Source organism: Aquitalea aquatica, assembly GCF_013911085.1.
GTDB classification, from domain to species: Bacteria; Pseudomonadota; Gammaproteobacteria; order Burkholderiales; family Chromobacteriaceae; genus Aquitalea; species Aquitalea aquatica.
Window position 1 is genome coordinate 341,969 of sequence record NZ_JACERN010000033.1, and the last position, 57,671, is coordinate 399,639.

The following is a 57,671-nucleotide window of genomic DNA, read 5'->3' on the forward strand; positions in this document are numbered from 1 at the left end:
ATGGCGGTGCACCCACCGACTCCATGGTATGCACCACGCCCATCACCGCCGCTACGATACCGAAGGCTGGCAAGCCATCGGCCAGGCCTTTTACCGCGCTGATCGGCACTTCGCCTTCATGGTGGTGGGTTTCGATTTCCACATCCATCAGGTTTTCAATTTCGAAGGCATTGAGGTTGCCCCCCACCATCAGCCGCAGATAGTCACAGATAAATTCGACGACATGGTGATCGTGCAATACCGCCGGATATTTGGAGAACACCGGGCTGGATTCCGGATTTTCCACATCGGCTTCCACCGACATCAGGCCTTCCTTGCGCACCTTGGACAGGATTTCAAACAACAAGGTGAACAGCTCCATGTAGAAGGCCTTGTTGTAGGGCGAGCCCTTGAATACCGTTGGCAAAGCCTTGATGGTGGCCTTCATCGGGGCGCCGCCATTGGCAACCACGAAAGCGCCAGCTGCCGCACCGGCAATCATGACCACCTCCAGAGGCTGCATCAGCGCCCCCAGATGGCCCCCTGCTGCGACAAAGCCCCCCAGCACGCAGCCGAGGAGAAGAAGGTAGCCGATTCCAACAAACATTAGCTTGGTCCTGTAATTGTGATTATCGCGACTAGATTTACTGTCACTGCCATTCCGTTCCTGGCATCCCCGCACTGGCCGGCATTGGCGTCAAGCACCTCCATTACCCGGCCAGATTTAGCTGAGCTGCAGGCAGCCCAAGCCCCTGACAAGGCAACGACAGCCCGAATAATAGCATGGCATTTACAGCTTGCAGTTGACCTGTACCCTTCTTTTGTAGCCAGCCCGCAGGCAATCTGGCAAGCAAAGCGCCAACAATGACCAACAAAAACGGGCCACCCGAAGGGCGACCCGTTTGCATCAAGTACCTCTCACGGCAATGGCTCAGGCCAGACCGCGTTCTTTCAGCTGCTTTTCAAACTCCACCATGCACTTGGCGGCGGTATCCAGCATCTGGTCGATTTCTTCCTTGCTGATCACCAGCGGCGGTGCGGAGACGATGTGATCGCCGCAGGCACGCATGATCAGGTTGTTCTTGAAGAAGATATCGCGGCACAGGGTGCCGATTTCGCCAAAGTTGGGGAACAGTTCGCGCGTGGCCTTGTTCTTGACCAGGGTGAAAGCCTGGATCAGGCCCACGCCACGGACATCGTCCACATGTTCGAACTGGCCAAACACCTCGCGCCAGCGTTTTTGCATGTAAGGGCCAGTGTCGTTCTTCACGCGGTCAACAATGCCTTCGTCACGCAGTGCCTTGACGTTGGCGTGTGCCACGGCAGCGGCTACCGGGTGGCCGGAGTAGGTAAAGCCGTGATTGAAGTCGCCGCCCTCGGCCAGGGTAGTGGCGACCTTGTCATTGACGAATACCGCACCAATCGGCTGGTAACCCGACGACAGACCCTTGGCGGTGGTGAAGATATCCGGCTTGAAGCCGAATACCTGCTGACCGAACCATTCACCAGTGCGACCAAAGCCGCAGATGACTTCGTCGGCCACCAGCAGGATGTCGTATTTCTGGCAAATGCGCTGGATTTCCGGCCAGTAGGTGGACGGCGGTACGATCACGCCACCCGCGCCCTGGATCGGCTCACCGACAAAAGCGGCAACCTTGTCGGCACCCACTTCCAGAATCTTGTCTTCCACCCATTTGGCGGCAGCCAGGCCAAATTCTTCCGGCGTCATGTCCTTGCCGTGCTTGTACCACCATGGCTGCTCGACATGGACGATGCCCGGAATCGGCAGGTCGCCCTGTTCGTGCATGTAAGTCATGCCGCCCAGGCTGGCGCCACCGATGGTGGAACCGTGATAGCCGTTCCAGCGGCCGATCAGGGTTTTCTTGTCCTTCTTGCCTTTTACATCCCAGTAGCGGCGCACCATGCGAATCATGGTATCGACGGATTCGGAGCCGGAGTTGGTGTAGAAAACGTGTTTGAAGCCTTCGGGGGCCACTTCAGCCAGCAGGTGGGACAATTCCACCACGGCCGGATGCGTGGTCTTGAAGAAGGTATTGTAGTAGGCCAGCTGTTCCATCTGGCGCTTCGCCACTTCCGGCAGATCCTTGCGGCCATAACCGATATTGACACACCACAGGCCGGCCATTCCGTCGAGAATCTTGTTCCCTTCAGAGTCGTACAGATAAATGCCATCGGCCTTGGTGATGACACGCGCACCCTGCTCGTTCAGCGAGTTGGTATCAGTAAACGGGTGCAGATGGTGTGCTGCATCCAGTTCGCGCCATTCGGTCGTAGTACGTTGGTTCTGCATAAAAGCTTCCTCTCTACTATCTCTCCAGCCCCTGTGGGGCTTATTGTTGGGCTGGCCGGAATCGGCCAGCCTCAGGCTGCAACATTGATGTTTCAAAACAAGGCCCTGACGGGCCTTGCGATCAAGATGCCTGCTGCGACTGCCACTATCCGGACGCCCGGCATGCCGGGCATCCGCTGCCGACCTCTACGGATCGGCAGCACTCACCTGAAACGTTTTTTTATACGTGCAGCAGCAGGAACTTGCGTTCCCACGGACTGATGACGCGGAAGTATTCGGAGAATTCCTTCTCCTTCATACCCAGATACATCTTCACGAAATGCGGGCCCATGACTTCCGGAATATCCGGGCAGGCGGCCAGACGCTTGAGCGACTCTTCAGCACCATGCGGGAACTGGAAGGGCAGCTCGTAAGCATCGGTCGACATCGGTTCACGCGGCTTGATCTTGTTGACGATACCCAGGTAACCGCAGGCCAGGGTGGCAGCCATGGCGATATAGGGGTTCACGTCCACACCCGGTACGCGGTTTTCCACACGGCGGGCTGCCGGGGAAGAATGCGGCACACGCAGGCCGACGGTACGGTTGTCGTAGCCCCACTCCACATTGGTCGGCGCAGCGGTATACGGGCTGAGGCGACGGAAGGAGTTCACGTACGGGGCAAAGAACGGCATCACTTCCGGGATGTAGTGCTGCATGCCACCGATGAAGTGGAAGAAGATGTCGGACGGGCTGCCATCTTCATTGGTGAACACATTCTTGCCGGTGTTCTTGTCGATCAGGCTCTGGTGCATGTGCATAGCCGAGCCCGGCTCGTTTTCCATCGGTTTGGCCATGAAGGTGGCGTACATATTGTGACGGAAGGCTGCCTCGCGCACGGTACGCTTGAACAGGAATACCTGGTCGGCCAGATCCAGCGGGTTGCCGTGCAGGAAGTTGATTTCCATCTGCGCGGTGCCGATTTCGTGAATCAGCGTGTCCACTTCCAGATTCTGCGCATGGCAGTAGTCGTAGATGTCTTCAAACAGCGGATCGAATTCGTTGACCGCATCAATAGAATAGGAGCGGCGGCCAAACTCGGCGCGACCGGTACGGCCGATCGGTGCGGTCAGCGGGATGTCCGGATCCGGGTTCGGCGACATCAGGTAGAACTCCATTTCCGGAGCCAGTACCGGTTCGAAGCCCAGTTCGTCAAACAGGCCCAATACACGCTTGAGCACGCTGCGCGGTGCCACGTCCACCAGCGAGCCATCGGCGCGGTAGCAGTCGTAGATCAGCTGGGCGGTGGGGTCGGCAGCCCAGGGCACAAAGCGCAGCGAGTTCGGATCGGGCGTCAGCACCATGTCCGGGTCAGTCAGGTCCAGCATGCTGTCATCCGGGTAATCGCCGGTGACAGTCTGGATCAGCACTGCTTCCGGAAGACGCATTTCCGGGTCGGAGACGAATTTGTCCTTGGGGACGATCTTGCCGCGTGCCACGCCGGTCATGTCCGGTACGATGCACTCGACTTCCGTGATGCGATGTTCTCGCAGCCAATCATTGATTTGGTTCATGTTTTCCTCTACTTCCATTGTGGCCGGTGTACCGGCTCTGGATGACGTGCGATTCAGCCCTGACGGCTGGCACGACGCGCGCGGCAAGCGTCACCGAACGCATTGAAAATGGCCATGGACACCGGGTTTTCCCAGTATTTCCATTCAGGATGCCACTGCGCGCCGTAGGCAAAGCCCTTGGCATCCCTGACCCGGTATGCTTCCACCAGCCCGTCATCCGCCACGCCTTCCGCCACCAGGCGGTCGGCCAGACGTTTGATCCCTTGCTGGTGCAGCGAGTTCACCCTGACTTCATCCTGCCCCAGCCAGCTCTTGAGCAGGCTGTCCGGTTGCAGGTGCAGGGCATGTGCCAGACCATACATCTCATCCAGATTCTGAGTATCCGGCTCGCGATGATCGCCAAAGCCTTGTTCTTCCTGTACGTGCTGGAAGAGTTCACCGCCCAGTGCAACATTGATTTCCTGGAAACCGCGGCAAATACCCAGAAGCGGGATGCCTTCTTGCAGAAGAAGGTCGATGAGCGGCAGCGTGGTTGCATCACGCGCCGGATCATGAAGTGTTCCCTGGCGGCTGGTCTGGCCGCCATAACGATGAGGCTCGATATTGGACAGCGAGCCGGGCAGCAGCACACCATCCACAAATTTGAGATATTCACGCAGCGGTGCCGCGCTGCCCAAAGAAGGAATCAGCACCGGGATACCACCTACGCCACCTGCGGCAGCTGCAATGTATTTCTCGCCAACCGCATGAAATGGCAGACCGCCCACCATTTTCACATCACACGGAATGCCGATAATCGGTTGCTGCATAAGGACCTCGTTCACTCGATTGGAGAAACCGCCCACGCGGTTTCCGACAGGTTGCCAGCGACTACACACCACTGCCTGGCTGCAGCCCGGTACCGCACCGGCCCAGTGTGACTCAAGTCCGGCAAGGCCGGCCACAAGAAACTGAACAGAAGTAAGTACCCTTCATGCCGTCCAGCAAACCATGACGGACAGCATGAACGCTATCATCGCACAAACCAAGGTTTGATCAAATATACTGTTGCAGATGTTTAAAAAAATCCACAACACCCTTGATTCCTGAGGCTGATTCTGGCTATAAACTCCAAAACATGCAAAGAAATTTGATTTTGCAGCGCAACAACAGATGCAGGATACGATCAAAAACCATATGATGGAACGTCTAAAATTATTAACATAGATGGAAGCAGCCAGATGGATGTAGGCGCACGATTGAGAGTGGTCAGAGACCGGTTTGGTCTGTCACAACGCGAACTTGCCAAGCGGGCAGGCGTCACCAACGGCACGATCTCCCTGATCGAGCAGAATCGCGTCAGCCCGTCGATCAGCTCCTTGAAGAAGGTACTGGAAGGCCTGCCGATGACCTTGGCGGAATTTTTCACTTTTGATGTAGAGCCGCAACAGCCGCGCGTGTTCTACCAGGCAAAAGAACTTCCCAATCTGGGCAATGATCAAATCAGGCTGCTGCTGGTCGGCACCGCCCACGAACGGCGTGATATCGCCATTCTGAAAGAGCATTACGAACCGGGTGCCGACACCGGCCCCGACATGCTGATGCATGAGGGCCAGGAAGGTGGCGTCATCATTGCCGGTTCGATTGAAATCACGGTCAACAACGAAACCCGTATTTTGGGTCCGGGCGACTCTTACTATTTCGACAGCAAGTTGCCGCATCGCTTTCGCAACATCGGCAATGAAATCTGCGAAATGGTCAGCGCCAGCTCGCCGCCCACATTCTGATTGACGGTCGCCAGCAACGAGCAACCGGAATCACCTTACATAAATATCAGGAGAAGACCCATGGCGCGTACCCATGCAGAGTGGAAACAGCTTGCTGCACAACTGAATATCGAAGGCCGTGCCTTCATCAACGGTGCCTACACCAGCGCCGCCGATGGCAAGACCTTCGATTGCGTCAATCCAGCCAACGGTCAGAAATTGGCCGACATCGCCTGCTGCGGTGAAGCTGAAGTAAACGCTGCCGTGTCCGCCGCCCGTGCTGCCTTTGATGCCGGCAAGTGGTCGGAGCTGGCCCCGCTGGCACGTGGCAGCATCCTGAAGCGCTTTGCCGCGCTGATCCGCCAGCATGGCGACGAGCTGGCGCTGCTGGAAACGCTGGACATGGGCAAGCCGATTGGCGACTCCACTACCGTGGACGTGCCGGGTGCCGCTTACTGCGTGGAATGGTTTGCCGAAGCCATCGACAAGATCGGTGGCGAAGTGGCGCCGGTCGACCCCAAGCTGGTGGGCCTGGTGACCCGCGAAGCCATTGGCGTGGTGGCAGCCGTGGTGCCGTGGAACTTCCCCATCCTGATGGCAAGCTGGAAATTCGGCCCTGCCCTGGCTGCCGGCAATGCCGTCATCGTCAAGCCCTCGGAAAAATCCCCGCTCACCGCCATTCGCCTGGCGCAACTAGCCAAGGATGCCGGCATCCCTGACGGTATTTTCCAGGTGCTGCCCGGCGCGGGTGACGTCGGCAAGGCACTGGCCCTGCACATGGATGTAGACTGCCTGGCGTTTACCGGCTCCACCGGTGTGGGCAAGCTGATTGCCGGCTATGCCGCCCAATCCAACCTCAAGCGTGTCTGGCTGGAGCTGGGTGGCAAGTCGCCCAATATCGTGCTGGAAGACTGCCCGGACATTGCCAAGGCCGCCCGTACCGCAGCCGGTGCCATTTTCTTCAATATGGGGGAAATGTGCACCGCCGGCTCACGCGTGCTGGTACAGCGCAGCGTGAAAGAAGCCTTCCTGGCCGAGTTCAAGAAGGCTGCCCAGGGCTGGTTCCCGGGCGATCCGCTGGACCCGGCCACCAGCATGGGTGCCATTGTCGACAAGATCCAGTACGACAAGGTGCTGTCCTATGTCGACAAGGGCCTGAGCGAAGGCGCTGGCCTGATTTGCGGCGGTAAGGCTGCCCACACCGACAAGGGCCTGTTCATCGAACCGACCGCCTTTGATTGCCAGCGCCCGGACATGACTACCTGCCGTGAGGAAATCTTCGGGCCGGTGCTGTCGGTGATCACCTTCGACACCCTGGACGAAGCCGTCAGCATCGCCAACGATACCGAATACGGCCTGGCCGCTGCGGTATGGACCTCCAACGTCAGCACCGCCCATCAGGTATCGCGCCGTCTGCGCGCCGGCACCGTGTGGGTCAACTGCTACGACGAAGGCGGCGACATGAACTTCCCCTTCGGCGGCTTCAAGCAGTCTGGCAATGGCCGCGACAAATCGCTGCACGCGCTGGAAAAATACAGCGAGCTGAAGAGCACGCTGATCAAGCTGTAAGACAGCTCAGCTGCATGCAAAAGGCGCTCCACGGAGCGCCTTTTTCTTTCAATACCGATGATGGAGACATCAGCCCTGGCGGGTGATCTCCAGCGCCAGCGCCTCGGCCACGCGGATACCATCCACGCCAGCCGACAGGATGCCGCCAGCGTAACCGGCACCTTCGCCGGCCGGGTACAGGCCCTTCACGTTCAGGCTTTGCAAGTCTTCGCCACGGGTAATGCGCAGCGGCGAGCTGGTACGCGTTTCCACCCCGGTCAGCACGGCGTCGTGCATGTCGTAGCCACGGATCTTCTTGCCGAACTCCGGCAGCGCCTCGCGCATGGCGCTGATGGCAAAGTCCGGCAACGCCGTGGCCAGATCGGTCCAGTGCACACCAGGCTGATAGGACGGCTCCACCGAACCCACCGCCGTGGAGGCACGCCCAGCCAGGAAATCACCCACCAGTTGCGCCGGCGCCTCGTAAGTGCTGCCACCCAGCACATAAGCGTGGCTTTCAAGCGCCCGCTGGAAGGCAATACCGGCCAGTGCGCCACCCGGGTAGTCTTCCGGATTGATGCTCACCACCAGGCCGGAGTTGGCATTGCGCTCGGCACGCGAGTATTGGCTCATGCCATTGGTGACCACACGGCCCTCTTCCGAGGTGGCCGCCACCACCTGCCCGCCCGGGCACATGCAGAAGCTGTACACCGCTCGGCCATTGCTGGCGTGATGCACCAGCTTGTAATCCGCCGCCCCCAGAATGGGGTGACCCGCGTATTTGCCCCAGCGCGCCTTGTCGATCAGGGTTTGCGGGTGCTCGATACGGAAGCCCACCGAGAACGGCTTGGCTTCCATGAACACGCCACGCTGGTGCAGCATTTCGAAGGTGTCACGCGCACTGTGTCCCAAGGCCAGAATCACCTGATCGGCCTCGATCTGGCTGCCATCAGCCAGCGTCAGGCCACGGATATGGCCATTGTCGATGTGCAGATCAGTCACGCGTTGCTGGAAGCGGATTTCACCGCCCAGCGACTCGATTTCCGCCCGCATCTTTTCTACCATGCTGACCAGGCGGAAGGTGCCGATGTGCGGCTTGGCAATGAACAGGATTTCTTCCGGCGCACCAGCCTTGACGAACTCGGTCAGCACCTTGCGGCCCAGATGACGCGGGTCCTTGATCTGGCTGTACAGCTTGCCGTCCGAGAAAGTACCGGCACCGCCCTCGCCAAACTGCACATTGGATTCCGGGTTCAGCACATTCTTGCGCCACAGGCCCCAGGTATCCTTGGTGCGCTCGCGCACTTTCTTGCCGCGCTCCAGCACAATGGGTTTGAAGCCCATTTGCGCCAGCACCAGCGCTGCCAGCAGGCCACAGGGGCCAAAGCCCACTACGACCGGGCGCTTGGCCAGCGTGGCCGGGGCCTGGGTGACAAAGTGGTAGCTGGTATCCGGCGTGGCCAACACATGGATATCGTCCTTGAAGCGGGCCAGCAATCTGGCTTCGCCTTCCACTTCCATGTCGATGATGTAGGCCAGGCTCATCACGCCACGGCGGGCATCATAGCTGCGTTTGAAGACGGTGTAGCTTTTGAGGTCGGCCGGCTTGATACCCAGAAAGGCCACGATGGCAGCGGCCAGATCTTGTTCGCTGTGATCCAGCGGCAGTTTGAGTTCGGTAATGCGTAACATGCTGATTCCAATGCACAGGTTGCTGTCTATTCAACAAGGGCCGTATTGTAGGAGGGACGCCCGGCAAAAGCAAAACCGGCCCAGTGGGCCGGTCGTCGTCGCTATGCCGGACAGGCTTAGTCGCGGAAGTTGTTGAACTGCAGCGGCATGCCGTTTTCCATGTCATCGGCAATTTCCTTGCGCATCAGCGCGATGCATTCCTGCAGGAGATCGCGCTTGGCACCGGACACGCGCACCGATTCGCCCTGAATGCTGGCCTGCACCTTGAGCTTGGAATCCTTGATGATGCGGACAATTTTCTTGGCCATTTCGGTTTCCAGGCCTTCTTTTACCGTCAGCACCTTCTTGACCTTGTTGCCGCTGACTTTTTCCAGCTTGCCATATTCCATGCAGCGCACATCCACACCGCGCTTGGACAGCTTGTTCACCAGAATGTCGTTAACCTGGTCCAGCTGGAATTCGGCGTCGGCGTACAGGGTGACTTCCTTGTCGGTCTGCTCGATACGGGAGTCGCTACCCTTGAAATCGTAGCGGGTGGACACTTCCTTGTTGGCTTGCTCGATGGCATTGCGCACTTCTACTTTATTGACTTCGGAAACAATATCAAAAGACGGCATGGCTTGATCCTGTAAGGCTGGTATATCTGAATGGCGCAATTTTAGTGGCTGCGCGCGCCCTTGTCACTCGTCAGCCCGGCTGCTGCCCTCGCCCAGCCGGGCGCGCATGGCCTCTACCTCTTGCAGGCGATCGCTGATGGCCGCCCATTGCCGGGTATTCAGCGCGGCGATCACAGCATCCACCAGCAACATCAGCGGGGTATTGGTATCCCAGCCGGAAGGGCCGGCGGTGTGGGCCGCCAGGGTAAAGCGTGCCACCCGCGATACTGGCGACAGCCACTGGTCGGTAAACAGCAGAACACTGACCTTGCGCTGCGCGGCCATCTCGGCAATGTGCAAGGCGCCATCCCAATAGCGGCGGATGTCGAAGATCACCAGCACATCATGCTTGCCCATGTCCACCAGCGAGTCAGCCCAGCTGGATGGCACCCCACGCAGATGCACCACGTCGGGCCGCACCACTTTCAGGTGGTGGCAGAGATAAGCCGCCAACGGGTCGGTCAGCCGGCCACCCAGCAACCAGATGCGGTTTTTGCGCTCACCGAGCACGTCCACTACGCCATCGAACTCCACCCGTGGCAGATGCGCCACCGTTTCCTGCATCAGCTGGGTAATGCGCGCCGCGTAGCTGACCAGAAAATCACTGTCCCCTTGCAGCTGGGCCGGGTCGTGACGCACCAGTGGCGACTGCAGGCGGATTTCCAGTTCGTCACGCAAGGAGGTCTGAAAGGCCGTGTAGCTGTCGAAGCCCAGCTTGCTGATCAGGCGCAGTACAGTCGGGCCACTGACATCTGCCCTGAGCGCCAGCTGGGCGATGGTTTCCAGCCCGGCCACCGGGTAATTCGCCAGTAGCACCCGCCCTACCTTGCGCTCGGTCGGGGTCAGGGTTTCAAACAGCACGCGCAGTTCTTCCGCGATGGACCGGCTATTACTCACAGGCTTCTCCACAATCAGGCACCGGCTGACAAGTGCCTGTTATCAATGGCCGGCAACAAGGCGCAACCAGCATTCACTCGGCAATGATAGCAGTCCACAGCGACAAAACGGCACTGTGGCATTGCTTCCACATTGCACAGCACAATCTAATTTTTATTACATTTTTATCTTGATTGCAGAATTTCTAACGAACAATACTAGCCGCAACAGGAAAGGAAACACCCCTGCCACCCACCCAACACCAGCGCAAGGAGCAATCATGGATGCTCGGCATGTAAAGACAATGGCAGATTTGAAGACCCTGATCGAAGAGCGCCAGCTACGGCAGATCAAGGTTGGCCTGGTTGATATCGATGGCGTGATGTGCGGCAAATACATGTCGCGTGACAAATTCCTGTCCTCGCTGGAGGGCGGCTTCGGCTTCTGTGATGTGGTGTTCGGCTGGGACGTGGGCGACAAGCTCTACGACAACACCCTGCTCACCGGCTGGGGCCGTGGCTATGGCGATGCGCAGATCCGGCTGATCCCCGAATCCTGTCGTGAGCTGCCGCTGGAAGACAATATGATCTTCGTGCAGGGCGAGGTGATCGGCCGACTGGAAGGGCTGTGTCCGCGCGGCGTGCTGCGGCGGGTGGTGGAGCGCGCCCGCGCCATGGGCTTTGAGCCGATGGCTGGCTTCGAATACGAATTCCTGGTCACTGACGAAAGCAATGCCGCGCTGCAAGACAAGCTGTACCAGAACCCCAAGCCACTGGGCAGTGGTGCTTTCGGCTACTCGGTTTTGCGCAATTCGGTGAATACCGATTTCTACCGTGGCCTGCTTGATCTGTGCGAGCAGATGAATATGCCGGTAGAAGGCTTCCACGAAGAAACCGGCCCTGGCGCCCTGGAAGCCGCACTGACGGTGGACAAGGCCATGACTGCCGCCGACAACGCGGTGTGCTTCAAGACCTTCTCCAAGGTGCTGGCGGAAAAACAGGGCCGCATGATCTGCTATATGGCCAAGTGGAACGAAGACCACTCCGGCCAGGGCGGGCACATCCATATCTCGCTGAAGAATCGCGACGGCCACAGCGCCTTCCATCAGGCTGGCCGCGATCACAATATCAGCGACACCATGCGCCACTTCATCGGCGGCATTCAAAAGCTGATGCCGCAATTCATGAGCCTGGCAGCCCCCACCATCAACAGTTTCCGCCGGCTGGTGCCGGGCTACTGGGCGCCTACCAGCGCGCTGTGGGGGGTAGATAACCGTACCGTGGCCATTCGCGCCATTCCGGGCAGCAGCAAATCGCAGCGGGTGGAATACCGCCTGCCCGGCGCAGATACCAATCCCTATCTGGCACTGGCCAGCGGGCTGGCCGCCGGACTCTACGGCATCGAGAACAAGATTGAGCCAGAAGAGCCGGTGACCGCCAATGGCTATCTGCTGGAAGCGCCGGCCCACCTGCAACTGCACCGCACCCTGTGGGATGCCGCCCAGGCCCTGCGCGCCTCGGCCGCTGCCCGTGACTGGTTTGGTGATGATTTTGTCGATCACTTTGCCGCCACCCGCGAGTGGGAAGAACGCGAGTTCCAGCGCCATGTTACCGACTGGGAATTGAAACGCTACTTCGAGATCATCTAAATGAGCACATCCTATTCCGTCATTTCCCCCGTCGATGGTGCCATCCTGCTGGAGCGCCCCTACTCCACGCCCAGCCAGACCCAGGCCGTGCTCGATGCGGCCGCTGCCGCACAGCGCGGCTGGCGACACACCCCGCTGGCCGAACGCAAGGCGCTGATCGGCAAAGCGGTAGACTGGCTGGTGGCGCACAAGGACGCCTGTGCCGAAGCCATTACCCGCCAGATTGGCCGTCCCATCAGCCAGTCGCCTGGCGAAGTGCGTGGCCTGGAAGAGCGCGCTCGCCATATGCTGGCCATTGCCGAAGAAGGACTGGCCGACATCCACCCCGCAGTCAAACCCGGTTTCCAGCGCTTTCTGCGCCACGAGCCGCTGGGCACGGTACTGGTGCTGGCACCATGGAATTACCCCTTCCTCACCGCCATCAACACCATCGTGCCGGCGCTTGCCGCCGGCAATACCGTCATCCTCAAGCACTCCTCGCAAACCCCGCTGGTGACCGAACTATTCCAGCAGGCTTTTGATGCAGCCGGTCTGCCTGCCGGGGTATTCCAGAGCCTGCAGCTGGACCATGCGGCCACCCTGCGGCTGGTGGCCGCGCCGCAAATCGATTTTGTCGCCTTCACCGGCTCGGTGGCCGGTGGCCGTGCCGTACAGCAAGCGGCCAGTGAACGTTTTATTGGCGTAGGGCTGGAGCTGGGCGGCAAGGACCCGGCCTATGTACGCTCCGATGCCGACCTGGCCAGCGCCATCGAAAACCTGGTGGACGGTGCCTTTTTCAACTCCGGGCAATCCTGCTGCGGCATCGAACGCATCTACGTGCACCGCAGCCACTACACCGCCTTTGTTGATGGCTTTGTCGAACTCACCAAGGCTTACCGCTTTGGTAACCCGCTGGATACCAGCACCAATCTCGGCCCCATGGTGCGCGCCAGTGCCGCCAGCTTTGTGCGTGGCCAGATTGCCGATGCCGTCGCCGCCGGGGCGCGGGCGCTGATTCCAGCCGGGCACTTTGCTGCCGATGCCGTAGGCACGGCCTATCTGGCTCCGCAAGTACTGGTAGACGTGCACCACGGCATGAGTGTGATGCGGGACGAAAGTTTTGGCCCGGTCATCGGCATCATGCCGGTGGATGCCGATGAGCAAGCTGTGGCCCTGATGAACGACAGCGCCTATGGCCTGACCGCCTCGCTGTGGACACGGGATCAGGAAGCCGCCATCCGCCTAGGCAATGAGATTGCCACCGGCACGGTATTCATGAACCGTTGTGACTACCTGGACCCTGCCCTGGCCTGGACCGGGGTCAAGGACACTGGCCGCGGCATTTCGCTATCCGTGCTGGGTTATCAGCAGCTCACCCGTATCAAATCCTTCCACCTCAAGGGGTAAAGCATGCAACTGCAAGGTAACTGGAACTATCCGACCAGCATCCGCTTTGGCGCAGGCCGCGCCAGCGAGCTGCCCGCGCAGTGCCAGCAACTGGGCATGCGCCGCCCGCTGCTGGTCACCGACCCTGGTCTCGCCCGGCTGCCACTGGTGGCCCGCCTGCTCGACTACCTGGCATCCGCCGGCATGCCCGCACAGGTGTTCAGCGATATGCGCCCCAACCCGGTAGGCCGCGATGTCTACGCCGGCATCAATGCCTACAAGGAGGGCAAACACGATGGCGTGATTGCAGTCGGTGGCGGCAGCGCACTGGATGTGGGCAAGGCGATTGCGCTGATGGTGGGTCAGGACCGTCCGCTGTGGGATTTTGAAGACGTGGGCGACAACTGGCTGCGGGTGAATGTAGCCGGCGTGGCGCCCACCATTGCCGTGCCAACCACCTCCGGCACCGGCTCGGAAGTGGGCCGCGCCTCGCTGATCATTGATGAAGAAGACCACCGCAAGGTCATCATCTTCCACCCGTCCATGCTGCCCAGACTGGTGCTGGCCGACCCGGAACTCACCGCTGGCCTGCCCCCGCAGCTGACCGCTGCCACCGGCATCGACGCGCTGGTGCACAATCTGGAAGCCTATTGCTCGCCCACCTACCACCCGCTGGCACAGGGCGTGGCGCTGGAAGGCATGAAACTGGTGCACGACTGGCTGCCCACCGCCTATGCCGATGGCAGCCATATCGAAGCCCGCTCGCACATGCTGGCGGCCTCCATCATGGGCGCCACCGCCTTCCAGAAAGGGCTGGGGGGCGTGCATGCACTGGCGCACCCGATTGGGGCGGTGTTCGACACCCACCATGGCCTGGCCAATGCCATCCTGCTGCCCTATGTGCTGGTGCGCAACCGCCCGGCCATCGCCGACAAACTGGCCGCCGCTGCCCGCTATATCGGCTTGGCCGACAGCAGTTTTGATGGTTTCCTCGCCTGGATACTGCAGCTGCGCAGCGATCTGGGCATTCCGCACAGCCTGGGCCAGATCAACATCCCGGCAGAGCAAGCCAGCGAGATCGGTCGCATGGCCAAGGCCGACCCCAGCGACGGCGGCAATCCGTTGCCGTTGAGCGCCGGCGATTACAGCGCCATCTATCTGGCGGCCGTGCAAGGCCAACTGCCATGAAGCCCCCCCTCATCGGCCTGACCACCTACCCCGCCGGCCAGGGGTATGGCTATCACACTCCGGTGGACTACGTGCATGCCGTGTTGCGTGCCGGCGGTGCGCCGGTGCTGCTGCCGCCGGTGGGTGATGCCGCCATCGACAGCTGGCTGGATGCGCTGGACGGCGTGGTGCTGATTGGTGGCGGCGATATCGACCCGGAGCTGTTCGACGGCGGCGCCCACCCCACCATTTACAACCTGAGCCCGGAGCGCGACCACACCGAAACCGCGCTGGCACGCTCCCTGCTTCAGCGTAAGCTGCCCACGCTGGCCATCTGCCGTGGCCTGCAGATTCTCAATACCGTATTGGGCGGGACACTGCACCTGCACTTGCCGGATGTGGTGGGCGAAACGGTAGAACACCGGATAGCTCCGCGGGACCCCACCTTGCACCGGGTAAGGGTAGCAAGCGACTCCTGCCTGGCCGGCCTGCTGGGCAGCACCGAAGTGGCCACCAAGTCCTGGCACCACCAGGCCATCGACCAGCCGGGTCAGGGCGTGCATGCCGTGGCCTGGGCAGCCGATGGCGTGATCGAGGCCATCGAGGTGGAAGGGTTTCCGCAATTGATTGCCGTGCAATGGCATCCGGAATTATCTGCACGGGAAGATAGCAGCCAGCAGGGGCTGTTTGATGAGTTGGTCCGCATGAGCAGCAAACGCAGTAATTAAGAGCGGCTAACAAAATAGCGTAGCGGCCCTGGGGCAAGGCAGCGCAACGCAACAGCAGGGGTTTTGTTAGCTGCTCCAAAGCCGACAGCACGAGCGGCAAGCATTCCAGAGTATGCCCGGCACGAACGGGACGCAGAGCGCCACGCAGCAGACACGGATAAAACGCAGATGGGTATGGCTCTTGCCAACAGGCAAGGCCGGACGCAGGCCGCGCCTTTGTCCGCCGTCCGCTACTGGCGCAGCAAAGGGTGAAGTCTCAGCACAGTGCATTTCCATACAGTGTAGGTCAACACATGTAAGAGGATCATCATGAACCGAGATCAGCACGGCTCCGCACCACAGGGTGAGGACGAGAAACTGTTACACAGCATGGGTTACGCTCAGGAATTATCCAGACGCATGAGCGGTTTTTCCAACTTCGCCATTTCCTTTTCCATCATCTGCATTCTGGCCGGTGGCATCACGGCCTTTCCGGCCGGCATCAGCGCTGGCGGCGGTGCGTCGATCGGCATCGGCTGGCCAGTAGGCGCACTGTTTGCCAGCATCGTGGCTGCGGCCATGGCGCAGATCGCCTCGGCCTACCCCACCGCTGGCGGCCTCTATCACTGGTCGTCCATTCTGGGTGGCAAGGGGCTGGGCTGGGTAACCGCCTGGATCAATCTGCTGGGGCTGATCTTCGTGGTGGCTTCGGTCAACTTCGGGGTTTACGATCCCTTCTTCAAAACCCTGATTGCACCACTACTGGGCATTAATCCTGACCATCTCACCTGGACAGAGCAGACACTGTTTCTGGCCGGCATCACCTTGAGCCAAGCCTGGCTGAATCATCTGGGCATCAAGCTCACCACCCGGCTGACCGATATGTCGGGCTATCTGATCTTTGCCATTGCCCTGCTGCTGACGGTATCGCTGCTGGCTTATGCACCGGGTCCGCTGGATTTCTCGCGCCTGTTTACCTTTACCAACTTCAGCGGTGCCGACGGTGGCACCTGGCCCAAGACCGACAGCAGCCTGATGCTCTTCCTGTCTGGCCTGCTGCTGACCGTCTACACCCTTACCGGCTACGACGCCTCAGCCCACACCTCGGAAGAAACCCACCAGGCCGCGCACAATGTGCCCAAGGGCATCATCCGCTCGGTACTGTGGTCGGCTCTGTTCGGCTACATCCTGATCTGCACCTTCGTGCTGGTGCTACCGAATATGCAGGCTGGCGTCAAAGCCGGCATGGGCTTTTTCGACTTGCTGCTCAGCAGCCTGCCACCGGCACTGAAAGCGCTACTGGGTATCGGCATTTTCCTGGTCAACTATCTGTGCGGCCTGGCCTGCCTGACCTCCACCTCGCGCATGATGTATGCCTTTGCCCGTGACGGCGGCCTGCCCTTCTCCCACCAGCTGAAACAGGTCCATCCCGTACACCGCACACCGGGCCTGGCCATCTGGGTCAGTGCCATCCTGGCCATTGTCGCCACCCTGTATGGCGATGCCTTTACCGTGCTGTCGGCCGGCTCTGCGGTGTTCCTGTACATTTCCTACATCCTGCCCACCACGGCCGGCCTGTTTGCCGAAGGCAAAAGCTGGACCCACAAAGGCCCCTTCAGCCTGGGAGCCGCCTCCAAGCCGATTGCCCTGTTGGCCACCATTGGCGGTGCCATCCTGGCATTTGTCGGCGTACAGCCGCCCAATCAAAAGGTGCTGTATCTGATCATCGCCCTGCTGGTGGTCTTGCTGTTCTTCTGGTTTGTGCTGGGGGTACGCAAGCAATTCAAGGGGCCACCGGTCGGTGAGCGCATCCAGAAACACCAGGCGCATATCCGTGAGATCGAGAATGCGCTGGACAAGACCGCCTGAGCCCGAGCTCAGCAAGAACCACGGCCATGCCTTGCATGGCCGTTTTCTTTGGGATGTGCTGCTGTAAAATACCCGGTCCGCATCGAAGCAAGCGGCTTGCCCGCTACCAGAAAATACTTAATGATGCTGTCTGGTTTACCTTGAGAACATCGCCATGATTGTGACCCCGGAACAACTGGCGGCCTTTACCGCCGCCGCCATGCTGATCACCCTGTCACCCGGCCCGGATAATCTGATGGTGCTGAGCCTGGGCATTGCCAAAGGGCGTCGCCAGGGCATGGCCTTCGGCCTGGGCTGCGCCCTGGGTTGCCTGACCCATACCGTGTTGGCCGCCATCGGCGTCAGCGCGCTGATTGCCGCCTCGCCCCTCGCCTTCGGCCTGCTGAAAATTGCTGGCGGCGCGTATCTGGTGTATCTGGGCTGGCATGCCATTCGCAGCCGTGGCAGCCGGCTGCAGGCATCCGATGGTGCGGCAGATGGCACACCGCTGGCGGCACACTTTCGCAAAGGCCTGCTGGCCAATGCCATCAACCCCAAGGTCGTGCTGTTCTTCCTGGCCTTCCTGCCACAGTTCGTCAATCCGGCACAGGGCCACGGCGGCTGGCAGATCGCCATTCTGGGGCTGATCTTTACCGCGCAGGCCGCGCTGCTGTTTGGCAGCCTGGGTTATTTCGCCGGTGCCATCGGCAGCTGGTTTAACCGTACCCCCAAGGCCAGCCAATGGCTGGACCGCATTGCCGGCGGCGTCTTCATCGCACTGGGCCTGCGGCTGATACTGGCACCGACGCGCTAGTCGTGCAGGAATACCGGCACCATGCAAAACGGGTTGGCCTTGGCCAACCCGTTTATGTATTTCCCAAGCTGCTTATTTCAGCACCAGAAATTCCACCAGCACGTTCTTGAAAATAAAGCCGAATACGCCAAAACCCAGCACCAGGAACAGAATCGCCGTCCCCATCTTGCCGGCCTGCGATTTCTTGCCGAGGTCCCAGATGATGAAACCCATGAAAATGATCAGCCCTGACAGGCACACGGCCATGGAAATATCGGTAAATTGATCTTCAGACACCCAGACATTCCTTCATTGTTGCGGCTGCTCAGTTCAGGCGGCGCTTGAAGCACCGCAGCTGTCACCGGGCCATCCCGGACGAAGTCACTACGATACGCCGCATCCCTTGGCAGCTCAACTTTTACGCAAGCGGCCACCAACGAAAAAGCCGCCCGAAGGCGGCTGTTTCAGCAGGCAGACAATCAGCCGCGCTTGAGTTTGGCGTTGGCAGCAATCCGCATGCGCAAGGCATTCAGACGGATGAAGCCGGCCGCATCAGCGTGGTTGTAAGCGCCGCCATCTTCGTCGAAGGTGGCGATGTTCGGGTCGAACAGCGAATCGGTCTTGGATTCACGGCCCACCACGATGACATTGCCCTTGTACAGCTTCAGGCGTACCCAGCCATTGACGGTGGCTTGCGAAGCATCGATCAGGCCTTGCAGCATCTGACGCTCCGGGCTCCACCAGTAACCGGTGTAAACCAGCTGGGCATACTTCGGCATCAGCTCATCCTTCAGGTGGGCCACTTCGCGGTCCAGCGTGATGGATTCGATGGCGCGGTGCGCCTTCAGCATGATGGTGCCGCCCGGGGTTTCGTAGCAGCCACGCGACTTCATGCCCACGTAACGGTTTTCCACGATGTCCAGACGGCCGATGCCATGCTTGCCGCCCAGGCGGTTCAGCTCGGTCAGCACCTGGGCCGGGGTCATGGCGACGCCGTTGATGGCGGTGATGTCACCCTTCTCGTAGCTCAGTTCGATGTATTCGGCCTGGTCCGGGGCATTTTCCGGGCTGACCGTCCACAGCCACATATCTTCTTCCGGCTCGGCGGCCGGGTTTTCCAGCACGGTGCCTTCGTAGGAGATGTGCAGCAGGTTAGCATCCATGGAGTACGGGCTGCCGCCGTTTTTCTTCTTGCTGATGTCAATGCCGTGGGTTTCGGCATAGGCCAGCAGTTTTTCACGGGACAGCAGGTCCCATTCGCGCCACGGGGCGATGACCTTGACGTCCGGCTTCAGCGCGTAGTAACCCAGCTCGAAACGCACTTGGTCGTTACCCTTGCCGGTAGCACCGTGCGATACGGCGTCGCCGCCTACGGCATTGGCGATTTCGATCTGGCGCTTGGCAATCAGCGGGCGAGCAATGGAAGTACCCAGCAGGTACTCGCCTTCGTAAATGGCGTTGGCGCGAAACATCGGATAGACGTAATCGCGCACGAACTCTTCGCGCAGGTCTTCGATGAAAATGTTTTCCGGCTTGATGCCCAGCGAAACGGCTTTCTTGCGTGCCGGTTCCACTTCTTCACCCTGGCCGATGTCGGCGGTAAAGGTCACCACTTCACAGTGGTAAACATCTTGCAGCCATTTGAGAATAACGGAGGTATCCAGGCCACCGGAGTAGGCCAATACTACTTTTTTGATATCAGACATGATGCGTTTTCTTTCCAGCGAATCTAGTGGGTTGTCCTGCCGGCTCAGTTGTACTGATGACCAAGCAGCAGATATTCGATCAGGGCTTTCTGGGCATGCATGCGGTTTTCCGCCTCGTCCCATACCACGCTCTGCGGGCCGTCAATCACCTCGGCGCTTACTTCCTCGCCGCGATGGGCCGGCAGGCAGTGCATGAACAGCGCATCCGGCTTGGCGTGCTTCATCAGCTCGGCATTCACCTGGTAGCTGGCAAAAGCCTCCAGCCGCGCCGCGCTTTCCGCTTCGTAGCCCATGCTGGTGAATACGTCGGTAGTCACCAGATCAGCACCTTCCACTGCCTTCACCGCACTGTGGGTGGGCTCGAAATGCTCGGGGCCGTAATGCTCGCCATCCAGCACGGTCAGCTCATAGCCTACCGGGGTAGCCACCTTCAGCTTGAAACCAAGAATCTTGGCCGCCTGCAACCAGGTGCGGCAGACATTATTGCCGTCACCAATCCAGGCCACGGTCTTGCCCTTGATCGAACCACGATGCTCGATGAAGGTGAAGATGTCGGCCAGAATCTGACAGGGGTGGTATTCGTTGGTGAGGCCATTGATGACCGGCACCTTGGAATGCGTGGCCAGCCGTTCAACCAGCGATTGCTCGAAGGTACGGATCATGATGATGTCACTCATGCGCGACAGCACGCGTGCCGTGTCTTCGATCGGCTCACCACGCCCCAGCTGCGAGGTCTTGGTGTCCAGGAACATGGCATGGCCACCCAGCTGGGCCATGCCAGCTTCAAAGGAGACCCGGGTACGGGTGGAATTCTTCTCGAAGATCATGGACATTACGCGGCCAAGCAGCGGCTGATACAGCTGTTTTTCGCTGTGTCGTCGCTTCAGTACCTTGGCACGCTCGAAGATGTGGCGATATTCCTCGTGGTTCAGGTCGCTGAATTGCAGGTAATGTCCTACTGGCTTCATGGGTAAGATTTCCAAAAAAAAAGGCCATCGCGCATAGAACACGGTGTGTGTCTTCATGCGCAATGGCACATTACTACACGCTGGTCTCAAGTCAGTTAACTGGTGTCGCAATCCCGTAGTAAACGGATGCAAAATTTACATATTTGCGACAATTGTTATATTTATCGGAATTTGGCCGTTCTGACAAGCTCTCAGCTGAACAACAATCTGTCAGGCAAATGCGATAACTCCCTATCTTTCAGCACTCTGACATACATTTCCCCACCATCTTCCGCCAAACCATGCGTTTCTATGGACTTTTGTGTCTTTTGCAGACGCGCCAGGTATGACAGGATACTGTCGTCAATCACCTGCCCTGGCACCAAAACCGGGATGCCAGGCGGGTAAGGCACGATCTGGTCACAACACACCCGGCCATTCAGTTCGGCATTGGGGCGGCCATCGTCATCCAGCAATGGCAAACGCTCGCCCGCCTCATAAAAGGCATCGCGCGGCAGGCAGGCCAGCCGTGAGAATCGCGGAATTTCCGGCATCCGCCCCAGCGCACGCGGTGGCCGCTTCTCCTTGGCCAGGCGCAACAGCGCATCGTACAGCCGCGACACCTTGCTGCGCGTCGTCCCCATGGTCAACAGCAAGGTAATGGTGCTGAAGGTCGATTTCTCCACCTGGATGTTGTAGCGCTCGAACAGCGCATGCTGCAGCTCGTCCGTGGTAAAGCCAGACTGGGTAATGTCCACCGTGAGCTTGGTCGGGTCCAGCCGGATGCCATCTTCGCGGATATCCTCCGGCAACAGATCTTCCAGCTCCAGTACACGGAATGCGCCGGTGGAGTTGATCTTGTCGCGCAGCTCCTCCGCCAGCTTCAGGGTCCGGTCGAGCAAGCGATAGCCTTCGGTCACCGCCTGCTTGCGCGCTACATCCAGACTGGCAATCAGGTTGTACTGCGGACTGGTGGAGGTATGCATATTGAAATTTTCCCGGAACAGATGTTCGTCAAAGCCGGGATCATTCACATGAATCATGCTGGCCTGGGAGAAGGCCGACAGGATCTTGTGGGTACTTTGCGTGACATAGTCGGCACCAGACTCCAGCGCCGTGGGGCGGAACGCCGGATGAAAACGGGCAAAGCCATACCAGGCCTCGTCCACGATCACCTTGATGCCCTTCTCGTGTGCGGCCTCGATGATGGGCACCAGGTCATAGCGCAGACCATCATAGGTGCAGGAAGTCAGAATCAGTACCCGCGCATCCGGATTGGCCTCGATGGCGGCAAAAATGGTGGCCTTGGGCACCGGTCCAAAAATGCCGTATTGACGATTGATGGAGGAATCCAGATACACCGGCAAGGCACCGGACAGAATCACCCCGTGGTGTACCGATTTATGACAATTGCGATCCAGCAGCAATTTGTCGCCCGGAGCCAGTAGAGTCTGGAAAATCACCTTATTGGAGGTAGAGGTGCCATTGGTGGCGAAATAGGTCTTGCGTGCACCAAAAGCCTTGGCCGCCAGCTTTTGCGATTCGGCAATCACCCCGGTGGGATGCAGCAGCGAATCTAGCATGGGTACCGAAACGGAAAGATCGGCGCGCAGCATGTTCTCGCCGACAAAATCGTAAAAGTCACCCACCCACGGGCTGCCCTTGAGCGAATCACCGCCAGCATGGCCCGGGGTATGCCAGGAGTCCTTGGCCATGCGGACATATTGCTTGAGCTTGTCATAGAAAGGCGTGGCAGATTTTTCCGCCAGTTCGGCAGTCAGGATACGGAACCAGCCGTTGTAATCGGTTTCGTCACGGTAAAAATAGCCATCCACCGCATGACTGGCCAGGCTCTCCACTAGCACTCTTTCATCGTCATCCACCAGCAATACATAAAGCGACAGCTCGGGGCGGAAGTCGCTGATCTGGTTGGCCAGCTGTACCGCAGCCTGGCTAATGCCCTTTTCCTGCAACTGCTTGTCGACCAGCACGGCCTGAATGTCGCCATCGCGCCGTATCACATCCATGGCCTCTTTCAGGCGCGCCGCACCGATAAAGGTCAAACCATAGGGATTCTCCAGACGCACGGCCACGGCTCCCAGCCCGGCCAGCACATCGGCCTGCCACTTTGCATCATCGCTTACCACCAGAACGCGGCTTACGGGTGTCATGAACTGATTTCTCCTGTGTGTAGAACGCTGCGTACTTTATTGTCTGTCTGTCCATGCGTACGCAATGCAGAGCCGGCATTTTCCAGTCAATCACCATCCATTTTCCCGGATTTAAGGTGACTTTGCCGAAGACTCTGGCTGAATTGTTTTTTGGCTATCGTATCCACAAGCTGACCAGGCCGTCATTTTGCATAGCAACATTTGCGCACAGACGAAAATCCATGACGCTTTAGCACGAATCGGCCGCCCCGCTTGCGGTACAATCGCGCCATGCTGAACGATGCTGAAAAAGACGCCATCCGCGATCACTACCGCACCATTGCCGACAACCTGCCCGGCTTCCGTCCGCGCGCGGCCCAACGCCGCATGCTGGCGGAAATCGCCAATGCCTTGTCGCGCAGTCTGGATAAACAGGGCGATGCCTACCCTAATCGTGAGGGCGAAAGCATCGCGGTGATCGAAGGCCCCACCGGTGTCGGCAAGAGTCTGGCCTACCTGCTGGCCGGCGGCGTGATGGCCCGCTCGCGCGGCAAAAAGCTGGTGGTCACCAGCGCCACCGTCGCCCTGCAGGAGCAACTGGTCAACCGCGACCTGCCCTTCGTGGTGGAAAACAGCGGTCTGCCGCTGACCTTTGCCCTGGCCAAGGGCCGTGGCCGTTATCTGTGTCCGCAGCGCATTTATGCCCTGACCGCCGAAAATGCCCAGGGTCAGTTACTGGCACCCGACCCCATGCTGACGCTGTGGGACCGCAAACCGCAGGCTGGAGAGATTGAAGCCCTGCGCGCCATGGCGGACGAGTTCTATTACCGGCGCTGGAATGGCGACCGCGACAGCTGGAAAGACATCATTGAAGACAGCCTGTGGAGCCGCGTCACCAACGACCGTCACGGTTGTCTGAAAGCCGCCTGCCCCAATCGCCCGGAATGTCCGTTTTATCTGGCCCGCGACACCCTGGAAACCGTCGACGTCATCGTGGCCAACCACGACCTGATGCTGGCCGATGTCTCCATGGGTGGCGGCGTCATCCTGCCGGCGCCGGAAGACAGCTATTACTGCATCGACGAGGCGCATCATCTGGCCAAAAAAGCCATCAACCAGTTCTCCGCCGAGCACTCTCTGGCACAGGCTATTGGCTGGCTCGACAAGGTGGCGCCCATTGCCGCACGGGTGGAAACCCTGACCGGGAAATCGGAGATTGCCACCCAGGCCATGGATGCCGCCAGCGCCTGCATGGAAACACTGAATGAATGGCTGTGGCTGCTCAGCGGCGAAGAAGCCCTCAGCGCCAGCAGTGACAATATGGAACCCACCTGGCTGATGGACGATGGCCAGCTACCGGAACGCCTGCAAGAACCCGCCCGCAACATGGCAGTTGCCGCGCGCGCCATTTTCAAACACCTGTCGGCGCTGAACGATGCCCTGACCGAAGCGCGCAAGGAAAAAGGCAGCGATACCACCCAGATCGACAAGGCGGCAGCCGACGTTGGTTTTCTCAACGGCCGCGCCGAGCAATTGATGGCAGTGTGGGACCTGTTTGAAAAGCAGACCGAAGAATCGGCACCACCGATTGCCAAATGGATTACCCGGCGCATCGAGGGAAAGGGCGACTATCTGTTCTCCGCCTCTCCCGTCAGCGCCGCCGCCAGCCTGGCAGCCACCCTGTGGCGACGTGCCGCCGGAGCCGTGCTGACCTCGGCAACACTGCGCTCGCTGGGTGCTTTTGACCTGCTGCTATCACAAACCGGCCTCAAATGGCTGCCACAAGTCAGCTGCGTGGCGCTGGACTCACCATTCAATTTCACCGAACAAGGTGAGCTGTATCTGCCGCCCATGCTGGCCAGCCCGAAAGACCCGCAAGGCCATACCCGCGAAATCGTCGAGTGGCTGCCCAAACTCGTGGATACCGGCGAGCCGGTCGGCACCCTGGTGCTGTTTTCCTCGCGCAAGCAAATGCAAGAAGTGGCCAGCCAACTACCCGATGCCCTGCGCGCACAATTGCTGATTCAGGGTGAGATTCCCAAAAGCGTACTGCTGGAAACCCATCACAGCAGACTGAAACAAGGTCAGGCCAGCGTGATTTTCGGCCTGGACTCCTTCTCGGAAGGTCTGGATCTGCCGGGAGAAAGCTGCGTGCACGTCATCATTGCCAAGCTGCCCTTCGCCATGCCGGACGATCCGGTCGGCAAAACCCTGTCGCGCTGGATTGAAAAACGCGGCGGCAATCCCTTCGTGGAACTGACCGTACCAGAGGCCTCCATCAAGCTGATCCAGGCAGTGGGCCGACTGATCCGCACCGAGCGCGACTATGGCCGTGTCACCATTCTGGATAACCGCCTGCTGAAGCAAAGTTACGGAAAAAAACTACTTGCCTCGCTACCGCCATTCAAGCGCATTTGATTTTCGGGTAAAATTGCGGGTAAACCCGCTATTGCCCTGCATCAAAGACAGTCCAAAACAACAACACTGTCTTTGCTATAGATAAATACAGAGACCACACCTTAAAAGCACACTCCGGTTCATCACCATGATCTGCAATCCATATGAAGTAGTCATCCAGGGGCTTACCTCCGAAGGCCGCACTTTCCGCCCCAGTGATTGGGCAGAGCGACTGGCCGGCATTCTGGCCTCCTTTGGCGGCGATCAAAAGCTGTCCTACCATGCCTATGTACGTCCCATGCTATTGGAAGGCGTACGCTGCGTCGCGGTCGACAAGAAGCTGCAAAAGATCGATCCGCAGGTTTTCCAGTTCCTGATGGATTTCGCCAAAGACAATGATTTGCGTATTGTCGATTGTCGAACATTGATCGACGAAATCTACCCCAACAAGTTTTTGGCGTAAAAACAACAAACATGGCCCAGCAAGGCTTGATCTGCATCATTACTGCAACATCGGCGTCACATTTTGTGGTTAAACTTCGACAGTACTGCGGTGCTGGACGATTCCAACAGAGAGATTCGCCACAGCCAGTACGCATAACGAACATAAAACCCCTGATGGAGCACTGATGATGCAAAAGAAAAGCCTAGCCGCACTGGTTGCAACCCTGTTCGCCGTTCCCTTCGCCGCCCACGCCGATGTCACCATCTATGGTTTCCTGAGCAGCGGCATTGAATCCACCAAGGCCACCGGCGCCACCGATGGCTCCAGTTCTGAGTACAAATCCCGCACGCGTATTGTTGACCACAACTCCCGTATCGGTTTCAAAGGTACGGAAGATCTGGGCAATGGCACCAAAGCTATCTGGCAAGTCGAAAGCAGCCTGCGCAACTTCGAACAAGGCGGCACCAACGATAAAAACCAGAGCGCAACTTTTGCAACTCGTAACTCGTTTGTAGGGTTGGACAATGCCAACTTCGGTAAGGTACTTGTTGGCCAAAACGATACCGCATACAAAACCCTGACCAACATCGGTCTGAATCTGTTCGGTGATACCACTGCTGAAAACAACGGCTCCTCTAGTGTTTACAGCCGCGGTGAACAGCGCTTGATCAACTCCGTTCATTACTTCTCGCCGAACTGGTCTGGTTTCCAACTCGGCGTATCCTATGGCGTTGATGAAACCCGCACAGATAGTGTTGCAACTAATGGTTCGACCGACGCAACTCGCCTGTCTCTGGCTGGCAACTACACCAATGGCGGCCTGCAAGTTGCAGCCGGTTGGGATCGCCAAAATGACAAGGGCAACTACAAGGGTGCGACCCTTTACTCGGGCAAGAACACCAACTTCTACAAACTGGCCACCAGCTACAAATTTGCAACCGGTACTTTTGTAGGTGCCGGTTACGAATTTGGCCGCTTCGATGCCACCACTGGCGGCACTACTCTGAAACAAGACGACTGGACTCTGTCTGTCGGCCAAGACATTGGTGCTGCTACGCTGAAACTGGAATACAGCTCACTGGGTCGCCTGAAGGGTGCCGCTGCTGGCACTGAAGACGACTACAAAGCCCATCAGTGGGCTCTGGGTGCTGACTACAACCTGTCCAAGTCCACCAAAGTATTCAGCTACTACACCAAGATCACCAACAAAGCCAAGCAATCTGCCAACTTCGCAAACAATGCCGTTTACACCTCAGTATCTGGCACCACCGGCACCCTGGCTGCAGGTAACGACCCACAAGCCTTCGGTGTTGGTCTGAAAGTTGCGTTCTAAGCTGCACACTGCTTAGCAACAAACTGTAAAACGGGCGTCCTGCGGGATGCCCGTTTTTTCATCATTTGCTAGAATGGAACATTGCCGCACACACCAAGACCACCACAATGAGCGTTGAACTGAAAACAGCCGCCGATATTGAGAAAATGCGTATCGCCGGCAAACTGGCCTCCGAAGTACTCGACTACATCACTCCCTTTGTCAAACCGGGTGTGACCACCGAAGCCATCGACAAGCTGTGCCATGACTACATGGTCAATGTGCAGGGCTGCATCCCGGCCCCGCTCAACTATGCCCCCGATGGCCATAACCCCTACCCCAAGTCCATCTGCACCTCGATCAATAGCGTGGTGTGTCATGGCATCCCCAATGACAAGCCGCTGAAAAACGGCGACATCATGAATATCGATATCACCGTGATCAAGGATGGCTACCACGGCGACACCAGCCGCATGTTCTTTGTCGGCGAAGTCAGCGAGCATGCCCGTCGCCTGTGCAAGATCACCTATGAGTGCATGTGGCGCGGCATTGAAAAGGTCAAGCCAGGTGCCACACTGGGTGATATCGGCTATGCCGTACAGCAGTACGCCGAAACCAATGGCTACAGCGTGGTACAGGAATTCTGCGGCCACGGCATCGGCAAGCGCTTCCACGAAGAACCACAGGTCCTGCACTATGGCCGCCCCGGTACCGGCCTGGAGTTGCAGGCTGGCATGATCTTCACCATCGAACCGATGATCAACCAGGGCAAACGCCACCTGCGCATGATGGGTGACGGCTGGACGGTTGCCACCAAGGACCGCAGCCTGTCCGCACAATGGGAACACACCATCCTGGTCACCGAAACCGGCTATGAAATACTGACCCAGTCAGCCGGCACACCGGCCAAACCTGCCTCACGCTAGTCCCGCATTCACTGCCGCTGCGCACAAAACACCCGCCCCAGGCGGGTGTTTTTCGTGTAAAAACTGGTAATCAACAAGTGACAGCACTATAGTAAGCCGATGATCTGACAGCACTTACATCGAGATTAGCCATGCTGAGCATCAGTAGTAACCTTGGGGCACTCAACGCCCAGACCCAGCTCGACAAGTCCCGCAAGAATACCGAGCAAACACTTGCCCAGCTTGCGTCCGGCACGCAGTTGAGCAGCGCCGCCGTTAATGCAGCCAATACCGCATTGTCGCAGTCGCTGGAGGCACAGGTTCGGGGTGATAACCAAGCCAGTAGCAATGCTCTGGATGGTATTTCAATGGTGCAAACCGCCGACAGTGCGCTCAGTCAACTGCAAGACAATAGTCAGCAATTGCAGGATCTGGCCATCCAGGCCGGCGATGCAGCGCTGAGCAGCAGCAATCGGCAATCCTTGCAACAGCAGGCCGATCAGCTGACACAAAGCAATTCAGCTATCATCCAGAACACCCAATACAATGGCAGCGCCTTGCTGAGCAGTAATAACGCGCTGCAATTTCAGGTGGGCCCAAATGGCGACAGTAGCAAGCAGATCACGGTAAATACCAGCAACCTGAGCGCCAGCCCCACCGGCGGCGGTCTTCATAGCTACAATGCCAATCTGAATGCCACTGGTACCATCGACCTTTCCAGCCCGGCAAGCGCACTGGCTGCGCAAGGCAATATCCAGAGCGACCTGAACACCATCAGTAGCTCACGCACACAGCTTGGAGCAAGCAGCAACCAGTTCTCTGCAGCAATCAACAATCTGCAAAACTCCTCGCTAAATGCCCAGGCTGCCAACAGCCGTATCAGCGATACCGACTACGCCGCTGCTACCGCGCAACTGGTGCAGCAGCAGATACTCGGCCAGGCTGCCATTGCAATTCAGGGACAGGCCAATGTCTCGCAGCGCAGCGCACTCAGCTTGCTCGGCTAAGTCAGGCAACTTTATCGCGCAGTAACACTCCAAGTTTCAGTAAACAAACGGTAGCTACATGCACCGGCCCGCACAGGATAACGATTGTTATCCTGTGTTTTTTATTGATAAACAAGGAGTAGAACCATGCCGACCCAACCAGCCATTATCGTTTCCAGCCTGGACTATGAAAGGCTGGCCGCCTGGATGGAGCGACTTCCCGCGCAGGACAAGGCAACCCTGACCGCGCTGGAGGCAGAACTGGAGCGCGCAGAAGTGGTAGAGCCGGAAAGTATCCCGGCCGGCATCATCACCATGAACAGCACGGCACGGGTTCGTATCGAACAAAGCGGCGAAGAAAAACTGTTAACCCTGGTTTATCCCAATCAGGCCGATGGCACTGCTGGCCATGTATCCATCCTGGCACCCATCGGCGCAGCCCTGTTGGGACTGGCCGAAGGCCAAAGCATAGACTGGCCCACACTGGCGGGACAGACCAGGCTGACGGTACTGGAAGTAATCTACCAGCCCGAAGCTGCCGGCGAACTACACCGCTAAGCGCAGGCAAAAAAACGGCCAGTCCTATGACTGGCCCTGTTTCTATCTGTACACCCACTCACCAGCAACGCTGAATCATCTGCGCCAACTTGATCAGCTTGCCGTGAAAGAAATGACCGGCCCCCGGGAAAACCAGTACCGGTAAATCCTGTGGTCTGGCCCAGTCAAGCACGGCAGACAGGGGAATGACCTCATCCTCTTCACCATGAATCACCAAGGTGTCATTTGGCACGGCCGGCGTGGGGATTTCATACTTGCCCACCGCCACGCCCATCAGCAGCAATTTGTCAGCTTCGATCACCGCCCTGGTACGGGCTGCCACGAAACCACCAAACGAGAAACCAGCCAGAGCCAGCGGCAGATCGCCCTGCTCGCCACGCGCATACTCCACCACGGCCAGCACATCGTCCACCTCACCCAAACCATGATCATGCTGGCCTTCACTTGCCCCCACACCACGCAGGTTAGGGCAATAGCAGACGTATCCCAATTGGGATAACGCCTTGGCCGCCGTCTGCACCACCTTATTGGTATTGGTTCCGCCTTGCAGCGGGTTAGGATGGCAGATCACCGCAATACCACTAGCCTGCCCTGGCGGCGACACCACGATGGTTTCCAGCGCACCGACAGGTCCGGCGATGACAAGCTTGTTTTGGGCTTTCAGCATCAGACTTTCAACCTTTCCACAATGCGGCCAGCCACCATATGCTCATCGACGATTTCATCAATATCTTCTCGGTCGACGAAGGTGTACCAAGTTTCTTGCAGATAGACCACCATGACCGGCCCCTGATCACAGCGCCCCAGGCAGCCAGCCTTGTTGACGCGGATCTTGCCGTCACCAGCCAGCCCCAGTGCTTTTACCCGGTCTTTCATATAAGACAGTAACTCGCTGGAGCCATGGTTATTGCAACAATCCTCGCCGGCAGCCCGCTGATTGCAGCAGACGAAAACATGCTTGTCGAAAAAACTCATGTGTTTCCTTTCCCAGGTACAGCAGACCGCTGTGCGTGCAGCATGCTGCTACCCAATAGCTTAACCATCACTATCCGCCCAGCCACTGATACCCAGCGTGGCGGCGTTTTCAAACTTGGCATGCTTGCCGACAAAGGCCAGCCGCACGGCACCGGTGGGACCATTACGATGCTTACCGATAATCGCCTCGGCCATGCCTTTTACCTCGGCATTTTCCGGGCTGTAATATTCTTCGCGGTACATGAAGATAATGATGTCAGCATCCTGCTCAATAGCACCAGATTCACGCAAGTCGGACATCATCGGGCGCTTGTTGGGGCGCTGCTCTACCGCTCGCGACAGCTGCGACAGGGCAATCACCGGCACCTGCAACTCTTTGGCCAAACCTTTCAGACCGCGCGAAATCTCACCCAGCTCTGCAGTACGGTTGTCGCCACGTCCCGAGCCCGACATCAGCTGCAAATAGTCGATTACGATCAGACCCAGCTTGCCACCATGCTGACGCGCCAGACGCCGTGCCCGCGCACGTAGCTCCAGCGCCGTCAGTGCTGGCGTTTCGTCGATATACATCGGCGCTTCGGATAGCTTGCCGATAGCATAGGTGAGCTTTTGCCAGTCTTCGTCGCCCAGCTTACCGGTACGCAAGACATGCTGATCCAGCCTGCCCACCGAGCCCAGCATACGCATCACCAGCTGCGCACCGCCCATTTCCATGGAGAACACGGCGACGGGGGCCTTGTACTCTACTGCCACATGCTCGGCGATATTCATGGAGAAGGCAGTTTTACCCATGGACGGACGACCGGCCACAATCACCAAGTCTCCCGGCTGCAGACCGGAGGTCTTGGCATCCAGATCGATAAAACCGGTGGGGATGCCGGTCACTTCGTCAGGATTGTCACGGCTGTACAGCATGTCGATGCGCTCGACCACTTCTTTCAGCAGGCCGGGCATTTCCAGAAAACCCTGCTTAGACTTAGCAGTGGATTCGGCAATCTGGAACACCTTGCCTTCGGCCTCGTCCAGCAACTGGGCCGCATCACGCCCCTGTGGCGCATAGGCCGACTCGGCGATCTCCGCCCCAACCACCGCCAGTTGACGCATGATGGAACGCTCGCGCACGATTTCGGCATAGCGGCGGATATTGGCGGCGGATGGCGTATTCTGCGCCAGCGTGGCCAGGTAGGACAGGCCTCCGATGTCTGCCAGTTCGGCATTCTTGTCCAGCACTTCGGACACCGTCACCACGTCGGCCGGGCGGCCCAGCTCGATCAGGCGGGCAATGTGCTTGAAAATCAGTTTGTGGTCATGGCGATAAAAATCAGCCTCGGATACCACATCGGCAATCTTGTCGAAGGCGCTGTTGTCCAGCATCAGGCCACCCAGCACCGACTGTTCTGCTTCGGTAGAGTGCGGCGGTGTGCGCAAGGACGCCATGGCGCCGTCAAAATTTTCGTACTGTTCGGTCATGGAGACTCAATGAAATGTGCTACAGGCAACAGCAGGGAATCAGGTGGCAATTCTAGCAGTTTTTACCCGCCACATAGCCGGATGACCACGCCCACTGAAAGTTATATCCCCCCAGCCAGCCGGTGACATCCACCACCTCGCCGATAAAATACAAACCCGGAACCTCCCGCGCCTCCATGGTTTTGGATGACAGGGCCCTGGTAGACACGCCACCTCGCGTGACTTCGGCCTTCTTGTAGCCCTGGGTGCCATTGGGCTTGATGCGCCAGTGGTGTAGCTGCTCGGCCAGTTGCACGCGCTTCTTGGGTGTCAGCTCTTTCAGCCGTACATGGCAGCCCTGCCGCGCCAGCCAGGCCTCGGCAAAGCGCTTGGGCCAGCCCAATTCCGCCAGCGCATTGCTGAGCAGCTGATCGCTACCCTGCCGCTCCTCCAGAAAGGCCAGCGCATCGCAATCGGGCAACAGGTTGATCACCACATCCATACCTGGCTCCCAATACGAGGAAATCTGCAAGATGACCGGGCCTGAGAGTCCCTTGTGGGTAAACAGCACCTGCTCACGGAAGCGGCCCTTGCCGGCACGCACTTCCACATCCAGCGACACCCCAGCCAGAGGGGCAAAAGCTTCGGCATCTTCGACATGAAAAGTCAGCGGCACTAGGGCCGGATTCAGGCTGGTTACTGGCAAGCCGAACTGCTCGGCGATGCGATAGCCCAGCGGCGAAGCACCAATTTGCGGAATGGACAAACCGCCAGTGGCCACGACCAGCGATTGCGCCTCAAAACGCCCCAGCGAAGTATCCAGCACAAAACCACCAGCCATGCCTGCACTCACCGCCTGCACCGTAACACCCATCTGGCGCTCTACCCCACCCTGACGACACTCGGCATCCAGCATGTCGATGATTTGCTGGCTGGAATCATCACAAAACAGCTGACCCAGCTTTTTCTCGTGGTAGGCAATACCATGTTTTTCCACCATTGCCAGAAAATCACGCGGGCCAAACTGTGCCAGCGCAGAGCGGCAGAAATGGGCATTTTCTGACAGATAGCACTCGGGCCGGGCTGCATTATTGGTGAAATTACAGCGACCGCCACCAGAGATACGGATCTTCTCAGCCAGCTTTTCTGCATGATCCAACAGCAAAACCTGCCGCCCATTCTGGCCGGCGACTGCAGCACACATCATGCCGGCAGCCCCGGCCCCCAGCACGATGACGTCAAATGACTTATTCATTTTCTTACTTTACTTATTTAGTCAACTATTGGCGATTAACAGGCGATTCCAGTACACTTGGGCATACAGCATTCCGCTAGATTCGGCTTACGCAATTCTGCAAGCCCAATTCTCAACAAGGAGAGCATGATGGAACACAAACTGCCGGAACTGCCATACGCACTGGATGCGCTGGCCCCCCACATCTCCAAGGAAACCCTGGAATTCCACTACGGCAAGCATCATCAGACCTACATTACCAACCTGAACAACCTGATCAAGGGTAGCGAGTTCGAAAACGCTTCGCTGGAAGAAATCGTCAAGAAATCCTCCGGTGGCATTTTCAATAACGCTGCTCAGGTATGGAACCACACCTTCTACTGGTTTGGCCTGGCCCCGAATGCCGGTGGCGAACCGACCGGCGCACTGGCAGATGCCATTAACGCCAAATGGGGTTCCTTCGAAGAATTCAAGAAGGCCTTTACCCAGACTGCCGTTGGAACCTTCGGCTCTGGCTGGGCCTGGCTGGTCAAGAATAGCGATGGCTCACTTGATCTGGTTTCCACCAGCAATGCCGCCACTCCTCTGACCACAGACAAAACCCCGCTGCTGACCTGTGATGTATGGGAGCACGCTTACTACATCGACTACCGCAATAGCCGTCCGAACTACCTGGACAGCTTCTGGAAGCTGGTGAACTGGGATTTTGCCGCCAAGAACTTTGCAGCCTAAGCAGGCTAAGTTCTAAGCAAGGGCCTTACGGCCCTTTTTTATTGCCCCATCGCTATCGGGACAAACAAAAAAAGCCGACCATAAGGTCGGCTTTTTCTTAAGCCAATTACTGCTCGCTCTGATCATTCAGCTGTTGCTTACCCAGCTTGATCGGATATTTCTGGCGCAAGGTTTCCAGATAACTGCCCAGCTGATTGCGGGCGGTCATCTGCTCCATCGCCGCAGCCAACTGAGTACGCTCCGCGTCACTCACCGCGGCACCCGCCGCGACGCTAGCAATCTGGTAGATGGCGTAGTCACCGTTGTCATGCTTGCTTCCGGCAAAGGCAGGCAGCGGGCTTGCCGCCACCGAGAATACTGCCCGGACATCAGCAGTCGGCATCGCTCCCGGATTACGGCGGGACACAGGCTGCAACTCACCCCACTTAGGCGCTTCCACGGCCTTGCCTGCCTTCAGCTGAGCCAGCAAAGCCTGACCCTGCTTTTCGGCCAGCTTGGCACCTTCGGTCGCAATCAACTCAGCCTTGATCTGTTCACGTACCTCGGCCAGCGCTTGCTGACGTGCCGGCTGATGGTCGGCCACACGCACCACTACCAGGTTGCCGCCACCAATATCCACCGGCTCACTATTGTGCTTCTTCTTCAGCACATCATCGCTGAAAGCAGCATCCAGCACCTTGGCATTGGCCAGGGCCGGATCTGCAGATTTCTTATCGCGAGACAGCCAGTCTGAATGCTTGATCTCTAGCTTCAGCGCATCTTGCACGCCCTTGAGCGAATCCGCCTGCTGGTAAGCCACCTCAGCCAGTTTGTCCGACATGCTGCGCAACTGGCCAGCGGCCTTCTGCTGCTTGAGCTTGGCTTCAACCGCACTTCTCACTGCAGCAAAATCAGGCTGCTTGATCTCGTCCAGCTTGATGATGTGATAGCCAAACTCGGTTTCCACCACTTCGCTGATCTTGCCCGGCTGCATGCGGAATACCACATCATCAAACGGCTTCACCATCACACCATGGGCGAAGAAACCCAGATCACCACCATTGGCAGCCGAGCCAGGATCTTGCGAGCGGGACTTGGCCAGTTCGGCAAACTTGCCCGGATCAGCACGCAATTGCTTGAGCAAGGCCTCAGCCTCTGCCTTGACCTTGACCTTGTCTGCCGGCTTGGCATCCTTGGCAACGGTCAGCAGGATGTGCGAGGCACGACGCTCTTCGCCAGACAAATCCGCCTTGTTCTGTTCGTAATATTGCTTGACTTCGGCATCGCTCACCGTCAACCCGGCAGCAACGGCTTGCGGGGACAGCAACACGTAGTCGAGCTTGACCGCCTCGGCACTGCGAAAACGCTTGGCGTTGGCATCATAAAATGACTGCAGCGCCTTATCATCGGTCTTAACCTGCGCCGCAAAATCGGCAGGCTTGAGCAGGACCTGGCGAACCTGACGCTCTTCAGCCATCAGGCTACCCAGGCGCTCTACCATGCTGCGCGAGACAAACCCGGTACCAGCAAAGTTATTGATCTGGTTTTGCAACATGATGTCGCGACTGATCTTGGCTTCAAAAGCCTCAGCCGACATATTGCGTGCTGCGAGGAATTCCTTGTAGCGGGAAGCGCTGAACTGGCCGTTTTCCTGCAACTCCGCAATGCCGGCAATGACCTTGCGCAATTGCTCCGGCGTGACCACGGCACCGCCATCATGCGCGGCAGCCAGCAACAGGTTTTGGCGGATCAGGTCATCCATGGCTTGCTGACGGGTTGCCGCATCGCTGGGCTGCCCTTCCAGCACCCGGTCCAGATCACGCTTATAGATCTTGGCCGAGCCAACCTTGGCCAGATAAGGGTCTTCCACGGCGGAGGAGTAGCTACCCACACCAAAGCCGACAAAAGTCAGCGCTACCGCACCCAGAATGACTTGAATGGCAATTTTATTATTCTGAACAAAATCGAACATGGCGATATCGGCGCAAGCCACCCCATTGGTAAAAAAAAAGGTGAACGACTGAATACGTTCACCTTTTCTGTAGATTCTGGCGGAGTGGACGGGACTCGAACCCGCGACCCCCGGCGTGACAGGCCGGTATTCTAACCAACTGAACTACCACTCCAAACTTTGGTGGGCGTTGACGGAGTCGAACCGCCGACATTCTGCTTGTAAGGCAGACGCTCTACCAACTGAGCTAAACGCCCGCTATAAAACCTCGCCGTTATCGCTAACGACAAGGTTGCAAATTATAGCGCGTCTTTCAGTGCTTTGCCAGCACGGAACTTCGGAGAACGTGCAGCCGGGATCTTGATGGTTTCGCCAGTCTTCGGGTTGCGACCGCTGCGTTCAGCGCGCTCGCCAACATAGAATGTACCAAAACCTACCAAAGTCACGGTGTCGCCCTTTTTCAGAGCATCGGTAACAGCGGCAACCATACCATCCAGTGCCTTGGCAGCTGCAGCTTTGGAAATATCGGCTTCAGCGGCGATTGCATCAATCAGTTCAGACTTGTTCACGTAAGTCCCCTTTCGTCGTTCTTCGGTCTACGTAATTCGGATAAAAACCGCTTGCTTTATAGCAAGGCTAAAATCCTTGTGTCAAGCGGCTTCCAGCGGAATATTGCCATTTCGCAAACCCTGCTGGAAAGCGCTAGCGGCCCGGTAAATTCACTACTGCTGCAACATACTGATTTTTAATGCGTCATTACGGATACACCAGCTGCGCCTTCCGGCGCGGGGTGCAACTCGTCCGGCTTGGCTTCCTCAGGCAAAGGCTCCGGCTGGCGCTCCAGCGCCAGAGCCAGTACCTCGTCGATCCACTTCACAGGATGAATTTCCAGCTTCTGCTTGATGTTGGTGGGGATGTCCACCAAGTCTTTGGCATTGCCATGCGGAATAAGCACATGCTTGATCCCGCCACGATGCGCAGCAAGCAGTTTTTCCTTCAGACCACCAATCGGCAGAACCTCGCCACGCAGGGTGATTTCACCCGTCATGGCAACATCAGAGCGTACCGGAATTCCCGCCAGAACGGAAACTATCGCGGTCGTCATGGCGATACCTGCACTCGGTCCATCCTTGGGTGTCGCACCCTCCGGCACATGAATGTGCATGTCATGTTTTTCATGGAAATCCGCTTTGATTCCCAAAGCACGCGAACGACTGCGCACCACGCTCATTGCCGCAGTAATCGATTCCTGCATCACCTCACCCAACTGCCCGGTGCGGATGATATTGCCCTTGCCCGGCAGCGATACGGCCTCAATGGTCAGCAACTCGCCACCAACCTCGGTCCACGCCAAGCCGGTGACCTGGCCAATACGGTTTTCCTGCTCGGCCACACCATAATCAAAGCGGTGCACACCCAGATACTTGTCCAGGTTCTTGGCATTGACCGTCACCTTGGCAGCCTTGTTCTTACCCAGCAAGGTACCGGTCACCACTTTACGGCAGATCTTGGCGATCTCGCGATCAAGGCTGCGCACACCCGCTTCCCGGGTGTAATAGCGCACGATGTCGCGCAAGGCCGACTCCTGCAGCACCAGCTCGCCCTCCTGCACGCCATTTGCCTTGATCTGCTTGGGCACCAGGTATTTCAGGGCAATATTAACCTTTTCGTCCTCGGTATACCCAGCCAAGCGAATGATTTCCATCCGATCCAGCAAAGCATGCGGAATATTGAGGGAGTTGGCAGTTGCCACAAACATGACATCCGACAAATCGTACTCAACTTCGGCGTAGTGATCGACAAAGGAGTGATTCTGCTCCGGATCCAGCACTTCCAGCAAGGCGGATGATGGGTCACCGCGGAAATCGGCCCCCATCTTGTCTACCTCATCCAACAGGAATAGCGGATTCTTCACGCCGACCTTGCTCATGTTCTGCAAGACCTTGCCGGGCATGGAGCCGATATAGGTACGACGATGACCACGAATTTCCGACTCATCACGCACGCCACCCAGCGCCATGCGCACGAACTTGCGGTTGGTGGCACGAGCGATGGACTGCCCCAGTGAGGTCTTACCTACCCCTGGCGGCCCTACCAGGCAGAGAATCGGTGCCTTGAGCTTGTCGACGCGCTGCTGCACTGCCAGATACTCGAGAATGCGTTCCTTGACCTTCTCCAGGCCGAAGTGATCCTCATCCAGCACGGCCTCGGCATTGCCGACGTCCTTGTTGATCTTGGTCTTCTTCTTCCAGGGCAGTTCCAGCAAGGTGTCGATGTAGTTGCGCACCACAGTGGCTTCGGCCGACATCGGTGACATCATCTTGAGCTTTTTCAGCTCGGCACTGACTTTGTCCTTGGCTTCCTTGGGCATGCCAGCCAGACGAATTTTCTTTTCCAGCTCGTCCAGGTCGCTGACTTCATCAATATCACCCAGCTCTTTCTGGATGGCCTTGACCTGCTCGTTCAGGTAGTACTCGCGCTGGCTCTTTTCCATCTGGCGCTTGACGCGGCCACGGATGCGCTTTTCCACCTGCAGGATGTCGATTTCGCCTTCCAGCTGGGACAGCAGGTGCTCCAGACGTGCCCGCACGTCGAACATCTCCAGCACTTCCTGCTTTTGCTCCAGCTTGAGCGGCAGATGGGCCACGATGGTGTCAGCCATGCGACCGGCACGTTCGATACCAGCCAGCGAGGTCATGACCTCGGGCGGAATTTTCTTGTTGAGTTTGACGTATTGCTCAAACTGCGCCAACAGGGCACGGCGCATGGCTTCGGACTCAGTAGAGTCTTCGCCATCAGCGGCCAGCGGCGTAATGGTGCCAACAAAGCAGCCGCCGTCTTCGGCCACCTGGCTGATCAGCGCACGCTGACGCCCCTCGACCAGGACTTTGACCGTGCCGTCAGGCAGCTTGAGCATTTGCAGGACAGAAGCGATGGTGCCGATGCCATACAGATCGTCAGCCTCGGGTTCGTCCTTGGAGGCGGAGCGCTGAGCGACTAGCAGCACCTGCTTGCCTTCATCCATGGCGCTTTCCAGCGCACGGATCGACTTGGCTCTTCCGACAAACAGCGGAATGACCATATGGGGGAAAACAACCACATCCCGGAGCGGGAGCAAAGGCAATGTGGTTTCTTCGCGGAGTTCTGCGGGTTGGGGCATATCACCTAACCTTGCGTACGTGAAACAATGCATGAAAGATGGGGCATGCACGCTGAAAATCAACACCCCATACTAAATCAGTTTGGCGACAACACAAAAGAAAAACCGCCCATGACGGGCGGTTTTCCATCACAGCTGAAAAGCTCAGGCTGACTGGACTTCGTCCCCTTTGTCGCGATAGATGAACAAAGGCTTCTCGCCTTTTTCGATAACCTTTTCATCTACCACTACTTTTTCAACATTTTCCATGGACGGCAGTTCGTACATGGTATCGAGCAACACCCGCTCGAGAATCGAACGCAGACCACGTGCACCGGTCTTGCGAATCAAAGCCTGCTTGGCAATGACACGCAAGGCTGACGAACGGACTTCCAGCTCAACCGACTCCATCTGGAACAGACGCTGGTATTGCTTGATCAGCGCATTCTTCGGCTGGGTCAGAATCGTGACCATAGCCTCTTCATCCAGCTCTTCCAGCGTAGCCACCACTGGCAGACGGCCGATCAGCTCCGGAATCAGACCAAAGCGGATCAGATCTTCCGGCTCGGCCTCCTTGAACAGGGCCGAGGTCGACTTGCTGTCATCCCGAGAACTGACTTCCGCACCAAAACCGATACCGCCCTTTTCCGAGCGACGACGGATGATCTTTTCCAGACCATCGAATGCGCCACCGCAAATGAACAGGATATTGGTGGTGTCAACCTGGATAAATTCCTGGTTGGGGTGCTTGCGCCCGCCTTGCGGCGGAATGGAAGCCACCGTACCCTCGATCAGCTTGAGCAATGCCTGCTGTACGCCTTCGCCCGACACGTCACGCGTGATGGACGGATTCTCGGATTTGCGCGAAATCTTGTCGATTTCATCGATGTAGACAATGCCGCGCTGGGCTTTTTCCACATCGTAGTCGCACTTCTGCAGCAGCTTCTGGATGATGTGTTCGACATCTTCCCCCACATAACCGGCTTCGGTCAGCGTGGTGGCATCGGCAATCACAAATGGCACATCCAGCAGGCGTGCCAGCGATTGCGCCAGCAGGGTCTTGCCGGAACCGGTAGGACCTACCAGCAGGATGTTGCTCTTGGCCAGCTCGACTTCGTCCTTGTCGCCCGCCGGGGTGTACAGCCGCTTGTAGTGGTTGTACACGGCAACGGACAACGTCTTCTTGGCAAAATCCTGACCGATGATGTACTGGTCCAGATCCGCGCGGATTTCCTGCGGCGTGGGCAGTGCGGTGGCGGTACCGGTGGCATCACCGATTTCGCCAACTACCTTTTCCAGTTCTTCGCGAATGATGTCATTGCACAGCTCGACGCATTCATTGCAGATGAAGACCTGGGGACCGGCGATCAGACGCTGGACTTCATGCTGGCTCTTGCCGCAGAAAGAGCAATACAGAAGTTTTTCGTTGCTGTTTTTATCAGCCATTAGCTAGTTCCACTGCTTACGCCGTAACATCCTTGCGGGAGGTCAGCACTTTATCAATCAGACCGTACTGGCGGGCTTCTTCGGCGGACATGAAATTGTCACGCTCGGTATCGGCCTGCAGACGCTCCATGGTCTGGCCGGAATGCTTGGCCAGCAGCTCGTTCATCTTGCCTTTTACCTTCACCAGCTCACGGGCATGGATTTCGATATCGGTCACCTGGCCGCTCAGACCACCGCCATACAGCAGCGGCTGGTGAATCATCACGCGGCTATTGGTCAGGGCAAAGCGCTTGCCCTGGGTGCCTGCCGACAGCAGGAAAGCACCCATGCTGGCAGCCTGACCGATACACAGCGTGGAAATATCCGGCTTGATGAAATTCATCGTATCGTAGATGGACATACCCGCCGTGATCGAACCACCTGGCGAATTGATGTAGAAGTAGATGTCCTTGTCCGGATTTTCCGACTCGAGGAACAGCATCTGCGCCACAACCAGGTTGGCCGATTCGTCGGTGACGGGCCCTACCAGGAACACGATACGCTCCTTCAGCAGTCGCGAGTAGATGTCATAAGCGCGTTCGCCACGACCACTCTGCTCCACTACCATGGGCACCAGGCCCAGCCCTTGCGGTTCAATCATCGATTTCATCGACCAACTCCGTTTGTGTCGTTATCAGGCGTTGCTACCCATCAGGGCATCAAAGGACAATTCTTCTACTTCAACCTTGGCCTTGGACAGAACGAATTCCACCACATTGTCTTCCAGCACCATGGAGGTCGGGCCTTCCAGACGGTCGGCGCTGGCGTAATACCAGGTCAGGACTTCTTCCGGGTGCTCGTAGCTGTCGGCGAACTCTTCGATCATTGCCTTTACTTGTTCCGGCTTGGCTTCCAGCTTGTTGGATTCAACCACTTCAGCCAGGATCAGGCCCAGAGCCACGCGGCGCTCTGCTTGCTGGGCAAACAGTTCCGGCGGGAAAGGCATGTCTTTTACGTTCATGCCGCGCTGCTGCATGTCACGCTGTGCCTGCTCGATCAGACGGCCGATTTCCAGCTGCACCAGTGCCTTGGGCAGGGTGATTTCGGTAGCGTCCAGCAGGGTCTGCATCACGGCTTCCTTGGTGCGAGCCTGCAGACGGCGCTTCACTTCACGCTCGACGTTCTTGCGAATTTCAGCGCGCATTTTTTCCACATCGCCATCAGCAATGCCCAGCAGCTTGGCGAACTCTTCGTTCACTTCCGGCAGGGTCGCTTCGGCAACATTCTTCACGGTGATTTCGAAGACGGCGGTTTTGCCGGCAACGTCCTTACCATGGTAGTCAGCCGGGAAGGACACTTCCACGTTCTTGACTTCGTCTTCCTTCATACCGGTCACGCCGGTTTCGAAGTCGGCCAGCATTTGGCCCTGACCCAGTACGAAGGGGAAGTTCTCGGAAGAACCGCCATCGAACAGCACGCCATCGATGCTGCCCTTGAAGTCGATGATCACGCGGTCGCCTTCGGCTGCGGCGCGCTCAACGCGGTTGTAACGGGTACGCTGCTTGCGCAGGATGTCGATGGTTTTGTCGATTTCGACATCGGTCACCGGGGTGGCCGGCTTTTTGACTTCCTTGTCGGCCAGTTCGCCGACCTTGACTTCCGGGTACACCTCAAAGGTAGCCGCGAACTTGAAGTTCTCGACATCACCCTCTGCCGCTACCGGTTCAAAACGCGGATAGCCGGCAACACGCAGCTTCTGTTCGCTGACTGCACTGTAGAAACCTTGCTGAACCTGTTCGCCCAGTACTTCTTCACGCACTTGCGCGCCGTAGTTTGCTTCAACGATTTTCAGCGGAGCCTTGCCCGGGCGGAAACCTTGAATCTTGGCAGTACGTGCCACGCGCTTCAGGCGCTCGGTGACTTGGGCATCAATGGCAGCCATCGGCAGAGCGATGTTCATGCGGCGCTCAAGATTGCTCAACGTTTCCAGTTGTACTTGCATGTTCAATCCTTAACTAGTCATCTGAATACGAGTTCGGCCTTTGCGCGAACATTTCGTATTTTGGAAAACAGGTGAAACCCTTGGGAGGCTTCGGCTCTATATGGGGCCACAAGCCCCGGCTACAAGTGCAAGCCCTGCTGCATTTGCGCAGCAACGATCAGGCCCGCATCCCATTGCGAAAACGCGCAGTATAACATGCACCCTGTTTTTGTATGCAGGCGAATCGCGGCGCAAATGCTTGCCCACGCTGGGCTATAGCAATGATCGACGCTGCCGGGAATAGACATTGCACACCTACCGACGGGCCGGCCAAGCAAGCTCGGTGATTTTCTCCGGTTTTCACTATGCTGAATAAACAGACCATGAATTATCTGGATGAGCCACCATGGGCCTACCCCATCAATCGACCCGCAAAATACCGCCCATTGGCCTTGCCATGGCGTGGCAATGGATCAGCGCAGGCGTAGATCCCGCGCTCAACGGCACATTACGGCGGCGGCAGTACATTACCAATGCAGTCCCGGCTCTGGTACTGCTGATGGTGCTGTTTTACTACCTGCTATTTCTCACATTGGGTAATCGCGAACTGGCACAATCCTGCTTGGCAGGAATGCCCATCCCCGCGACTGGTATAGCTTGGTTCCGCTGGCGGCAGGCCTGTGGCAAACCTCCGCACTACTGGAAAGCCTGCTTCATCTGCCAGACCACGGTACTGGCGGGCATTCTTGGCGGCCAGGGCACACTGTTCGGCTCGCACTTCTATTTCTTGCTATTTTTCCTGACCGCGCCACTCATCGTCCCCATCAATGATCGCCTTGGCATGACGATTGTTTGCGGCGTCTGCCTGGGATGGTTCTCATTGTTCGAGTTCATGCAATGGCCAGCCACGCCCACCGTACAGAGTCTGGGCCCCACCATTATCAGCATACTGAATCTGGGTGTGCTGTTATCGGGCTCCATCATCCTGTTTATCGCCCTGCTGGCCGGTGAACACTTTTCAGACGCACTGGTAAACCGCATCCAGATAATGGCCAGTACCGACATGCTGACCGGCCTAGCCAATAGACGCGCCTTTTATGCCCGACTGGCGCAATTGCAGTATCGCCACCAGTTGGAGCAGCAACCATTTTGCCTTGCCATGCTGGATATCGATTTTTTCAAACGTATCAATGACAACTACGGCCACGATACCGGCGACAAAGTGCTGCATCACATCGCCAGCCTGTTACAGCACAAGGTACGACCACAAGATCTTGTATGCCGTATTGGCGGGGAGGAGTTTGCCATTCTGCTGCCCGACACCATGCTGGATCAGGCATTCACCATGTGCGAGGCCATCAGGAATACGATTGCCAGCTCTCCATTATCCAATGGAGCCAGTAATCTGCACGCCACCGTCAGCCTGGGGCTAGCCCAATGGCAAATGGACGACAGTGAACAAGCCTTTTTAGCCGCTACTGACAAGGCGCTCTATGCTGCGAAGCATGCTGGCCGCAACGCCGTTCAACAACGTCGCCAAACCGCACCCGCACTCTAGACAGCATGCAGCCGGGCGGCACATATCCACGCCAACCGCTGATTACAACCCTTACCGCCTTGACAAACTGCCTACCCACTACCTGGCTCAGTCAAATCGGGCCATAGCAATCATTTCAGCACTCTGCATAGTCAGCGCGCCACCACGCCAGTCGCCATACCAGTCAAGCCGCTTAACACCAGCCAGCCGCAATTGCCCGGCAATGGCAGCATGCGACATAAAACGCAATACGCTGCGACTGCACAGCCGAACATCAGCACCCTGAAAATGGTAGTGGGTATCGAAACAAACCAACTCATCGTCAACATCCTGCAGCGCATGCCACACCACAAGCCGCTCACCATCAGCCAGGGCAAGTTCCTGACGCGACTGTTTGGACGACCAACGTTGCCACGGCGTACTCGCCGGATTGCGACTTTCAAACATCAGCACGCCTCCCGGCCGCAGGTGTCGACGCACGGCACCTAGCATTTCCTGCACGGCTTCATCCGTTAGCAAGCACTGAAAGGCATGGCCCGTCATGAGTGCAACATCGAAACGAGCATCCAGCGGCAAGTCTGCTGCCGTACCACCAAGCCAGCAGACCTGTCCGCCACCACGGCGGGCACGAGCTACTTCCAACATCGCCGCTGCAGGATCGATCCCCGTAACGGAATGCCCCAACTGCGCCAAGCGTACCGCCAGCACCCCGGTGCCACAGCCGATATCAACAACAGCCCTGCTCTCAGTACCTATCTGCTCGGTATAAAACAGATGATCGGCGCACCCGGCATTCAGCACATCGTATAGCGCGATCAGCCGAGGGTCGGTGTACAAAGCATTGATAGTGGTGGTTTGCATTGGACTCCGCCCGTGAGACTAAATCACGCGACAAATATACCGCGCAAGACAAAAAATGGGGCGTGCCAAGCACGCCCCATTATGCGAGTCATTACGGATTTAACTGATCCGTATAGTGCAACAACCCTTCGGCCGGATTCCGAACCACATAGATCACGTCTATCGCTTTACACGATGACGATCAGGCACGCGGACGCACCAGCTGCCAGGCGCGGCCCAGATAAGTCACCGCACCAAAGCCACTCCACACATGCACCAGACGGGTGAAGGGGAAGATGACAAATACGCTCATTCCCATGAACAGGTGCAGTTTGAAGATGGGAGACGCGGCCACGATGAACTGCGCTGCATCACCACGCAAGGTGACGATATGCTGCGCCCAGGTCATCAGCAGCACCATTTCGTGGCCGTCCAGATGCTGGGCGGACACGGCGATGGTGCACAGGCCCAATACCAGCGTGGCTAGCAGCCACAGCAGTACCAGCTTGTCACGCCAAGTGGTGTTGGCTGCCAGGCGTTCGCTGCTCAGGCGGCGATGCAGCAGGATCAGCAAGCCAACCAGCGCCAGCGAACCCATGATGCCACCAGCGGTCATGGCGAATACCTGTTTGAAGCTGTGGGTGACACCCAGCGCTTCCCATACACTCAGCGGCGTCAGCAGGCCCACCAGATGACCGAAGAACAAGCCCAGCACGCCGACGTGGAAGAGGATGCTGCCCAGCCGCAGATTACCGCGATACACCAGCTGGGAGGATTCACTCTTCCAGCTGTACTGTTCGCGATCAAAGCGGATCAGGCTGCCCAGCAGGAAGATGCTGAGCGCGATATAGGGATAAATCCCGAAAACAAATTGATGCAGGTAGTCCATATCTCTCTCCTTGCTGTTCCGGCCGGCCAGTGGCGGGCCGGAAACTGGCAGATTCAGGCGCCGGGTCGCGACGGGTAGAAATTGACCGGAGCAATGGCCGGGATGGCAGGTTTGAGCAGTGGTTCGCTGCCATCTGCACCGGGGCCAAAGGTTTCCAGCAGTTCGTCCATGTCGCGGATCGGCGGCACGCTCAAAGGCTCGGGCGCAACCGGCGACAGCCACACCAGCAGATCGAGCAGACCGGCATAGGGCGAAGACGACTCGCGCAGCTTGCCAGCGATATGGCCCAGCACATGCACCGCATCACCCAATAGGCGGCTGCCCTCTTCCGTTTCACATTGCGAGAGGAATTCCAGAAACAGCGGCACGTAGTCGGGCAGTTCGGCACACACCGGCTCGAAACCGTGCTCCTTGTACTCCTCCAGCAAATCCACCATGGCCTGGCCACGGGCGCGGTCCTCGCCATGGATGTGCTCGAACAGGTGCAGCGAGTGCGCCGGACTGCGGTCGAAGGTTTGCACATAGCCTTCCTGCAGGGAGATCAGATCACCCCCCTCCAGCTGGGCCAGCAGCGGTTCCAGCATGCTGCCTGCCGTCGGGGTGGCCTGCAGTTCGCTGCGGATGTCATCCAGTGCCGCCAGCAACTCGGGCTCCGGATAGCACAGCAGCGCCGAGACAATCTTGAACAGTGACTGGTTCATGGCTTAACTCCCGGCGTTGGCCTTGCGGTCGCGCCGCATGTCATGGAACACGATGGGGGTGGCCTTCTTCTTGCCGAACAGGCTGGCATCAGAAGTGCCGCTGGAGCAGCCGTTGCCAAAGGTGAAGCCGCAGCTAGCCTTGTCGTCGAAGGTGTTTTCCACCATTTCCTTGTGGCTGGACGGAATCACGAAGCGGTCTTCGTAATTGGCAATCGCCATCACCTGGTACATTTCTTCCACCTGGGCCGGCTTCAGATGCGTGCCGCGCAGGGTGGCCGGATCGCTGATTTTTTCCACGCTCTTTTTACGCATGTAGCGGCGCATGGCCACCATGGTTTCCAGCGCGCTCACCACCGGCTCTTCCTTGCCGGCGGTCAGCAAGTTGGCCAGATAGCGGATCGGAATACGCAGGTCTTTCACGTCCGGGATGATGCCGTTTTCACCGATCAGGCCGTTTTCCAGCGCACTCTGGATGGGCGACAGCGGCGGGATGTACCACACCATGGGCAGGGTGCGGTATTCCGGATGCAGCGGGAAGGCTACTTTCCACTCCATGGCCATTTTGTACACCGGCGAATTCTGCGCGGCGCTGATCCAGGCTTCCGGAATGCCCTGCTTGCGGGCCTCGGCCTGGATTTCCGGCGAGTTCGGGTCGAGGAACACGCCCAGCTGCGCTTCGTACAGGCTTTTCGGATCTTCCACGCTGGCGGCGGCTTCGATGCGGTCGGCATCGTACAGCAGCACGCCCAGGTAGCGGATGCGGCCTACGCAGGTTTCCGAGCACACGGTCGGCTGACCGGCCTCGATACGCGGATAGCAGAAGATGCACTTCTCGGCCTTGCCGCTGGTCCAGTTGTAGTAAATCTTCTTGTACGGGCAGCCAGACACACACATGCGCCAGCCACGGCACTTGTCCTGGTCGATCAGCACGATGCCGTCGTCTTCGCGCTTGTAGATGGAGCCGGACGGGCAGGAGGCAACACAGGCCGGGTTCAGGCAGTGTTCGCACAGACGCGGCAGATACATCAGGAAAGTGTTCTCGAAGGCCGAGTACATTTCCTTCTGGATACCTTCAAACAGGGCATCCTTGCTGCGCTTGGAGAACTCGCCACCCAGGTCGTCTTCCCAGTTGGGGCCCCATTCGATCTTGTCCATCTTCTTGCCGGTCAGCACCGACACCGGGCGGGCCGTCGGCGGGGTCTGCATTTCCGGCGCATTCTGCAAATGCTCGTAATCGAAGGTGAAGGGCTCGTAGTAATCGTCAATCGACGGCAGGTTGGGGTTGGCGAAGATATTGGCCAAAATGCGCATCTTGCCGCCCTGCTTGGGCACCAGCTTGCCATTGGGCTTGCGTTCCCAGCCACCCTGCCATTTTTCCTGGTTCTCCCAGTCTTTGGGGTAGCCAATGCCCGGTTTGCTTTCCACATTGTTGAACCAGGCGTATTCCACCCCGTCGCGGCTGGTCCAGACGTTCTTGCAGGTGACCGAACAGGTATGGCAGCCAATGCACTTGTCCAGGTTCAGCACCATGCCGATTTGTGCACGGATTTTCATTTGTTTTCTCCCGCAGGCTGATCCATCCAGTCCACTTTTTTCATCTTGCGCACGATGACGAATTCGTCACGGTTGGCACCCACCGTCCCGTAGTAATTGAAGCCCCAGGACAGTTGGGCGTAACCGCCAATCATGTGTGTCGGCTTGGTCACTGCACGGGTCACCGAGTTGTGGATGCCGCCGCGCTTGCCGCTGGTTTCCGCGCCAGGCACGTTCACGATCTTCTCCTGGGCGTGGTACATCAGCGTCATGCCTTCCGGCACCCGCTGCGACACCACTGCACGGGCGGTCAGCGTGCCGTTGACGTTAAACACTTCGATCCAGTCGTTGTCGACGATGCCGGCCTTCTTGGCATCCACTTCCGATACCCAGACGTGCGGGCCGCCGCGCGACAGCGTCAGCATGCGCAGGTTGTCCGAATAGGTACTGTGAATGCCCCATTTCTGGTGCGGGGTGATGAAGTTGAGCACCAGCTCGTGATTACCGTTGGACTTCTTGCCCAGGATGGCCTGGGTGGTTTTCAGGTCCACATGCGGCTTGAACACGCATAGGCCTTCACCAAAAGCACGCATCCACTGGTGATCCTGATAGAACTGCTGGCGGCCGGTGATGGTGCGCCATGGAATCAGCTCGTGCACATTGGTGTAACCGGCGTTGTAGCTGACTTCTTCGCTTTCCAGGCCAGACCAGGTGGGCGAGGAAATGATCTTGCGCGGCTGGGCCTGCACATCGCGGAAGCGGATGCTGTCGTGTTCGCGCGGCAGCGCCAGATGGGTGTGGTCGATGCCGGTAATCTTCGACAGCGCTTCCCAGGCTTTCACTGCCACGTGGCCGTTGGTTTCCGGTGCCAGGGTGAGAATCATCTCGGCAGCGTCGATGGCGGTATTGAGCTTGGGCTGGCCCTTGCCCGCGCCTTCGGCCACGGTATGGTTCAGGCCGCGCAGGATGTCCACTTCGTGGCCGGTTTTCCAGCTGATGCCCTTGCCGCCATTACCTACTTTTTCCAGCAGCGGGCCGATGGAGGTGAACTTGTCGTAGATGGCGCCATAGTCACGCTCCACCACGGTCATGGCCGGCATGGTCTTGCCTGGGATCGGCTCGCACTCGCCCTTCTTCCAGTCACGCGGGTCAAACGGCTGGCCCAGCTCCTGCGGGGTATCGTGCATCAGCGGGGTGAGTACCAGATCCTGCTGCACACCCAGGTAGTCCTTGCCGATTTCGGAAATCTTCTTGGCAAAGCCCTTGTAGATCTCCCAGTCGGACTTGGCCTGCCACAGCGGCTGCACGGCTTCGGACAGCGGGTGGATGAAGGGGTGCATGTCGGAGGTGTTGAGGTCGTCCTTCTCGTACCAGGTAGCGGTCGGCAGCACGATGTCGCCGTACAGGCAGGTGGTGGACATGCGGAAGTCCAGCACCACCAGCAGGTCCAGCTTGCCTTCCACCGCCGGGCGCACGGTGATTTCGCTCGGCTTGATGCAATCTTCCTCGCTACCCATCACCGCGTTCTGGGTGCCCAGCAGGTATTTGAGGAAGTATTCGTGGCCCTTGCCGGAGCTGCCCAGGATATTGGAACGCCACACAAACATATTGCGCGGGAAGTTCTTCGGGTTGTCCGGGTCGTTGCAGGACATATCCAGCGTGCCGTTTTTCAGGCTATCCACGGCAAACGGAATGGCTTCCTGGCCTGCCGCCTTGGCGGCACGGGTGATGTCTAGCGGGTTGGTGGTCAACTGCGGGGTGGACGGCAGCCAGCCCATGCGTTCGGCCTTGGCGTTGTAGTCGATCAGGCTCATATTGGCCATCTTGCCGTCGGCCGTCGGGCACAGGATTTCATTAATGCCCAGCTTTTCGTGCCGCCACTGGCTGGTATGGGCATAGAAGAAGCTGGTGCCGTTCATCTGGCGCGATGGGCGTACCCAGTCGCCAGCAAAGGCCAGCGGGGCCCAGCCGGTTTGCGGACGCAGTTTTTCCTGGCCCACATAGTGGCACCAGCCACCACCGCTCTGGCCGATACAGCCACACAGCATCAGCATATTGATGATGCCGCGGTAGCTCATGTCCATGTGATACCAGTGATTGAGCGCAGCACCGACAATCACCATCGACTTGCCATGGGTCTGATCGGCGTTCTGGGCGAATTCGCGCGCAACCTGGATCACCATTTCCGGCTTCACGCCGGTGTGCTTTTGCTGCCAGGCCGGGGTGTACGGCACATCAGCCATGTAGTCGCTGGTGACGTTGCCGCCGCCCAGGCCACGGTCGATACCGTAGTTGGCTGCCATCAGGTCGAATACCGTGGCCACCAGCGTGGTGCTGCCATCGGCCAGCACTACCTGGCGGGCCGGCACATTGCGGGTGAGCAGTTCGTCGTGTTCAGCGCCGAAATACGGGAAACCGACACCCACTACTTCGTCGCGGTTTTCAATCAAGGATAGGCGGGCCGATACGTCGCGGCCCGTGCTGCCGTCATGTTGTTGCAAGTTCCATTTGCCACTCTGGCCCCAGCGAAAGCCGATGGAACCGGTGGGCGCCACGATGTCGCCACTGGTTTCATCAAAAACCAGGGTTTTCCATTCCGGGTTGTTGTCTTCGTTCAGGTTATTTGCCAGATGGCTGGCGCGCAGGAAGTAATCCGGCACATAGCGTTCGCCATCCTTGCGCAGCGTCACCAGCATCGGCATGTCGGTGTAGCGGCGGATGTAGTCGGTAAAGTAGGCCGACGGCTTGTCCAGATGGAATTCCTTGAAGATGACATGCCCCATGGCCATGGCCAGCGCGGCATCGGTGCCCTGCTTCGGTGCCAGCCAGATGTCACCGAACTTGGCCATTTCGCCAAAGTCACTGGAAACCGCCACGGTCTTGGTGCCCTTGTAGCGCACTTCGGTATAGAAGTGCGCGTCCGGGGTGCGGGTCATCGGCACATTGGAACCCCACACCATCAGGTAGGTGGAGTTGTACCAGTCGGCCGATTCGGCCACGTCGGTCTGTTCGCCCCATACCTGCGGGCTGGCCGGCGGCAAGTCGCAATACCAGTCGTAGAAAGACAGCGGCACGCCACCAATCAGGCTGAGGTAACGGCTGCCGGCAGCGTAGGACACCATAGACATGGCCGGAATCGGCGAGAAGCCCACCACGCGGTCCGGGCCGTAATTCTTGATGGTGTAGGCATTGGAAGCCGCGATGATTTCGTTGGCTTCATCCCAGTTGGCACGCACGAAACCGCCCTGGCCGCGCTTGCTCTTGTACTGCTTGGCCAGTTCCGGGTTCTGGCTGATGTGCTCCCAGGCTTGTACCGGGCTCATGCTCTTGCGCGCTTCACGCCACAGCTTGGCCAGACGACCACGGATCATCGGGTATTTCACGCGCTGGGCCGAGTACACATACCAGCTATAAGACGCACCACGCGGGCAGCCGCGCGGCTCGTGATTGGGCAGGTCCGGCCGGGTGCGCGGATAGTCGGTCTGCTGGGTTTCCCAGGTAATCAGCCCGTTTTTGACATACACCTTCCAGCTACAGGAGCCGGTGCAGTTCACCCCGTGGGTGGAACGCACGATCTTGTCGTGCTGCCAGCGTTGGCGATAGGCGTTTTCCCACTGGCGGTCTTCATTCACCACCGCGCCATGGCCATCGGCAAAGGTGGATTTCACCTTGCCAAGGAAATTCAGTCTGTCCAGAAAATGGCTCATCTTGCCTCCGAGTTTTTACCGCCAGATGCGGTGCCGCGGCCATGCCGCGCAGCCTTTGCTTACGCTGGACAGATTAAGTCCGGGCAACAACAGCGCCCATTGGCCACTAGAGGAAAAACCCATGCGCAGAGTGAGGAGACGCATAAGCCATAAGAAGTAGGAGGAACTACACAGGCTGGCCAAACAGCAAGCTGGGCACTGCTGGCGATACGCGTAATGCGCGGAAATGAATGGCGGACGATGATAAGCGAATTAGTTTTTGGTGCAGGCCTGGAGCTGGAGCTGGATTTGCCGTTAAGCCAGGAAAATAGCCAGGGCAGACCAAGTCAACCCTCCCTAGCCGCACCTGTCCTAAATGCCATAAATCTTTCATATCCAGCAAAACTATCTATACACAGATAGGTAACTTAAAAAAACACGTCTCATTAATAATGAATATTTAAAAATCAATAAGTTGCCACCAACCGCATCACGGGAAGACATACCATCAGGAGTAGTTCAATGAAGCTCACCCTCGCTATCTGCTGTACCGCTTGTGCCGGACTCATCTCTCAAGCACATGCTTCTGACGGCACCATTACCTTTACCGGCAATATTGCTGCAACCACCTGCACCATCAGCGTTGCGGGAGGCAGCAGCAGCGGTTCCATTAGCTTGCCTACCATTTCAACCAAAGCATTGGCCGTGACTTCAGCCACAGCGGGCTCCACCCCGTTTACCGTTTCGCTTAGCGGCTGTACTGGCGCAGCCACACAGGCCGCCATCTGGTTTGAAAATGACAGCAATGTCAACTCATCCGGCCGCTTGATCAATACCGGCACAGCAAGCAATGTCGATGTCGCCATCTACAACACCGCCTCAAGCTCCCACATTCTCATTGGGCAAACTGCTAGTACATTTGGCAGTAGTGGTATGGCCTTTCCAATCAGCAGCAGCAATGCCACCCTGAACTATCTGGCCAGGTATTACGCACGAGGAGTAGCCACTGCCGGCACCGTCACCACCAGTGTTAACTACACCGTGCAGTACCAGTAAGCCTGTCATCCACAGCATGCCAATTCGCCAAGCTCCAGACCGCCAGTGGTAGTCCGCCGCGCAACACGACATAGGTGCACGATGGACACTTTAGGACCAAGCATGACCAGAGCCTTTCAGTGGCTGGTGTGCTGGAAACGGTCGACCAGTTCCACCATCTTGCCGGCGGTACGGTTAAGCTGACCGGACAGTGCTGCGGCCTCCTGCACGATGTGGGCATTGTTTTCCGCCAGTGCGGCAATCTTGCTGACATTGGTGGCCACATCATTGCTGGCGGCAGTCTGCTCCTGCATCGCCAGTGTGGTGCTGCGGCTCTTGTCTGCGGTATCGCTGGCCTTGCCATGAATCAGCGCCAGGTCTTCCACCGTCAGATCCACTTCGGCCATGCCACCTTGCATGCGTTGCCGCGCCGTCGCCATCTGTTGCGCCACATCCTGGGTTTCGCGGCGGATGTCTTCAATCAGCGCGGCAATGTCCAGCGTCTCCTTGCTGGTACGCTCGGCCAGCTTGCGCACCTCGTCCGCCACCACGGCAAAGCCACGCCCCATCTCGCCGGCCCGCGCCGCCTCGATGGCAGCATTGAGCGCCAGCAGATTGGTCTGGTCGGCAATCTCACGGATGGCGGTGACGATGCTGTGAATACCCTCGGACTTGTCGCGCAGCATGTCCACGCTTTCGCCGGTATGGGTCAGGCCATCGGCCGTTTCACTCAGCGCATCAGCCGTACTGCGCATGCGCGCGCGGCCATCGTCCACGGCGCCCTGCATGTCCTGGGCTACCCGCATGGCTTGCGCGGCATTGTCAGTCACGGCAGCAATACCGGCCGACATTTCCTCGATGGCGGCGGCGATATCCACCGAGGAACGGCTCTGCACCTCAGCCGTCGAAGCCGCACGGGCTGATACATCACTCAGAGAGTTGGCTGCCGACATCATCTGGTGCGCTTCGCTCTTGATCTGGCGCAGGGTCGCGGCAAAGGCGTCCACCAGATGATCAAACGCATGTCCCATGCGGGCAATTTCATCACTGCCGGGCAGCGCAGCCCGCCGCGACAGGTCGAAGTCGCGGCTCATGCCGCTCATCAGTTGCTCCAGCCGGGCAATTGGCCGCTCCACGCTGTGGTAAATGGCCCAGCCCAGGCCCGACAACAGCAAAATGGTGGCAGCAGAACCCAGCAGGGTGAACCACAGCTGGAAGCGCGCCTCACCCAGCAGGCTCAGCATATTGGTGTCCAGCTGCAGCAGCAGTTGGTCCTGCAGCTTTTTCAGATTGGCCATTTGCGCACTAGCCGTCTTGAACCACTGCGCCGGTGTCACGCCCAGCGGCTGGCCTAGCGTTACGGCCATGATTTGCTGGCGCATGGCCTGTAGCGCAGCCGCCTCGGCAGACTGGTCCGCCTGTTGTGAAGCCTGGCGCATCTCTGTGGACGCCACCAGCCGCAACTGGCTGGCACAGGCTTGTTGCCGGGCCTGCATTCCGGCAGCCTGCAGCAAGGCTGCCTGGTCAAAACTGCCGCGCCCCAACACTCCATTGATGAACCCACGCTCTCGCCCGGCAAACTCCTTCTGACATTGCAGATTGAGTAGCGCCACGGCATCGTGCAGCAGGCCGGCATCACTGGTACTGCCAGCCAGGCCGGCAATCAGGCCAATCAGCTGTTCGATCTTGTCCGAGTAGGCGGCGAACATCTGCCCAGCTGCTTGACTGCGATTATCGATGGCAGTACGCCCTTGCAGCAGGGTGCGTATCTGCTCATCCGCCGCTGCCGCCTGTGTGGTATCCGGTAACTGCGCCAGGCTGGCGTGGAAGTCGGCCAGTGCGGAATCGGTTTGCTGGCGTGCGCTTTGCAGCTCAGCCGGCAGGCTGCTGCCTGCCACGCTAAGGAAACCATTGCTCAGGCCCCGCTCGGCCTGCAGCTGGTGAATCAGGCTGCTGGCCTTGCCGGCCACCTGCAACAGCTGGCCCGAGGCCTGCAAGCGTGACAGGCTGTGCCACTTTTCCAGTGACAGCACACCGGCAAGGCCGGCAATCACCAGGACGAAAGGCAGGATCAACAGGCCTAACCTGCTGGCAATGGAAAGTCTGGACAACATGACAGCCTCACATTCGGCATGGGGGGAGTTGTGTGTTGCAATGCACTAACAGCATAGGCAATTTTCAGCCGGCATTAAATATGCCGATAAAATAAAAAGGGGAGCATTTACGCTCCCCCTTGCCCTCCCTGCGCGAGGGAAGGCGGTCAATCACACTGGATCAGCAGCGGATTTCCGCGTTTTTACGTGCGTAGAACCACCAGTTGATCAGTACGCAGCTGGCATAGAACAGAATGAAGGCATACAGTGCGGCCTCCACCCCACCCGTCATGGCAATGGAGGTGCCATAGCTCTTGGGAATGAAAAAGCCACCGTACGCACCAATGGCACCGGAGAAGCCCAGCACCGCCGCAGCCTCGCGGGTGGCATCGGCCAGCGCCTGTTTCTGCGCAGCCTCACCCTTGCCGGCCAGACGCTGATGCAGGGTCAGGAAAATCACCGGCACCTGCATGAAGGTAGAACCATTGCCCAGCCCGGTCAGGGCAAACAGGCAGAGGAACATGGCAAAGAAGCCTTGGAAGTTGCCCCCCTGGCCAGCATGCGGCAGAAAGCCCAGCACGCCGCCCACCGCCAGCATCATCAGCAGGAACACGGCCTGGGTCACCTTGGCACCACCGATCTTGTCAGCCAGCCAGCCACCTACCGGACGAGCCAGCGCACCCACCAGCGGGCCGTAGAACACGTATTTGGTGGGGTCTACATCCGGAAACTGGCCTTTCATCAGCAGCGGAAAACCCGCCGAGAAGCCAATGAAGGAACCGAAAGTGCCAATGTACAGCCAGCACATCAGCCAATTATGCTTGCGCTTGAAAATGACCACCTGATCGGCAAAGGAAGCACGCGCCGAAGCAATGTCATTCATGCCCAGCCAGGCAGCTACAGTAGACAGCAGGATGAAGGGCACCCAGACAAAGCCGGCATTCTGCAGCCACATTTTTTTGTGCACCGCGCCCTTGATCCAGGTTTGCGGATCGCCACCAAAGGCACCGAACACGCCCATGGTGATCACCAGCGGCACCACGAACTGCACCAGCGACACCCCCAGATTACCCAGCCCGGCATTCAGGCCCAGCGCCGTGCCCTTTTCCGCCTTGGGGAAAAAGAAGCTGATATTGGACATGGACGAGCTGAAATTGCCGCCACCAAAACCGCACAGCAGCGCCAGCACCACCATGGTGATGTAGCTGGTATTCGGGTCCTGTACGGCAAAACCGATGCCGATTGCCGGAATCAGCAGGCTGGCGGTGGACAGGGCTGTCCATTTGCGGCCACCAAACACCGGCACCATGAAGCTGTAAAAAATGCGCAGCGTGGCGCCGGACAGGGCCGGCAGCGCCGCCAGCCAGAACAGCTGGTTTTGCGAATAGCCGAAACCGATATTCGGCATGTTCAGCACCGCCACGCTCCACACCTGCCAGATCACAAAGGCCAGCATCAGCGCCGGGATGGATATCCACAGATTGCGCCGCGCAATTGCCTTGCCTTGCTGCTGCCAGAATTCGGAATTTTCCGGTTCCCACCGGTTAAGTACATGTGACATCAAGCCCTCCCAGACGGCATCTATGGCCGTCAATCAAAAATTCGTAGACGACCTTAGCGCGCCTGCCTGGCCATGGCTGCCGCCTCGTTGCCAACCTTTGCCTTGAAGGAAAAGTGCATCCACACCAGCGACACGCAGACCGTGCCATACAGCAGCATGAAGGCGCTGCTGCGCACGCCGGTGATATCCAGCAACACCCCAAACAGAATGGGCAGCAAGAAGCCCCCCATGCCACCGGCCAGCCCCACCACGCCGGAGACAGCGCCGATATTGTCAGGAAACTCATTGGCAATGAATTTGAATACCGAGGCCTTGCCGATGGCCATGGCGATGCCGACGGCAAACAACACCAGCGTGAACAAGGTGACATTCAGGCCGAGATGGAAGCTTTGCACGCCGTGGGTGGTGGCGATGACAAAGTCGGTTTGCGGATAAGACAGAATGAAGAAGGCCACCCAGCACACCCACATCACCCCCCAGGTCACCCGGTGAGGGCCGAAACGGTCGGACAGCCAGCCACCCATGGCGCGCAACACGCCACCAGGCAGCGAGAAGCAGGCCGCCAGGAAAGCCGCATGCTTGATATCAAAGCCGTATTCGCCGACGTAGTATTTGGTCATCCAGAGCGCCAGCCCGACATAGCCGCCAAACACCACCGAGTAATACTGGCAATAGCGCAGCACCGCGGGGTCTTTCATCAGGGCCAATTGCTGGCGCAGGCTCACCTTGCTGCTGACCAGATGGGCTGAATCCTGATAGGAAAACAGCCAGAACAGGATGGCCGTCACCAGCATGATGATGGCGTACACCGTAGGCACCATCTGCCAGCCCGCGGCCGCAATAATGCCTGGGGCTACCAGCTTGGTCAGCGAAGACCCGGCATTGCCGGCACCGAACACGCCCATGGCCATGCCCTGCTGCTCTGGCTTGAACCAGCGCGCCACATAGGGCGTACCCACGGAAAAGGCGCCACCGGCCAGGCCGACCAGCAGGCCGATGGCCAGGAACTGCCAGTATGCGGTGGCGTACTGCATCAGGTAGATGAAGGGGACACACACCAGCATCAGCACAAACATCACGATGCGGCCGCCAAAACGGTCGGTCCAGATACCCAGCGGCACCCGCACCAGCGAGCCGGACAGCACCGGGGTAGCGGCCAGGATGCCAAACTCGGTCTCATTCAGGCCCAGATGCTGCTTGATGGGAATGCCCAGTACCGCAAACATCATCCAGATCATGAAACAGATGGTAAATGCCAGGGTGCTGGATGCCAGCACGGCGTACTGCTTGAAGCGTGGGGAAGCCATGGTGCCTTGCTCCGCAATGGGGATAGCAGGCATTTAACCCTGATACGTACGCGGGAAATATTCGCCGATAGCAGCAAAGTGGGCGGCATGAGGAGCTAGCTCAAGCCTGCAGATGGGGAAGCCGGACTAATCACAAAGTAGCATGCCACCCACCCCGGCCTTGCCGACTGCCACCTGCCATGGCCATGCCGTGCCGCTACGGTCTACCCCTTCTGGAGAATTGCTGATCACCAGGCCAGCCGGTATTGTTAGTAGTGTTGCCTCTGGCAACGCACACCACCCGCCAACCGGATGCCCAGCACGATGATGCTCTACCAGACCCCGCGTCTAA

Annotated in this window: 47 protein-coding genes and 2 tRNA genes (2 of these 49 running past the window's edge); 18 read left to right on the forward strand and 31 right to left on the reverse strand. The window is 58.2% G+C overall.

The features are described from left to right. The 4 genes from motA to H2Z84_RS14010 all read right to left on the reverse strand — a co-directional run. A protein-coding gene (gene motA, locus H2Z84_RS13995; protein ID WP_181836507.1) for a flagellar motor stator protein MotA crosses the window boundary here: on the reverse strand, window positions 1-586 show its 5' portion. Its footprint begins 272 nt before the window's first position; 586 of the gene's 858 nt are visible here — the first part of the coding sequence; its start codon is at window positions 584-586; the stop codon falls past the left edge of the window. Window positions 587-910: 324 nt separating this feature from the next. Beyond that, window positions 911-2,290, reverse strand: coding sequence for an aspartate aminotransferase family protein (locus H2Z84_RS14000; RefSeq protein ID WP_103523625.1), 1,380 nt, complete (start codon window positions 2,288-2,290; stop codon window positions 911-913). Window positions 2,291-2,510: 220 nt separating this feature from the next. Then, window positions 2,511-3,842: a glutamine synthetase family protein gene (locus tag H2Z84_RS14005; RefSeq protein WP_103523626.1), complete on the reverse strand. Its 1,332-nt coding sequence runs from the start codon at window positions 3,840-3,842 to the stop codon at window positions 2,511-2,513. Window positions 3,843-3,895: 53 nt separating this feature from the next. Then, on the reverse strand, window positions 3,896-4,651 hold the full coding sequence (locus H2Z84_RS14010) for a gamma-glutamyl-gamma-aminobutyrate hydrolase family protein (RefSeq protein WP_181836508.1): 756 nt from the start codon (window positions 4,649-4,651) through the stop codon (window positions 3,896-3,898). 429 nt (window positions 4,652-5,080) lie between these two features. Between H2Z84_RS14010 and H2Z84_RS14015 the strand changes: the two genes are divergently transcribed. After that, window positions 5,081-5,608, forward strand: a complete 528-nt coding sequence (locus H2Z84_RS14015; protein ID WP_233179229.1) for a cupin domain-containing protein — start codon at window positions 5,081-5,083, stop codon at window positions 5,606-5,608. 60 nt (window positions 5,609-5,668) lie between these two features. Beyond that, window positions 5,669-7,156 carry an aldehyde dehydrogenase gene (locus H2Z84_RS14020; RefSeq protein WP_181836509.1) on the forward strand — a complete coding sequence of 496 codons (1,488 nt, stop codon included), beginning with the start codon at window positions 5,669-5,671 and terminating at the stop codon, window positions 7,154-7,156. A 69-nt stretch (window positions 7,157-7,225) separates the two neighbouring features. On the opposite strand, the gene H2Z84_RS14025 is transcribed toward H2Z84_RS14020, so the two are convergent. The 3 genes from H2Z84_RS14025 to H2Z84_RS14035 all read right to left on the reverse strand — a co-directional run bounded on the left by H2Z84_RS14025 (window position 7,226) and on the right by H2Z84_RS14035 (window position 10,380). Continuing rightward, a complete protein-coding gene (locus H2Z84_RS14025; protein WP_181836510.1) occupies window positions 7,226-8,827 on the reverse strand; it encodes an NAD(P)/FAD-dependent oxidoreductase in 1,602 nt (533 codons plus the stop codon). 116 nt (window positions 8,828-8,943) lie between these two features. After that, complete coding sequence (locus H2Z84_RS14030) at window positions 8,944-9,444, reverse strand: YajQ family cyclic di-GMP-binding protein (protein WP_181836511.1); 501 nt, start codon at window positions 9,442-9,444, stop codon at window positions 8,944-8,946. Window positions 9,445-9,507: 63 nt separating this feature from the next. Beyond that, window positions 9,508-10,380, reverse strand: coding sequence for a MurR/RpiR family transcriptional regulator (locus tag H2Z84_RS14035; RefSeq protein WP_181836512.1), 873 nt, complete (start codon window positions 10,378-10,380; stop codon window positions 9,508-9,510). 283 nt (window positions 10,381-10,663) lie between these two features. Here H2Z84_RS14035 and H2Z84_RS14040 point away from each other — a divergent pair, with 283 nt between their 5' ends. From H2Z84_RS14040 to H2Z84_RS14065, 6 genes are all read left to right on the forward strand, one after another. Continuing rightward, window positions 10,664-12,007, forward strand: coding sequence for a glutamine synthetase family protein (locus H2Z84_RS14040; RefSeq protein WP_258869405.1), 1,344 nt, complete (start codon window positions 10,664-10,666; stop codon window positions 12,005-12,007). Further along, window positions 12,008-13,393, forward strand: a complete 1,386-nt coding sequence (locus tag H2Z84_RS14045) for an aldehyde dehydrogenase family protein (protein WP_181836513.1) — start codon at window positions 12,008-12,010, stop codon at window positions 13,391-13,393. A 3-nt stretch (window positions 13,394-13,396) separates the two neighbouring features. Then, window positions 13,397-14,560: an iron-containing alcohol dehydrogenase gene (locus H2Z84_RS14050; RefSeq protein ID WP_181836514.1), complete on the forward strand. Its 1,164-nt coding sequence runs from the start codon at window positions 13,397-13,399 to the stop codon at window positions 14,558-14,560. Further along, entirely contained in the window at window positions 14,557-15,267 is a 711-nt protein-coding gene (locus H2Z84_RS14055) for a gamma-glutamyl-gamma-aminobutyrate hydrolase family protein (protein ID WP_181836515.1), read from the forward strand. Before H2Z84_RS14050 ends, H2Z84_RS14055 begins: the two co-directional genes overlap by 4 nt. A gap of 309 nt (window positions 15,268-15,576) precedes the next feature. Next, window positions 15,577-17,115 carry an amino acid permease gene (locus tag H2Z84_RS14060; protein ID WP_181836516.1) on the forward strand — a complete coding sequence of 513 codons (1,539 nt, stop codon included), beginning with the start codon at window positions 15,577-15,579 and terminating at the stop codon, window positions 17,113-17,115. Window positions 17,116-17,269: 154 nt separating this feature from the next. Then, the gene (locus H2Z84_RS14065; protein ID WP_181836517.1) at window positions 17,270-17,908 is read left to right on the forward strand and encodes a LysE family translocator; all 639 of its coding nucleotides are present in this window, start codon (window positions 17,270-17,272) and stop codon (window positions 17,906-17,908) included. Between the two features lie 72 nt (window positions 17,909-17,980). Here the strand turns inward: H2Z84_RS14065 and H2Z84_RS14070 are convergent, their stop codons facing one another. From H2Z84_RS14070 to H2Z84_RS14085, 4 genes are all read right to left on the reverse strand, one after another. Next, on the reverse strand, window positions 17,981-18,154 hold the full coding sequence (locus H2Z84_RS14070) for a DUF2788 domain-containing protein (protein ID WP_181836620.1): 174 nt from the start codon (window positions 18,152-18,154) through the stop codon (window positions 17,981-17,983). A gap of 212 nt (window positions 18,155-18,366) precedes the next feature. After that, window positions 18,367-19,593 carry an argininosuccinate synthase gene (locus tag H2Z84_RS14075; RefSeq protein ID WP_103523639.1) on the reverse strand — a complete coding sequence of 409 codons (1,227 nt, stop codon included), beginning with the start codon at window positions 19,591-19,593 and terminating at the stop codon, window positions 18,367-18,369. Between the two features lie 44 nt (window positions 19,594-19,637). Further along, the gene (argF, locus tag H2Z84_RS14080) at window positions 19,638-20,561 is read right to left on the reverse strand and encodes an ornithine carbamoyltransferase (protein ID WP_103523640.1); all 924 of its coding nucleotides are present in this window, start codon (window positions 20,559-20,561) and stop codon (window positions 19,638-19,640) included. A gap of 191 nt (window positions 20,562-20,752) precedes the next feature. Continuing rightward, window positions 20,753-22,711 carry an aminotransferase class I/II-fold pyridoxal phosphate-dependent enzyme gene (locus H2Z84_RS14085; protein WP_124643357.1) on the reverse strand — a complete coding sequence of 653 codons (1,959 nt, stop codon included), beginning with the start codon at window positions 22,709-22,711 and terminating at the stop codon, window positions 20,753-20,755. A 270-nt stretch (window positions 22,712-22,981) separates the two neighbouring features. Between H2Z84_RS14085 and dinG the strand changes: the two genes are divergently transcribed. The 6 genes from dinG to rnk all read left to right on the forward strand — a co-directional run bounded on the left by dinG (window position 22,982) and on the right by rnk (window position 29,293). Beyond that, window positions 22,982-25,108 (forward strand): ATP-dependent DNA helicase DinG, encoded by a 2,127-nt coding sequence (gene dinG, locus H2Z84_RS14090; protein WP_181836518.1) that lies wholly within the window; start codon window positions 22,982-22,984, stop codon window positions 25,106-25,108. Window positions 25,109-25,235: 127 nt separating this feature from the next. After that, on the forward strand, window positions 25,236-25,550 hold the full coding sequence (locus H2Z84_RS14095) for a DUF3579 domain-containing protein (RefSeq protein WP_089085335.1): 315 nt from the start codon (window positions 25,236-25,238) through the stop codon (window positions 25,548-25,550). 166 nt (window positions 25,551-25,716) lie between these two features. Beyond that, on the forward strand, window positions 25,717-26,865 hold the full coding sequence (locus H2Z84_RS14100) for a porin (RefSeq protein WP_258869406.1): 1,149 nt from the start codon (window positions 25,717-25,719) through the stop codon (window positions 26,863-26,865). A 107-nt stretch (window positions 26,866-26,972) separates the two neighbouring features. Beyond that, window positions 26,973-27,770: a type I methionyl aminopeptidase gene (gene map, locus H2Z84_RS14105; protein WP_181836519.1), complete on the forward strand. Its 798-nt coding sequence runs from the start codon at window positions 26,973-26,975 to the stop codon at window positions 27,768-27,770. A 131-nt stretch (window positions 27,771-27,901) separates the two neighbouring features. Further along, the gene (locus tag H2Z84_RS14110; protein WP_181836520.1) at window positions 27,902-28,756 is read left to right on the forward strand and encodes a flagellin N-terminal helical domain-containing protein; all 855 of its coding nucleotides are present in this window, start codon (window positions 27,902-27,904) and stop codon (window positions 28,754-28,756) included. A gap of 126 nt (window positions 28,757-28,882) precedes the next feature. After that, the gene (rnk, locus tag H2Z84_RS14115) at window positions 28,883-29,293 is read left to right on the forward strand and encodes a nucleoside diphosphate kinase regulator (RefSeq protein ID WP_181836521.1); all 411 of its coding nucleotides are present in this window, start codon (window positions 28,883-28,885) and stop codon (window positions 29,291-29,293) included. A 58-nt stretch (window positions 29,294-29,351) separates the two neighbouring features. Here the strand turns inward: rnk and H2Z84_RS14120 are convergent, their stop codons facing one another. From H2Z84_RS14120 to H2Z84_RS14135, 4 genes are read right to left on the reverse strand one after another with little or no spacing between them, the layout of a single operon-like run. After that, window positions 29,352-29,960, reverse strand: a complete 609-nt coding sequence (locus tag H2Z84_RS14120) for an alpha/beta hydrolase (RefSeq protein WP_181836522.1) — start codon at window positions 29,958-29,960, stop codon at window positions 29,352-29,354. Beyond that, window positions 29,960-30,268 carry a (2Fe-2S) ferredoxin domain-containing protein gene (locus tag H2Z84_RS14125; RefSeq protein WP_181836523.1) on the reverse strand — a complete coding sequence of 103 codons (309 nt, stop codon included), beginning with the start codon at window positions 30,266-30,268 and terminating at the stop codon, window positions 29,960-29,962. The genes H2Z84_RS14120 and H2Z84_RS14125 overlap by 1 nt, the downstream gene beginning before the upstream one ends. 60 nt (window positions 30,269-30,328) lie before the next feature. Then, on the reverse strand, window positions 30,329-31,738 hold the full coding sequence (gene dnaB / locus H2Z84_RS14130; protein WP_103523648.1) for a replicative DNA helicase: 1,410 nt from the start codon (window positions 31,736-31,738) through the stop codon (window positions 30,329-30,331). 52 nt (window positions 31,739-31,790) lie between these two features. Further along, window positions 31,791-32,972, reverse strand: coding sequence for a BaiN/RdsA family NAD(P)/FAD-dependent oxidoreductase (locus H2Z84_RS14135; protein WP_181836524.1), 1,182 nt, complete (start codon window positions 32,970-32,972; stop codon window positions 31,791-31,793). Window positions 32,973-33,101: 129 nt separating this feature from the next. Between H2Z84_RS14135 and sodB the strand changes: the two genes are divergently transcribed. After that, complete coding sequence (gene sodB / locus H2Z84_RS14140; RefSeq protein WP_124643499.1) at window positions 33,102-33,683, forward strand: superoxide dismutase [Fe]; 582 nt, start codon at window positions 33,102-33,104, stop codon at window positions 33,681-33,683. Between the two features lie 106 nt (window positions 33,684-33,789). On the opposite strand, the gene H2Z84_RS14145 is transcribed toward sodB, so the two are convergent. From H2Z84_RS14145 to tig, 8 genes are all read right to left on the reverse strand, one after another. Continuing rightward, entirely contained in the window at window positions 33,790-35,634 is a 1,845-nt protein-coding gene (locus tag H2Z84_RS14145) for a SurA N-terminal domain-containing protein (protein ID WP_181836525.1), read from the reverse strand. A gap of 77 nt (window positions 35,635-35,711) precedes the next feature. Beyond that, window positions 35,712-35,788: transfer RNA gene (locus tag H2Z84_RS14150), tRNA-Asp, on the reverse strand. A 6-nt stretch (window positions 35,789-35,794) separates the two neighbouring features. Continuing rightward, window positions 35,795-35,870, reverse strand: a tRNA-Val gene (locus H2Z84_RS14155). A 42-nt stretch (window positions 35,871-35,912) separates the two neighbouring features. Further along, entirely contained in the window at window positions 35,913-36,182 is a 270-nt protein-coding gene (locus H2Z84_RS14160; protein ID WP_043572292.1) for an HU family DNA-binding protein, read from the reverse strand. Window positions 36,183-36,358: 176 nt separating this feature from the next. Then, window positions 36,359-38,773: an endopeptidase La gene (gene lon / locus H2Z84_RS14165; protein WP_181836526.1), complete on the reverse strand. Its 2,415-nt coding sequence runs from the start codon at window positions 38,771-38,773 to the stop codon at window positions 36,359-36,361. A 144-nt stretch (window positions 38,774-38,917) separates the two neighbouring features. Further along, on the reverse strand, window positions 38,918-40,198 hold the full coding sequence (gene clpX / locus H2Z84_RS14170; protein WP_181836527.1) for an ATP-dependent Clp protease ATP-binding subunit ClpX: 1,281 nt from the start codon (window positions 40,196-40,198) through the stop codon (window positions 38,918-38,920). Window positions 40,199-40,214: 16 nt separating this feature from the next. After that, the gene (clpP, locus tag H2Z84_RS14175; RefSeq protein WP_181836528.1) at window positions 40,215-40,847 is read right to left on the reverse strand and encodes an ATP-dependent Clp endopeptidase proteolytic subunit ClpP; all 633 of its coding nucleotides are present in this window, start codon (window positions 40,845-40,847) and stop codon (window positions 40,215-40,217) included. A gap of 24 nt (window positions 40,848-40,871) precedes the next feature. After that, window positions 40,872-42,179, reverse strand: a complete 1,308-nt coding sequence (gene tig / locus H2Z84_RS14180; RefSeq protein ID WP_181836529.1) for a trigger factor — start codon at window positions 42,177-42,179, stop codon at window positions 40,872-40,874. A 385-nt stretch (window positions 42,180-42,564) separates the two neighbouring features. Between tig and H2Z84_RS14185 the strand changes: the two genes are divergently transcribed. After that, complete coding sequence (locus H2Z84_RS14185) at window positions 42,565-43,716, forward strand: GGDEF domain-containing protein (protein WP_220272842.1); 1,152 nt, start codon at window positions 42,565-42,567, stop codon at window positions 43,714-43,716. 87 nt (window positions 43,717-43,803) lie between these two features. Here the strand turns inward: H2Z84_RS14185 and H2Z84_RS14190 are convergent, their stop codons facing one another. The 5 genes from H2Z84_RS14190 to H2Z84_RS14210 form a co-directional block, all read right to left on the reverse strand. Continuing rightward, entirely contained in the window at window positions 43,804-44,556 is a 753-nt protein-coding gene (locus H2Z84_RS14190) for a class I SAM-dependent methyltransferase (protein ID WP_181836531.1), read from the reverse strand. Window positions 44,557-44,737: 181 nt separating this feature from the next. Further along, on the reverse strand, window positions 44,738-45,424 hold the full coding sequence (gene narI / locus H2Z84_RS14195) for a respiratory nitrate reductase subunit gamma (protein WP_181836532.1): 687 nt from the start codon (window positions 45,422-45,424) through the stop codon (window positions 44,738-44,740). Between the two features lie 53 nt (window positions 45,425-45,477). After that, a complete protein-coding gene (narJ, locus tag H2Z84_RS14200) occupies window positions 45,478-46,125 on the reverse strand; it encodes a nitrate reductase molybdenum cofactor assembly chaperone (RefSeq protein ID WP_181836533.1) in 648 nt (215 codons plus the stop codon). Between the two features lie 3 nt (window positions 46,126-46,128). Then, complete coding sequence (gene narH, locus H2Z84_RS14205) at window positions 46,129-47,679, reverse strand: nitrate reductase subunit beta (RefSeq protein ID WP_181836534.1); 1,551 nt, start codon at window positions 47,677-47,679, stop codon at window positions 46,129-46,131. After that, on the reverse strand, window positions 47,676-51,365 hold the full coding sequence (locus H2Z84_RS14210) for a nitrate reductase subunit alpha (protein ID WP_181836535.1): 3,690 nt from the start codon (window positions 51,363-51,365) through the stop codon (window positions 47,676-47,678). Before H2Z84_RS14210 ends, narH begins: the two co-directional genes overlap by 4 nt. A 501-nt stretch (window positions 51,366-51,866) precedes the next feature. Between H2Z84_RS14210 and H2Z84_RS14215 the strand changes: the two genes are divergently transcribed. Continuing rightward, a complete protein-coding gene (locus H2Z84_RS14215; protein ID WP_181836536.1) occupies window positions 51,867-52,400 on the forward strand; it encodes a fimbrial protein in 534 nt (177 codons plus the stop codon). Window positions 52,401-52,516: 116 nt separating this feature from the next. Here the strand turns inward: H2Z84_RS14215 and H2Z84_RS14220 are convergent, their stop codons facing one another. From H2Z84_RS14220 to H2Z84_RS14230, 3 genes are all read right to left on the reverse strand, one after another. Then, a complete protein-coding gene (locus tag H2Z84_RS14220) occupies window positions 52,517-54,493 on the reverse strand; it encodes a methyl-accepting chemotaxis protein (RefSeq protein ID WP_181836537.1) in 1,977 nt (658 codons plus the stop codon). A 160-nt stretch (window positions 54,494-54,653) separates the two neighbouring features. Beyond that, a complete protein-coding gene (locus H2Z84_RS14225) occupies window positions 54,654-56,033 on the reverse strand; it encodes a NarK family nitrate/nitrite MFS transporter (RefSeq protein WP_181836538.1) in 1,380 nt (459 codons plus the stop codon). A gap of 53 nt (window positions 56,034-56,086) precedes the next feature. Continuing rightward, a complete protein-coding gene (locus H2Z84_RS14230; RefSeq protein WP_181836539.1) occupies window positions 56,087-57,340 on the reverse strand; it encodes an MFS transporter in 1,254 nt (417 codons plus the stop codon). 303 nt (window positions 57,341-57,643) lie between these two features. Between H2Z84_RS14230 and H2Z84_RS14235 the strand changes: the two genes are divergently transcribed. Next, window positions 57,644-57,671 carry the 5' portion of a type IV pili methyl-accepting chemotaxis transducer N-terminal domain-containing protein gene (locus tag H2Z84_RS14235; protein ID WP_181836540.1) on the forward strand. The gene runs 1,880 nt beyond the window's last position, so only the first 28 of its 1,908 coding nucleotides appear in the window; it begins with the start codon at window positions 57,644-57,646; its stop codon lies beyond the right edge, outside the window.

Excerpts from the sequence above, each read along its gene's own strand:
- map (WP_181836519.1), top strand. The coding sequence starts at position 26,973 with ATGAGCGTTGAACTGAAAACAGCCGCCGATATTGAGAAAATGCGTATC.
- H2Z84_RS14225 (WP_181836538.1), bottom strand. The coding sequence starts at position 56,033 with ATGTCACATGTACTTAACCGGTGGGAACCGGAAAATTCCGAATTCTGG.
- H2Z84_RS14005 (WP_103523626.1), bottom strand. The coding sequence starts at position 3,842 with ATGAACCAAATCAATGATTGGCTGCGAGAACATCGCATCACGGAAGTC.
- lon (WP_181836526.1), bottom strand. The coding sequence starts at position 38,773 with ATGCCCCAACCCGCAGAACTCCGCGAAGAAACCACATTGCCTTTGCTC.
- tig (WP_181836529.1), bottom strand. The coding sequence starts at position 42,179 with ATGCAAGTACAACTGGAAACGTTGAGCAATCTTGAGCGCCGCATGAAC.
- H2Z84_RS14230 (WP_181836539.1), bottom strand. The coding sequence starts at position 57,340 with ATGGCTTCCCCACGCTTCAAGCAGTACGCCGTGCTGGCATCCAGCACC.
- argF (WP_103523640.1), bottom strand. The coding sequence starts at position 20,561 with ATGAAGCCAGTAGGACATTACCTGCAATTCAGCGACCTGAACCACGAG.
- H2Z84_RS14085 (WP_124643357.1), bottom strand. The coding sequence starts at position 22,711 with ATGACACCCGTAAGCCGCGTTCTGGTGGTAAGCGATGATGCAAAGTGG.
- dnaB (WP_103523648.1), bottom strand. The coding sequence starts at position 31,738 with ATGACCGAACAGTACGAAAATTTTGACGGCGCCATGGCGTCCTTGCGC.
- H2Z84_RS14025 (WP_181836510.1), bottom strand. The coding sequence starts at position 8,827 with ATGTTACGCATTACCGAACTCAAACTGCCGCTGGATCACAGCGAACAA.
- H2Z84_RS14135 (WP_181836524.1), bottom strand. The coding sequence starts at position 32,972 with ATGAATAAGTCATTTGACGTCATCGTGCTGGGGGCCGGGGCTGCCGGC.
- clpP (WP_181836528.1), bottom strand. The coding sequence starts at position 40,847 with ATGAAATCGATGATTGAACCGCAAGGGCTGGGCCTGGTGCCCATGGTA.
- H2Z84_RS14095 (WP_089085335.1), top strand. The coding sequence starts at position 25,236 with ATGATCTGCAATCCATATGAAGTAGTCATCCAGGGGCTTACCTCCGAA.
- H2Z84_RS14215 (WP_181836536.1), top strand. The coding sequence starts at position 51,867 with ATGAAGCTCACCCTCGCTATCTGCTGTACCGCTTGTGCCGGACTCATC.
- H2Z84_RS14220 (WP_181836537.1), bottom strand. The coding sequence starts at position 54,493 with ATGTTGTCCAGACTTTCCATTGCCAGCAGGTTAGGCCTGTTGATCCTG.
- sodB (WP_124643499.1), top strand. The coding sequence starts at position 33,102 with ATGGAACACAAACTGCCGGAACTGCCATACGCACTGGATGCGCTGGCC.
- H2Z84_RS14010 (WP_181836508.1), bottom strand. The coding sequence starts at position 4,651 with ATGCAGCAACCGATTATCGGCATTCCGTGTGATGTGAAAATGGTGGGC.
- narI (WP_181836532.1), bottom strand. The coding sequence starts at position 45,424 with ATGGACTACCTGCATCAATTTGTTTTCGGGATTTATCCCTATATCGCG.
- H2Z84_RS14030 (WP_181836511.1), bottom strand. The coding sequence starts at position 9,444 with ATGCCGTCTTTTGATATTGTTTCCGAAGTCAATAAAGTAGAAGTGCGC.
- H2Z84_RS14120 (WP_181836522.1), bottom strand. The coding sequence starts at position 29,960 with ATGCTGAAAGCCCAAAACAAGCTTGTCATCGCCGGACCTGTCGGTGCG.
- H2Z84_RS14145 (WP_181836525.1), bottom strand. The coding sequence starts at position 35,634 with ATGTTCGATTTTGTTCAGAATAATAAAATTGCCATTCAAGTCATTCTG.
- clpX (WP_181836527.1), bottom strand. The coding sequence starts at position 40,198 with ATGGCTGATAAAAACAGCAACGAAAAACTTCTGTATTGCTCTTTCTGC.
- H2Z84_RS14065 (WP_181836517.1), top strand. The coding sequence starts at position 17,270 with ATGATTGTGACCCCGGAACAACTGGCGGCCTTTACCGCCGCCGCCATG.
- H2Z84_RS14190 (WP_181836531.1), bottom strand. The coding sequence starts at position 44,556 with ATGCAAACCACCACTATCAATGCTTTGTACACCGACCCTCGGCTGATC.
- H2Z84_RS14000 (WP_103523625.1), bottom strand. The coding sequence starts at position 2,290 with ATGCAGAACCAACGTACTACGACCGAATGGCGCGAACTGGATGCAGCA.
- H2Z84_RS14060 (WP_181836516.1), top strand. The coding sequence starts at position 15,577 with ATGAACCGAGATCAGCACGGCTCCGCACCACAGGGTGAGGACGAGAAA.
- rnk (WP_181836521.1), top strand. The coding sequence starts at position 28,883 with ATGCCGACCCAACCAGCCATTATCGTTTCCAGCCTGGACTATGAAAGG.
- H2Z84_RS14050 (WP_181836514.1), top strand. The coding sequence starts at position 13,397 with ATGCAACTGCAAGGTAACTGGAACTATCCGACCAGCATCCGCTTTGGC.
- narH (WP_181836534.1), bottom strand. The coding sequence starts at position 47,679 with ATGAAAATCCGTGCACAAATCGGCATGGTGCTGAACCTGGACAAGTGC.
- H2Z84_RS14210 (WP_181836535.1), bottom strand. The coding sequence starts at position 51,365 with ATGAGCCATTTTCTGGACAGACTGAATTTCCTTGGCAAGGTGAAATCC.
- H2Z84_RS14070 (WP_181836620.1), bottom strand. The coding sequence starts at position 18,154 with ATGGCCGTGTGCCTGTCAGGGCTGATCATTTTCATGGGTTTCATCATC.
- H2Z84_RS14075 (WP_103523639.1), bottom strand. The coding sequence starts at position 19,593 with ATGTCTGATATCAAAAAAGTAGTATTGGCCTACTCCGGTGGCCTGGAT.
- H2Z84_RS14045 (WP_181836513.1), top strand. The coding sequence starts at position 12,008 with ATGAGCACATCCTATTCCGTCATTTCCCCCGTCGATGGTGCCATCCTG.
- H2Z84_RS14020 (WP_181836509.1), top strand. The coding sequence starts at position 5,669 with ATGGCGCGTACCCATGCAGAGTGGAAACAGCTTGCTGCACAACTGAAT.
- dinG (WP_181836518.1), top strand. The coding sequence starts at position 22,982 with ATGCTGAACGATGCTGAAAAAGACGCCATCCGCGATCACTACCGCACC.
- H2Z84_RS14040 (WP_258869405.1), top strand. The coding sequence starts at position 10,664 with ATGGCAGATTTGAAGACCCTGATCGAAGAGCGCCAGCTACGGCAGATC.
- H2Z84_RS14055 (WP_181836515.1), top strand. The coding sequence starts at position 14,557 with ATGAAGCCCCCCCTCATCGGCCTGACCACCTACCCCGCCGGCCAGGGG.
- H2Z84_RS14110 (WP_181836520.1), top strand. The coding sequence starts at position 27,902 with ATGCTGAGCATCAGTAGTAACCTTGGGGCACTCAACGCCCAGACCCAG.
- H2Z84_RS14125 (WP_181836523.1), bottom strand. The coding sequence starts at position 30,268 with ATGAGTTTTTTCGACAAGCATGTTTTCGTCTGCTGCAATCAGCGGGCT.
- narJ (WP_181836533.1), bottom strand. The coding sequence starts at position 46,125 with ATGAACCAGTCACTGTTCAAGATTGTCTCGGCGCTGCTGTGCTATCCG.
- H2Z84_RS14185 (WP_220272842.1), top strand. The coding sequence starts at position 42,565 with ATGGGCCTACCCCATCAATCGACCCGCAAAATACCGCCCATTGGCCTT.
- H2Z84_RS14100 (WP_258869406.1), top strand. The coding sequence starts at position 25,717 with ATGATGCAAAAGAAAAGCCTAGCCGCACTGGTTGCAACCCTGTTCGCC.